Source organism: Anaerocolumna jejuensis DSM 15929 (assembly GCF_900142215.1).
Lineage (GTDB): Bacteria > Bacillota > Clostridia > Lachnospirales > Lachnospiraceae > Anaerocolumna > Anaerocolumna jejuensis.
The window spans coordinates 699,197-756,867 of sequence record NZ_FRAC01000006.1 but is presented as its reverse complement, the minus strand read 5'-3'; the positions used below and the strand labels follow the sequence as shown (position 1 = coordinate 756,867).

General features: G+C 40.3%; 45 protein-coding genes (2 of these 45 running past the window's edge). 33 read left to right on the top strand and 12 right to left on the bottom strand.

Going from position 1 to position 57,671, the window contains the following annotated elements:
- Positions 1-1,285: the 5' portion of a ferrous iron transport protein B gene (feoB, locus tag BUB77_RS03355; RefSeq protein ID WP_073272857.1), read on the bottom strand. Its footprint begins 1,082 nt before the window's first position; 1,285 of the gene's 2,367 nt are visible here — the first part of the coding sequence; it begins with the start codon at positions 1,283-1,285; the stop codon falls past the left edge of the window.
- Between the two features lie 244 nt (positions 1,286-1,529).
- Here feoB and BUB77_RS03350 point away from each other — a divergent pair, with 244 nt between their 5' ends.
- From BUB77_RS03350 to BUB77_RS03325, 6 genes are all read left to right on the top strand, one after another.
- On the top strand, positions 1,530-2,069 hold the full coding sequence (locus tag BUB77_RS03350) for a PadR family transcriptional regulator (RefSeq protein ID WP_073272855.1): 540 nt from the start codon (positions 1,530-1,532) through the stop codon (positions 2,067-2,069).
- Positions 2,070-2,155: 86 nt separating this feature from the next.
- Complete coding sequence (locus BUB77_RS03345; protein WP_073272853.1) at positions 2,156-2,854, top strand: ABC transporter ATP-binding protein; 699 nt, start codon at positions 2,156-2,158, stop codon at positions 2,852-2,854.
- 139 nt (positions 2,855-2,993) lie between these two features.
- Positions 2,994-3,710 (top strand): ABC transporter permease, encoded by a 717-nt coding sequence (locus BUB77_RS03340; protein WP_073272852.1) that lies wholly within the window; start codon positions 2,994-2,996, stop codon positions 3,708-3,710.
- A 135-nt stretch (positions 3,711-3,845) separates the two neighbouring features.
- Positions 3,846-4,877, top strand: a complete 1,032-nt coding sequence (locus BUB77_RS03335) for a helix-turn-helix domain-containing protein (RefSeq protein ID WP_073272851.1) — start codon at positions 3,846-3,848, stop codon at positions 4,875-4,877.
- 627 nt (positions 4,878-5,504) lie between these two features.
- Positions 5,505-6,197 carry a class I SAM-dependent methyltransferase gene (locus tag BUB77_RS03330; RefSeq protein WP_073272849.1) on the top strand — a complete coding sequence of 231 codons (693 nt, stop codon included), beginning with the start codon at positions 5,505-5,507 and terminating at the stop codon, positions 6,195-6,197.
- Positions 6,198-6,214: 17 nt separating this feature from the next.
- A complete protein-coding gene (locus BUB77_RS03325) occupies positions 6,215-6,691 on the top strand; it encodes a GNAT family N-acetyltransferase (RefSeq protein ID WP_073273007.1) in 477 nt (158 codons plus the stop codon).
- A 98-nt stretch (positions 6,692-6,789) separates the two neighbouring features.
- On the opposite strand, the gene BUB77_RS03320 is transcribed toward BUB77_RS03325, so the two are convergent.
- Positions 6,790-7,557, bottom strand: coding sequence for a MotE family protein (locus BUB77_RS03320; protein ID WP_073272846.1), 768 nt, complete (start codon positions 7,555-7,557; stop codon positions 6,790-6,792).
- Positions 7,558-7,850: 293 nt separating this feature from the next.
- Here BUB77_RS03320 and BUB77_RS03315 point away from each other — a divergent pair, with 293 nt between their 5' ends.
- The 8 genes from BUB77_RS03315 (at position 7,851) to BUB77_RS03280 (ending at position 20,852) form a co-directional block, all read left to right on the top strand.
- Positions 7,851-9,371 (top strand): sensor histidine kinase, encoded by a 1,521-nt coding sequence (locus tag BUB77_RS03315; protein WP_073272844.1) that lies wholly within the window; start codon positions 7,851-7,853, stop codon positions 9,369-9,371.
- Positions 9,372-9,388: 17 nt separating this feature from the next.
- Positions 9,389-10,090 carry a response regulator transcription factor gene (locus BUB77_RS03310; protein ID WP_084123879.1) on the top strand — a complete coding sequence of 234 codons (702 nt, stop codon included), beginning with the start codon at positions 9,389-9,391 and terminating at the stop codon, positions 10,088-10,090.
- Between the two features lie 443 nt (positions 10,091-10,533).
- Positions 10,534-11,103 (top strand): phosphatase PAP2 family protein, encoded by a 570-nt coding sequence (locus tag BUB77_RS03305; RefSeq protein WP_170866568.1) that lies wholly within the window; start codon positions 10,534-10,536, stop codon positions 11,101-11,103.
- 620 nt (positions 11,104-11,723) lie between these two features.
- On the top strand, positions 11,724-12,677 hold the full coding sequence (locus BUB77_RS03300; protein WP_073272840.1) for an ABC transporter permease: 954 nt from the start codon (positions 11,724-11,726) through the stop codon (positions 12,675-12,677).
- Positions 12,678-12,692: 15 nt separating this feature from the next.
- Entirely contained in the window at positions 12,693-13,613 is a 921-nt protein-coding gene (locus tag BUB77_RS03295; RefSeq protein ID WP_073272839.1) for a carbohydrate ABC transporter permease, read from the top strand.
- A 59-nt stretch (positions 13,614-13,672) separates the two neighbouring features.
- The gene (locus BUB77_RS03290) at positions 13,673-15,460 is read left to right on the top strand and encodes a type 2 periplasmic-binding domain-containing protein (RefSeq protein WP_073272837.1); all 1,788 of its coding nucleotides are present in this window, start codon (positions 13,673-13,675) and stop codon (positions 15,458-15,460) included.
- Positions 15,461-15,735: 275 nt separating this feature from the next.
- The gene (locus BUB77_RS03285; RefSeq protein WP_073272835.1) at positions 15,736-17,289 is read left to right on the top strand and encodes a response regulator; all 1,554 of its coding nucleotides are present in this window, start codon (positions 15,736-15,738) and stop codon (positions 17,287-17,289) included.
- Between the two features lie 143 nt (positions 17,290-17,432).
- The gene (locus BUB77_RS03280; protein ID WP_073272834.1) at positions 17,433-20,852 is read left to right on the top strand and encodes a glycoside hydrolase family 2 TIM barrel-domain containing protein; all 3,420 of its coding nucleotides are present in this window, start codon (positions 17,433-17,435) and stop codon (positions 20,850-20,852) included.
- Positions 20,853-21,345: 493 nt separating this feature from the next.
- Here the strand turns inward: BUB77_RS03280 and BUB77_RS03275 are convergent, their stop codons facing one another.
- From BUB77_RS03275 to BUB77_RS03260, 3 genes are all read right to left on the bottom strand, one after another.
- The gene (locus BUB77_RS03275) at positions 21,346-23,133 is read right to left on the bottom strand and encodes a sensor histidine kinase (protein WP_073272832.1); all 1,788 of its coding nucleotides are present in this window, start codon (positions 23,131-23,133) and stop codon (positions 21,346-21,348) included.
- 277 nt (positions 23,134-23,410) lie between these two features.
- Entirely contained in the window at positions 23,411-24,154 is a 744-nt protein-coding gene (locus BUB77_RS03265) for an ABC transporter permease (RefSeq protein ID WP_073272828.1), read from the bottom strand.
- Positions 24,141-24,872, bottom strand: coding sequence for an ABC transporter ATP-binding protein (locus tag BUB77_RS03260; RefSeq protein WP_073272826.1), 732 nt, complete (start codon positions 24,870-24,872; stop codon positions 24,141-24,143). Before BUB77_RS03260 ends, BUB77_RS03265 begins: the two co-directional genes overlap by 14 nt.
- A 1,190-nt stretch (positions 24,873-26,062) precedes the next feature.
- On the opposite strand from BUB77_RS03260, the gene rhaD reads away from it, so the two are divergent.
- The 6 genes from rhaD (at position 26,063) to uvrA (ending at position 35,046) form a co-directional block, all read left to right on the top strand.
- Positions 26,063-26,887, top strand: coding sequence for a rhamnulose-1-phosphate aldolase (gene rhaD / locus BUB77_RS03255; RefSeq protein WP_073272824.1), 825 nt, complete (start codon positions 26,063-26,065; stop codon positions 26,885-26,887).
- A gap of 416 nt (positions 26,888-27,303) precedes the next feature.
- On the top strand, positions 27,304-27,591 hold the full coding sequence (locus BUB77_RS03250) for a hypothetical protein (RefSeq protein ID WP_073272822.1): 288 nt from the start codon (positions 27,304-27,306) through the stop codon (positions 27,589-27,591).
- A 16-nt stretch (positions 27,592-27,607) separates the two neighbouring features.
- Positions 27,608-28,126 carry a CarD family transcriptional regulator gene (locus tag BUB77_RS03245; protein WP_073272820.1) on the top strand — a complete coding sequence of 173 codons (519 nt, stop codon included), beginning with the start codon at positions 27,608-27,610 and terminating at the stop codon, positions 28,124-28,126.
- A 51-nt stretch (positions 28,127-28,177) separates the two neighbouring features.
- Positions 28,178-30,796, top strand: coding sequence for a DNA mismatch repair protein MutS (gene mutS, locus BUB77_RS03240; RefSeq protein ID WP_073273004.1), 2,619 nt, complete (start codon positions 28,178-28,180; stop codon positions 30,794-30,796).
- 251 nt (positions 30,797-31,047) lie between these two features.
- Entirely contained in the window at positions 31,048-32,172 is a 1,125-nt protein-coding gene (locus BUB77_RS03235) for a sigma-70 family RNA polymerase sigma factor (protein WP_207650819.1), read from the top strand.
- A 42-nt stretch (positions 32,173-32,214) separates the two neighbouring features.
- Positions 32,215-35,046: an excinuclease ABC subunit UvrA gene (uvrA, locus tag BUB77_RS03230; protein WP_073272816.1), complete on the top strand. Its 2,832-nt coding sequence runs from the start codon at positions 32,215-32,217 to the stop codon at positions 35,044-35,046.
- A gap of 120 nt (positions 35,047-35,166) precedes the next feature.
- On the opposite strand, the gene BUB77_RS03225 is transcribed toward uvrA, so the two are convergent.
- Positions 35,167-35,586 carry a pyridoxamine 5'-phosphate oxidase family protein gene (locus BUB77_RS03225; RefSeq protein WP_073272814.1) on the bottom strand — a complete coding sequence of 140 codons (420 nt, stop codon included), beginning with the start codon at positions 35,584-35,586 and terminating at the stop codon, positions 35,167-35,169.
- Between the two features lie 184 nt (positions 35,587-35,770).
- Between BUB77_RS03225 and BUB77_RS03220 the strand changes: the two genes are divergently transcribed.
- Positions 35,771-36,703, top strand: coding sequence for a helix-turn-helix transcriptional regulator (locus BUB77_RS03220; protein WP_073272812.1), 933 nt, complete (start codon positions 35,771-35,773; stop codon positions 36,701-36,703).
- Positions 36,704-36,806: 103 nt separating this feature from the next.
- Here the strand turns inward: BUB77_RS03220 and BUB77_RS03215 are convergent, their stop codons facing one another.
- Together BUB77_RS03215 and BUB77_RS03210 are read right to left on the bottom strand one after the other, a co-directional pair.
- Positions 36,807-37,553, bottom strand: coding sequence for a MerR family transcriptional regulator (locus BUB77_RS03215; protein WP_073272810.1), 747 nt, complete (start codon positions 37,551-37,553; stop codon positions 36,807-36,809).
- Between the two features lie 109 nt (positions 37,554-37,662).
- Positions 37,663-38,607 (bottom strand): AraC family transcriptional regulator, encoded by a 945-nt coding sequence (locus BUB77_RS03210; RefSeq protein ID WP_073272808.1) that lies wholly within the window; start codon positions 38,605-38,607, stop codon positions 37,663-37,665.
- Between the two features lie 445 nt (positions 38,608-39,052).
- On the opposite strand from BUB77_RS03210, the gene BUB77_RS03205 reads away from it, so the two are divergent.
- The 3 genes from BUB77_RS03205 to BUB77_RS03195 all read left to right on the top strand — a co-directional run bounded on the left by BUB77_RS03205 (position 39,053) and on the right by BUB77_RS03195 (position 42,716).
- A complete protein-coding gene (locus BUB77_RS03205) occupies positions 39,053-39,886 on the top strand; it encodes a sugar phosphate isomerase/epimerase family protein (protein WP_073272806.1) in 834 nt (277 codons plus the stop codon).
- A 31-nt stretch (positions 39,887-39,917) separates the two neighbouring features.
- On the top strand, positions 39,918-42,029 hold the full coding sequence (locus tag BUB77_RS03200) for a glycoside hydrolase family 36 protein (RefSeq protein ID WP_073272804.1): 2,112 nt from the start codon (positions 39,918-39,920) through the stop codon (positions 42,027-42,029).
- A 210-nt stretch (positions 42,030-42,239) separates the two neighbouring features.
- On the top strand, positions 42,240-42,716 hold the full coding sequence (locus BUB77_RS03195; protein WP_073272802.1) for a DUF6803 family protein: 477 nt from the start codon (positions 42,240-42,242) through the stop codon (positions 42,714-42,716).
- A 75-nt stretch (positions 42,717-42,791) separates the two neighbouring features.
- Here BUB77_RS03195 and BUB77_RS03190 read toward each other — a convergent pair whose 3' ends face one another.
- The gene (locus BUB77_RS03190; RefSeq protein ID WP_073272800.1) at positions 42,792-43,436 is read right to left on the bottom strand and encodes a peroxiredoxin; all 645 of its coding nucleotides are present in this window, start codon (positions 43,434-43,436) and stop codon (positions 42,792-42,794) included.
- 564 nt (positions 43,437-44,000) lie between these two features.
- Between BUB77_RS03190 and BUB77_RS03185 the strand changes: the two genes are divergently transcribed.
- The 3 genes from BUB77_RS03185 to BUB77_RS03180 all read left to right on the top strand — a co-directional run bounded on the left by BUB77_RS03185 (position 44,001) and on the right by BUB77_RS03180 (position 46,273).
- The gene (locus BUB77_RS03185; protein WP_073272798.1) at positions 44,001-44,957 is read left to right on the top strand and encodes an alpha/beta fold hydrolase; all 957 of its coding nucleotides are present in this window, start codon (positions 44,001-44,003) and stop codon (positions 44,955-44,957) included.
- Positions 44,958-45,042: 85 nt separating this feature from the next.
- Positions 45,043-45,213, top strand: a complete 171-nt coding sequence (locus BUB77_RS29740) for a hypothetical protein (RefSeq protein ID WP_170866567.1) — start codon at positions 45,043-45,045, stop codon at positions 45,211-45,213.
- Positions 45,214-45,784: 571 nt separating this feature from the next.
- Positions 45,785-46,273 (top strand): J domain-containing protein, encoded by a 489-nt coding sequence (locus tag BUB77_RS03180; protein ID WP_073272796.1) that lies wholly within the window; start codon positions 45,785-45,787, stop codon positions 46,271-46,273.
- Between the two features lie 91 nt (positions 46,274-46,364).
- Here BUB77_RS03180 and BUB77_RS03175 read toward each other — a convergent pair whose 3' ends face one another.
- Complete coding sequence (locus BUB77_RS03175; protein ID WP_073272794.1) at positions 46,365-47,366, bottom strand: Ig-like domain-containing protein; 1,002 nt, start codon at positions 47,364-47,366, stop codon at positions 46,365-46,367.
- A gap of 210 nt (positions 47,367-47,576) precedes the next feature.
- On the opposite strand from BUB77_RS03175, the gene BUB77_RS03170 reads away from it, so the two are divergent.
- The gene (locus BUB77_RS03170) at positions 47,577-48,698 is read left to right on the top strand and encodes an MGDG synthase family glycosyltransferase (RefSeq protein ID WP_073272792.1); all 1,122 of its coding nucleotides are present in this window, start codon (positions 47,577-47,579) and stop codon (positions 48,696-48,698) included.
- 29 nt (positions 48,699-48,727) lie between these two features.
- Positions 48,728-49,336, top strand: coding sequence for a glycerol-3-phosphate acyltransferase (locus BUB77_RS03165; protein WP_073272790.1), 609 nt, complete (start codon positions 48,728-48,730; stop codon positions 49,334-49,336).
- Positions 49,337-49,483: 147 nt separating this feature from the next.
- Here BUB77_RS03165 and BUB77_RS03160 read toward each other — a convergent pair whose 3' ends face one another.
- Positions 49,484-50,110, bottom strand: coding sequence for a superoxide dismutase (locus tag BUB77_RS03160; RefSeq protein ID WP_073272789.1), 627 nt, complete (start codon positions 50,108-50,110; stop codon positions 49,484-49,486).
- A 370-nt stretch (positions 50,111-50,480) separates the two neighbouring features.
- On the opposite strand from BUB77_RS03160, the gene BUB77_RS03155 reads away from it, so the two are divergent.
- Entirely contained in the window at positions 50,481-52,190 is a 1,710-nt protein-coding gene (locus tag BUB77_RS03155; RefSeq protein WP_170866566.1) for a methyl-accepting chemotaxis protein, read from the top strand.
- An 81-nt stretch (positions 52,191-52,271) separates the two neighbouring features.
- On the opposite strand, the gene rpsT is transcribed toward BUB77_RS03155, so the two are convergent.
- Positions 52,272-52,535: a 30S ribosomal protein S20 gene (rpsT, locus tag BUB77_RS03150; protein ID WP_073272785.1), complete on the bottom strand. Its 264-nt coding sequence runs from the start codon at positions 52,533-52,535 to the stop codon at positions 52,272-52,274.
- A gap of 181 nt (positions 52,536-52,716) precedes the next feature.
- Between rpsT and gpr the strand changes: the two genes are divergently transcribed.
- The 3 genes from gpr to lepA all read left to right on the top strand — a co-directional run.
- A complete protein-coding gene (gene gpr / locus BUB77_RS03145) occupies positions 52,717-53,625 on the top strand; it encodes a GPR endopeptidase (protein ID WP_073272783.1) in 909 nt (302 codons plus the stop codon).
- Positions 53,626-54,391: 766 nt separating this feature from the next.
- Positions 54,392-55,750 carry a stage II sporulation protein P gene (locus tag BUB77_RS30375; RefSeq protein ID WP_242962348.1) on the top strand — a complete coding sequence of 453 codons (1,359 nt, stop codon included), beginning with the start codon at positions 54,392-54,394 and terminating at the stop codon, positions 55,748-55,750.
- A 186-nt stretch (positions 55,751-55,936) separates the two neighbouring features.
- Positions 55,937-57,671, top strand: the 5' portion of a protein-coding gene (gene lepA / locus BUB77_RS03135) for a translation elongation factor 4 (RefSeq protein WP_073272781.1). It continues 74 nt past the right edge of the window; only the first 1,735 of its 1,809 coding nucleotides appear in the window; it begins with the start codon at positions 55,937-55,939; the stop codon falls past the right edge of the window.

Below are 57,671 nucleotides of genomic sequence, written 5' to 3'. Positions count from 1 at the left end.
TTACATTAAATGTCAGCAGGAATACAAGCATCATGATTCCGATAAAGGCTGGAATGGCGGTGAATTTACCGGTGAGAAATTGATCAATTTTTTTGCTTCTTTTATGTTCTTTGCTCTCCTTTGGTTTTACAACCGACTTATCACACAGTGCCTTAATAAAAGAGAATCGCATGTCCGCAATAGCCGCCGCGCGGTCGAGTCCTCTTTCCTCTTCCATCTGAATGATAATATGTTCCAGTGTCTCTTTCTCATTTTTTGACAGTCTCAAAGCATTAAGAACAATACTGTCGCCCTCTATCAGTTTACTTGCGGCAAACCGTATAGGTAATTTGGCAGCCTTGGCATGGTCTTCAATCAGATGCATGATGCTATGTAAGGCTCTGTGAACCGAACCGCCGTTTTTTTCCTTGTCACAAAAATCATTTCTGCCTGGCCGCTCCTGATATTTTGCAATGTGAAGTGCGTGATTAACGAGTTCATCTACACCCTCATTTTTGGCTGCTGAAATGGGAACTACAGGAATTCCGAGCGCTTCCTCCATTTCATTAATATTTATAGTACCGCCGTTGCCCCGCACTTCGTCCATCATATTTAACGCAAGAACAATTGGAACGTTAAGCTCCATTAACTGCAACGTAAGGTACAGATTGCGTTCGATATTGGTCGCATCGACAATATTAATGATGCCTGTTGGATTTTTGTCTAAAATAAATTGTCTCGACACAATTTCTTCACTACTATACGGAGAAAGAGAGTATATCCCAGGCAAGTCGGTCACAAGTGTTTCTGAATGGCTTTTCAGTGGTCCGCTTTTCTGATCGACTGTAACGCCAGGAAAATTGCCGACATGCTGATTTGAACCGGTTAATTGATTGAACAAAGTTGTTTTACCGCAGTTCTGATTACCGGCCAGTGCAAAGGTAAGCTTTGTGCCTTTAGGCAATGGGTTCTCATCCGCTTTTGTATGGTATTTTCCGCTTTCTCCCAAGCCGGGATGCTTCCGTTTGCTTTCATGCAGCGTTGTTTCATTTTTCAATGTCTGATTTTTGCCGGATGAAAAGGAGACAACGGCAACTTCTATTTTTTCGGCATCGGCAAGGCGCAGTGTCAATTCATATCCATGGATTAACAACTGCATTGGATCACCCATCGGTGCATATTTCATCAGCATTACTTCTGCTCCAGGAATCACACCCATATCTAAAAAATGCTGCCTAAGTGCGCCTACGCCGCCAACTGAGGTTATGACCGCCGTTTTTCCGAGTTCCAGATCTTTTAGTGTCATAAATTTTTTAGGTCCTTTCTAAAATACTCTTACTAAAAGGTATCTACAGTTTTGTATTGATATATTATCTTTCAGTAGAAGTTAGTAATCGCTAATTATATTATGCCAACAATAACTATTTGTCAAGTGATTTTTAATGGAATCATCTAGCGGAATATAATGGCAGCTAAAACAAGTTGTGTCTTGACAAAGATATTTACTCAATGATATAATATTCAACGTTGAGTAATGGAGGTGAAAAAGATTGACAAGGCTACTTGTACTTGGAATATTGGAGGTTCAGCCCATGTCCGGCTATGATATTCAGCAGGCATTGCAGCTGACAGACGCAGAGCGTTGGGGGGGTGTATTGATTGGCTCCATCTATCATGCATTGAAAAAAATGGAACAGGAGGGCTATGTTGCAGTTACAAGCATAGAACAGACAGGACACCGTCAAAAAGCGGTTTACGCAATTACGGATGCGGGGAAAATCTATCTCCAGACGCTGATTAAGGATGCATTAAAAACCTCATCCGTGATTTATCCTTCAACCCTGTATTCCGGCCTGTCTTTTTATAATAAGCTATCGGCAGAGGAATGCCGGACAGCTCTTAAGCAGCAGCGCAGCGTTCTAATAGATGAATATAATGCCGTAAAGCAGGGACTGGAAGCCAAAGATGAGGCCATGCAGCATAACATTCCCCCAATGGTAATGCTTATAATGGATAACATGTTTTCCATTATAAAGCAGCAGCAGGATTTTATTGATAAGGCTTTGGCACTTTTAGATACTGAAAATTAGAATTTCTCCCTCCTATAAGAGGGAGAAAAAATAATCCTAATACTCAACGTTGAATAAACAACATTAAACAACAGGAGGTTAAAATAGTGAATTTAATTGAAGCAAAAGGAATACGCAAGCAATTCCATAGCCACGAGGTTGTAAAAGGAATTGATATGGAAATTCAGCAGGGTGAAATTCTTGCTATGATTGGAACTAATGGAGCCGGAAAGTCGACCACATTGGCAATGCTGTTGGGAATCCTGCAGCCGGACTCCGGGAAAATCACACGTTGGAGAGAGGATTACCGGGCACATGTAGGGGTTCAGCTTCAGTCCACACCCTTTTTTGAAGGGTATACGGCCGAAGAAAATTTGCAGCTGTTTGCTGCCCTTTATCACGTAAAGCTTGATAAAAAGCAGATATACAAAAAACTGGAAGACTGCAATTTGCAGGAGGCCAAAAAAACCCCTGCATCGCGTCTGTCCGGCGGACAACAGAAAAGACTTGCTATTGCCGTAACTACCATACACAATCCGGATTTAATCGTACTTGACGAACCGGCGGCAGGGCTTGACCCCCGTGCCCGCCACGATATAAAAAAAATGATTCAGCAGCTGGCGGAAAATAAGACGACCGTGCTTTTTTCATCCCATGATATGGAGGAAGTATCCCATATAGCAGACCGCATCATTTTAATGCACAATGGGCAAATTGTTACGCAAGGCCGGCCGGATAGTCTTTTACAGCAGTATGATGCGGAAAATCTTGACGATCTATATCTAAAATTAACCGATAACATATAATCGAAGACGTAAAGGCTGAAAGAAAATATAATAAAAGAAAGGATGCCACACTTAGATTCTTTCAGCCTGCGAAGCTAGTTTCGCATTTTTATATTGTGGCTGTACCGCAGGCATACCTGCGGTATTAATGGAGTTAAAAATGAAAACAATATTCAGCCTTACCTTCAAATCTGCAAGCCGGGATCCCTTTTTACTGTTATGGTCGCTTTTACTGCCAATCGGAGGCTCGATTGGCTTGGGAGTATTTATAAGATCCCCGGAATATCCACAGCACATATTAACCGGCATGATGGCCGCCAGCATTTTATTCTATGCATTTATGACTACCTCCTTTGCTATATTGACACAACGCCGGAGGGGCGTATATAATCTGCTGCGGGTGACACCGATGTCCCTTTGGAAATATGTGTGTAGTATATCAGGTGCTTGGACTTTGATTTCTTTAATATGTGCGATACTGATATTACTGTCAGGAATAATTGTATTAAAATTGAATATTTCCATACCTGCCTTTTTAGCCTTGATTCCCATCCTTATCCTGGCAGCTCTCAGCTATGTTTTCTTCAGCTTTTTTATTGCCAGTCTGAGCCGGACGGAGAATAATATAAGTATACTGACAAATATCATTACCATGCCCCTGTTATTTAGCAGCAGTGCGTTTTATTCCTTGAAAAGTGCGCCGGAATTTATTCAAATAATCAGCCGGTTTAATCCCTTTCAGTGGTTTGTCAACGGATTGCGCAGTGCTTTTGACTTAACCTGGGCCAGTTACTTGACCAATATGGGACTTTTATTACTTATGGTAATTGCAGCACTGATAGTAGCATTGAAAACCTTTCGATATGCTGATGTTTAAGGAAACGTGTCAATAAAAGGAATGGAATGGCTGTGAGATTAACTGCCTGTTGATTTATATTCACTTGACCGGTTATTGAAAGGCTGCAGGGATTATGGTTATAATAAGCATGACCGGTCAAGGAGGAAATACTTAATGAATATAGGAAGAAAAATAAAAAGCTTACGCTTACAAAAATCAGTAACCCAGGAGGAACTGGCAGGGCATTTGTCTATTTCTGCACAGGCTGTCAGTAAATGGGAGAATGAAATAACAACTCCGGACATTCAGCTTCTGCCGGAACTATCTGCTTTCTTTGGAGTGACAATTGATGAACTGTTTGATGTGGAAGATCAGACACATCTTGAACGGATTGAAAACATGCTTCACATTAAGAGAATTTTATCAAAAGTAGATTATGATTATGCGGAGCATTTTCTGAAGGAAAAGATGGAGGATAATGCTCACAGGGGAAAAGCACTGAGTTTATTGGCGGACCTGCATAATCATGAGGCGGCCATGCACAATGAACAGGCTGAGTACTATGCGAAAGAAGCTTTAAAGGAAAATCCAACCTGGAAGTGTAATCATGTAGCTCTCTTGTGGGCTCAGCATGGAACTATGCCAGATTGGAACTATTCGAATCACCATAAAAGGATTGCCTATTATCAGCAGTTTGTGAAGGAAAATCCCGATTATGCAAGAGGATACTTATACTTATTGGATGAACTGATTGCCGATGGCAGACTGGAAGAGGCGGAAGGTGTACTGGCACAGATGAAGGAAGTTGAGGATGACTGCCGCGTGAAGATGTATGCAGGGGAAATAGCCTGGGCGGCAGGAAAGCATAATGAGGCTTATTCTATATGGGCTGATATGGTGAAGCAGGAGCCTGATAACTGGCTGGTATATGCCTATACCGCAGACCGGTATGCGGCAGGCTGCAGATATAAGGAAGCAATAGAATTCAACAAAATGGCATTTAAATTACAGCCCAGTCCTAAATATATGGATGCAGCAGAATGTATTGCGCATATACATGAGATTACGGGCGAATATGAAAGAGCAGTTGAAGCATGGGAAGAGCTGATTCGTGAATTGGAGACCGAATGGAATATTACCGAAGGAGAAGCAATAGATAGGCCATTAAGGGAAATTGCACAATTAAAAGAATTTGTGAAAGAGTAGTACTTAGTTACAGCCTTATAAGAGGTGAGGCAGAAAACATTTTTATTCCTTTTGTTACCCTTTAATTCAGACTCAATGCTAATTATTTAGGGCGGGATTCTGATATGATATCTACAAAGTAGATTTGGTTATTTGCTTTATCTACTTTGTAGATATCATATCAGAATCCCGCCCTAAGACTGTATGGAAAGTTATTTTTTCCTTGGCTTTATATTACGTATTTTAAAGTTTATGAAATAAACCACCACTTATTGTTAAGCATTCTCTACATGGAACTATGTATGAGATATTTTTATAAGGGAGTTAATTTAAATTTTTATAACAAAAAAGTTGGAATACTGTTACCATATATCCCAACGTGATTATGAAAGCTTTTTTAAACATAGTACAGTATACACTATATCATAATTAGAAATTAAAGTCTAGTAAAATTTTTGATATCCGGTACAATTAATTTACCTGTTAAAAAATTCTAAAAGGAGGTTGTAAGTGAATTCGATAGTATCCGATTGGTATGAAAATAAGGAATATATTGCTGAATTGGCTTTCCCAACTTGAAGGGCTGGTTAAAGGGACCGGAAGATAATGTTATTTTACAATGCTTGTGTAAAGGTGGGAGGGATAAAAATGAAAAGAGATAGTTCAACAGAATGCTGGAATAAGGTGGGAGTAGAAGAATGGATTGAGGCGGCGCAGAATAATGATTTCCGCAGGTATTATATTATGCCTTTTACATTGGATGCAATTGGAGAGGTGGGAGAAAAGCGTATTTTAGATTTAGGCTGCGGGGAAGGAGGGTATTCAAGAGCACTTGCTGATAATGGGGCAGTTGTTACTGCTGTTGACTGTTCGGAAGCTTTATTGGCTTATGTTGCAAATGAACTTTTCGATTTGCAGCAAGATGAATATGATATTGTTTTATGCTCTATGATGTTAATGGATGTGGAGGACCTTGATGGTACATTAAAAGAAATCCACAGGGTATTGAAATCAACGGGAAAGGTATACCTTTCTATTCTTCACCCATGCTATAAACCAAAGGAAAGCAAGTGGATACCGGAAGATGGTAATATTAAGGTAGTTGTCACAGATTATTTTAAGCCCGCTGAATGGGCAGGAGAAATTAAAGGAATAAATGCAGCTGTTATTTATCGCCACAGGACACTTTCGGATTATATTAAAGCATTTAACAGGAACGGATTTATACTGACAGATATGAATGAACCCATTCCTAAGGAGGAACATTTGAAGTATTCTGCCAGAATTGGATGGCTTAGTAAAATACCTATGTACCTCTTTATGGAACTGGAGAATAAATAATGGGAGGAAGGAAAGAGATGATAACATTAAGAAAAATAACCTTGGATAACAGGAGGGAATTATTTCGGTTAGAGGTAACAAAAGAACAGCAGCATTATGTCGCATCGAATCTTTCCAGTGTTGCGTCCTGCTATGTACTGGCAACAAACGGAGGCTGCCCGTTGCCTTTTGCTATTTACGCTGAGGAGCAGATGGTTGGATTTGTCATGATAGTTTATGGGAATACAGGCTACGACCAGCCGGAAATGGCAGAAAACAATTATTGTATCCTGCGTCTGATGATAGGGGAGAATTATCAGAGGCGTGGGTATGGTCGTGAAGCTATGGTCAAAATACTGGAATACATGCGTTTATTTCCGGCAGGAAATGCTCAGTATTGCTGGATACCCTATGAACCGGATAATACAGTGGCTAAAAGCCTCTATGAAAGCTTTGGGTTTCGCGACAGCGGTGAAATATACAACAATGAGCGGATTACCAGGTTACAGCTGTAATTACTACCAAGAAGATAGAAGAGTGCAAAGTGAATAAATCCCCAATGCCGCTAAAAGAAGCAGCATTGGGGCGGTAAGGAGAAAGCTTGTAAGCACAATTACTGTTTTCCCATCAGTACCGTTAGCTTTGAGGCAATATTAACATTTAAATTGGCCATAATATCCGCTCTCTTGGAAGCCCTCATATTCGTTAGAATTTTAGCTACCAAATGCAAATCCCCTGTCATATTGCCTAAAATAGATGCTGCGCTTTTGGCATCCATTTTAGAATAGGTATCAACGAAATCAGAAAGCTTGGCTTTCTCAGCAGCCTGAGCATCAGCAGTTTGAGCAGCAGCACTAGCTTGAGAACCAGCGTTAGTTTGAGGATTAGAGGCAATTTGATTATTTTTGCCAGCTTTCGTTCCGGCAGCAGCTTTTGCTTTTACTGCTGTTTGTGAGGAAGCGGCTGCTTTGGCACCTTTAGTAGCTGACTGTTTCCCTGCAGCTTTTGAAGTATCTGTTGGTGTCGTGGTAACAACTGGGCTATCAGTTGCAGATGATGAATCGGCAATAGTGCTGCTTTTATCGGTTGTTGCCGATGGGTCCTTTGCAACAGAGGAAGAAAGACTTTTGGCAGGCAATATTTTGTTAAGTCCATTGACATTTCCGATTACCGGAGCCAAAATGCCGGAACCAAAGCCTCCGACATCGGCTTTTATCATGCCTGTAAGGATTCCAAGGAACAGGGTGATTAATGCCAAAAGCAACAGGACATTTTTTAATCTGCTGTCTGTTCCATTTCCCTGTAAAACAGCAATTTCTTTATTCATATCTTTCCTTTGCTGTTTTAATTGTTTTATTTTTTCGTTATTTAAGTTTGCCATATTGTTTGACTCCTATCTTTTGTATTTAATTCCGGGATTGAGAGAAGAATATCGATATATTTATGATTTTAGAATAGAGGATGCTTCTTGCTTCCCTCTAAACAGATTATAAATTTTTTCTAAACACCGGATAATATGGCTTGGGGCTGTATTCTTAAGCATGAAAGCAGGCGGCGTTTTAATTGGATGAAGTTTATATAAATTTTATTATTTCGTTAGGACATCTTTAGGGTATGGGGATAAGCTGGTATAATAATAGAAGCAATTGGATAAGTAAAATAGTGGAGATGACTATGACAATAAAAAAGAAATTGGTATTTTCTAATATATTGATGATTGTTATACCGGTTATTGCGGCAGCTGCAATTTTGGGAATCCTGTTGGAAGATACGGGCAGTAAATACGGTGAAACAGTGGAAAATATGCTTTATGATCAAAATGGGCTGTACTCTGCACAAAGCATTGTTTTTGCATTCAGAGAGGAATTTATGAAGCCGGAATTGGTGCATGACTATGTGTCCGGAGAGAGAGCCGGGAATAAAACAGGCAGCTCTGACCTTATAAAATCAAAGAAAATGCAGAAATTAGCTCAGGAATTAGCTGATCTGGGCTATCATTTTTCGATTAAAACCGGCGGCAATTCATTCTTTGACAATATAACGGAAGAAGAGCGCACGCTGATGGATGGGTTTGTTAAGGATACACTGGATAAAAGCGACAGCCTCACAATGACATCAAAGGACACCTCAATCATAATCCAATCGTTTTATGTAAATAAGAATAAATTGGAAATAGCTGCAATACACACGGCAGATATTAAAGCCAAGAAGGGAAACCAGTCCTATTTGCGGAAATATATTTTTAAATCTTCCGTAATATTCATACTGGGAATACTGGTGGTGGTTGTTTTAATGAATATGTTCCTGACCTGGTGGATTTCAAGGAATATCCTTATTCCGCTGGAAAAATTAAGTATTGGCAGTCATAGAATTAAAGATGGAGAGCTGGATTTTCAGCTGGATTATAAAAAGGCGGATGAATTTGGAGCCTTGTGCCAGGATTTTGATGAAATGAGAATTCATTTAAAGGACTCCGTTGAGGAAAGGCTAAGATACGAAAGGTACAGAACGGAATTATTGTCCGGAATATCCCATGATTTAAGGACACCCCTTACTTCGATAAAAGGGTATGCAGAGGGCTTAATGGACGGAATAGCAGATACACCTGAGAAACAAAAGCGTTATTATAATGCAATCCATATAAGAGCAAACGATATGGAGGGGCTGGTAGATAACTTAAGTACCTATACCCATCTGGAAAACGGACAGGAGCATTATGATTTTAAATGTGTGGAATTTCAGGAGTATTTAAATAAAGTGATACAGGAATATCAGATTGATTCCGTAAATAACCAGGTAAAAATACAATGTAATTTTACAGACAACAAACTATACGTGAATATTGACAGCCAGAAAATGCAGCGTGTTATTCTTAATATCTTTTCAAACAGTGTAAAATACAGGATGGGAGATACTTCAGTCATAACAGTAGAAACAGGGCAGGAGGATGATTACGCCGTCCTGCGTATTACCGATGACGGTCCCGGTGTAAATATAGATGATCTGCAGCATATTTTTGAATGCTTTTACCGTGGAGATGTATCCAGGACAAGGGCCGGGGATGGCAGCGGACTGGGCTTAAGTATTGTTAAGCAGATTGTTGAGGGACACAATGGGAAGCTGAAGGCTGAAAACAGAGGCGGATTATCAATTATAATATGGATACCTTTCTGTGAAAATCCTGCTGATAATTAACGGGAGAGGAGATTAACGTGAAAAAAATTTTAATCGTTGAAGATGACGAATTAATTGCTGAATTAGAAAAGGACTATTTAGAGGCCAGTAATTATGAAACAGAAACTGTGGGAAATGGGATACTTGGCATGAAATATGCAAAAGAAAAAGATTATGATCTGATTCTTCTGGATGTTATGCTGCCGGGCTTAAGTGGATTTGAAATATGCCGGGAGCTTCGGAAGGACATGGATATTCCGATTATCATGGTCACAGCCAAGGGGGAAGATATTGATAAAATCAGGGGCTTGGGGCTTGGAGTGGATGACTATATTGTAAAGCCCTTTAGCCCATCGGAACTTGTGGCAAGGGTAAAAGCACATTTAGGAATACATGAACGCTTACTTTTTAAAAACGAAGGGGCTCAGAAAAAGAATGAAGAAATAAATATAAAGCAGTTAAGGATTCTTCCCTTATCCAGACGCGTTTATGTAAATGACCAGGAAGTGATACTGGCCAATAAGGAATTTGAATTATTATTATTTTTAGCAAGAAATCCCAATATAGTATTCTCGAAAGAGGTATTGTTCGACAGGGTGTGGGGAATGGATGCCATGGGGGATGCCTCTACGGTGACCGTGCATATTAACAGGCTCCGGGAAAAGATTGAAGCCGATACCTCAAAGCCGGAATATATTGACACCGTATGGGGAGCCGGTTATCGGTTTCAAGTGAAGTAGAAGGAATTCACAGGCAAGGGCTGTTGCTATAGGAAGCTCTGCGGAGTAGGACTTGCCATAATGTACTGTTAGACAGGCAAATGGTGTGATTTGTATGCTATAAGCGAACATTTTACGTACGATTTTAGCATAGAAATCATGTCTGATGTCAGTCAACCGGTGTGTATGGCAGGTCATACTCCGCAGAGCATTATTTTGCAGCAGCCCCTTGCATTCACAATAAAGTAAACAAAAAAGCCAAATCAGCTGTATACCTTCTATGATTATTATTTGTTTATAAATTGTTTAAGCTTTGTTTTTTTAAAGTTTATTACATAGTGGTAGAGTATATAGCATAGGAAACATAAGAACTCCTTAGCTATCATTTAGCTGATAAGAAGCGGCTATTTTGACAGAACAGTCAAGTTATGGAGGAAAAGAGCAAAAAACGATGGAGGCAAATGATGATTAATTATTTACTGGGCTTGGACAGCAGCATTCTATTGTGGATACAGGAATTTGTGAGAAATGCCTTTCTGACACCTGTTTTTGTGATAATAACAAGGCTGGGGAACAGCGGGGCAATCTGGCTGGTAATTTCCGTTATAATGCTTCTGTTTAAAAAATCAAGAAAAGCAGGTATCATGTCGCTGGCTGCACTTCTTGGTTCCTTTCTTATCGACAACGTGCTTCTGAAAAATCTGGTTGCACGAATAAGACCCTATGAGGTCATAACAGGTTTACAATTATTAATTGAAAAACAATCGGATTTTTCCTTTCCGTCAGGACATACGGGAAGTTCCTTTGCAGCAGCTGTCATACTGCACAGGGAGTTGCCGAAAAAATGGGGGATACCTGCTCTGGTTTTAGCAGCCTTAATAGGCTTTTCAAGATTATATCTGGGGGTCCATTATCCTACGGATGTTATTTGCGGAGCCTTGATAGGCAGCTTAATTGCGGTAACAGTACGGAGAATATATTATTATATGAGGGAGAATGGAGCTTTGAAAGGCATGATACGATATTTGGAATAAGCTAAATATCCCTTCCATTATTGGGTATACTAAGATAACAGCTATTGTATTGGGTATTATTATTATTATTATTATTATGCTGGTACATTCATAATTGTAAAAAAGAAGAGAAGCAAGGAATAATTGTATGCACGTCAATCAGTGAAAAGGAGCAGAGACTATTAATGAACAAGGGAAAAATTTTTTTGGCAGTAATCGTCATTATGATAATGTTATTGACAGGCTGTGCTCCTGTGAGAACAATGATCAGTGCAATTACAGTGCCTACTTCCGTAAAAACTGCTGAAATCTTATCAGCATCACAATTATAGGAAAGTACAAAAGCAGTTAGTAAATTTAAAGGGTTTGAAATTTGTGCAACACGAATTTCAAGCCCTTATTTTATTGATGTTACTTTTGTTTGCATATATCTTTTAAAGATACCATACTAAGATTGGAAATGTTATAGGATTTATTCCACATAAAACCTTAATAAATTATATTATTTATTTTTATGAAGGTTTTTTATAACAAATAATATAAAAAATATAGGATATTTCTTAAAATGAACAGATGCTATAATATCTTCATGTTAAAAATACGTGGTACTACAATATGCTGATTTAACAGGAGGAAATGAAATGTCAGATTCATCAGCAGTTATTCAGAAAAAAGCACCGGTCAAAAGTAAGGCTAGGAGTAAACGGGGATTTAAGATGTTTCTCCTAATATCACCTTTTTTGTTATTAAGTTTTCTATTTTCCTATTTTCCCTTATATGGATGGATCTATGCTCTATATGATTACCGGTCTCCGCTTAAGTTATCCCAATGTGCCTTTGTTGGCTTGAAATGGTTTAAGATGCTGTTTACGAATAAAGTACAGCTGATGGAACTTGGTAAGGTCATGACAAATACATTTGCCATGAGTACCATAGGAATTGCTACTTCCTTACTGCCTGTCCTTTTTGCTGTACTGTTAAATGAAATCAAGTGCAGCTGGTTTAAAAAGCTGGTGCAGACCTTAACTACAATTCCAAACTTCATAAGCTGGGTCCTGGTATATTCCGTGGCATTTAACCTGTTTTCCAGTACTGGCTTGATCAATAATCTGCTGCAGGAATGGCATATAACAACAGAAGCAGTGAAGTTCTTAGACAGCGGAAAGCATGTCTATCTTACCATGTGGTTATGGAGTACGTGGAAAGGCCTTGGCTGGGGAGCAATTATCTATCTTGCCACCATATCCAGTATTGACCAGGAGCAGTACGAGGCTGCAAGAGTAGATGGTGCGAACCGGTTCAAATTAATGAGATACATAACCTTGCCGGAATTGATGCCAACCTTTTTTGTTTTATTGATGTTATCCGTTGCCAATTTTATTAACAATGGATTGGACCAGTATTATGTATTCCAGAATGCTTTTAATAAATCCAGAATACAGGTACTTGACTTATATGTATATAACATCGGTATGACAGGTAATAGTCTGTCACTTGCAACTGCAATCAGTATGATGAAAAGTGTCGTCAGTGTTACCCTTTTGGTATTTGTAAATTTCATATCGAAAAAAGTAAGAGGGCAATCAATTATATAGAAAGAGGTTGGTTATATGACAAAAGCTAGGGCGAAAAAAAATTATTCGAAACAGGACGTATTTTTTAACATCATTAATTACACCGTATTTGCGCTTTTTACACTCATATGCGCTTACCCTTTCTATTATTTAATCATCAACACAATCAGTGCCAATAATTTAAGTGCCAATGGTGTAATACGGTTTTGGCCTCAGAGCATTCATATTGAGAATTATATAAAGGTTCTTCAGCTGAAAGGTCTTTCAGGTGCAGCACTTATATCCCTTGAAAGAACAGTGATTGGTACCTTCTGCACCGTAATGGCTTCTGCCTTCTTGGGGTTTATGTTTACACAGGAGCTGATGTGGAAACGAAAGCTGTGGTACCGCCTGATGGCTATAACGATGTATGTCAATGCAGGCCTGATACCTACCTTTATCACAATGAAAAATTTAAATTTAACAGATAACTTTTGGGTTTATGTTATACCTGCAATCGTTCAGCCCTTTAATATCATTTTGGTTAAGACCTTTGTGGAATCAATACCTGCATCCTTACAGGAAGCAGCAGAAATTGACGGGGCCGGGATACTGACAGTGTTTTTTAGAATTATCTTTCCGACCAGCAAGCCAATTCTTGCTACCATAGCAATATTCTCTGCAGTCGGCCAATGGAACTCTTTCCAGGATACTCTGATATATATTACAAATCAGAAATTATACTCACTGCAATATTTGCTGTATACATATATCAACCAGGCAAATTCCCTGGCGCAAATGATAAAAAGCAGCGGCGGAGGCACTAGTCTTAATATGGAAGCCCTGGTGACCCAACAGACACCAACTTCCATTCGTATGACTGTTTCGGTTATTGTGGTACTGCCAATCCTGTTTATTTATCCGATCTTTCAAAGGTATTTTGTAAAAGGTATGATGTTAGGTTCTGTAAAGGGGTAAGAGCAATGAAATAAAAACTTAGGTTTTTATTATAAATAATAATATTTAAGGAGGATAACATGAAAAAGAAGGTAATCAGTATTTTATTGTGCCTAATATTGGTTATGTCAATGTTCTCTGGCTGCAGCAAAGAGAATAACGGCAAGGATGTTTCAAAAACCAATGAAACATCGGATTCAAACACCGGTTCAAATGCTGATAATGCTCAGGGGGCAGCAAAGTATAAGGATTTTATTACCGTGGATGTTTTTGATTCACAGGCAAACTACCAGGGAATCCAGTCCGGCTGGTTCGCAAAAATTATTAAAGATAAATTCAATATGGAGCTTAACATTATTGCTCCCAATGTAGCCGGCGGTGGTGACACCTTGCTGCAGACACGCAGTGCCGCAGGAAATTTAGGTGACCTGATCTTTACTTCAACAGCCAGCGGCAGACTTCAGGATTTGGTAACAGCGGGATTGGTTCAAGATATGACAAATTTGATGAAGGGCAAGGAAAATCTTGCAAAATATCAGGATGCTGTCGACTTTACCAATAAGAAGATGGTAAAAGATCCGGGCGTCTGGGCAATTCCTTCCGAGGTATCGGAGAGACCTGCAACTACAAGAATGGGCGGTACCACATTAAATTTCGGAACTTATATCAGATGGGATTTATATAAGCAGTTAGGTTATCCTAAGATGAGTACATTGGAGGACTTACTTCCTGTAATGAAAAATATGCAGGACATGGCAGGAAAGAGTGATTCAGGCAAAAAGGTATATGCCTTTTCAATCTTTAAGGACTGGGACGGAGATTTCATGAAAGCTGCCAATGAAATGGCATCCATGTATGGCTATGCTCCCATGGGTTTTGTATATGCCAAGGCAGATGATTCAGCAGAACCCCAGAGTGCCCTTGATGATGATTCACTCTATATCAGAGGCCTTAAATTCTACTTCCAGGCAAACCAGATGGGATTGTTAGATCCGGAATCAACAACCCAGAATTATGATACTTTATCCAATAAATATAAGGATGGAGCAGTGTTGTATTCACCCTGGCCCTGGTTATCATCTGCTTATAATACAACGGAGCATACATCAGCAGGCAAGGCATTTAATACGGCAGCTATCGATGATTTTAAGTTATATGCATGGGGATGTTATTCAAAGGGCAATCCTAATAATGCAGTAATGATAGGCAGTAAAGCAAAAGACCCTCAAAGATTGATGGATTTCATTGATTGGTTATATTCTCCCGAAGGCCTGGAAGTAGCTTATGCAGGCAGCATATCAGGTATAAAAGATCTTATGTGGAATGTAGTTGATGGCAAGCCGGCATTAACTGACTTCGGTTACCAATGTATGACAAATGGCGATAAAACAGCTATGCCCGAGGAATATGGCGGTGGCAATTATGCAGATGGGATAGAAAGATTGAATTATAAAGTTGTAGGCGATGGAGAAATTAACCCCGAAACCGGATTCTCTTATAATTATCAATTTTGGGATAGCTATGTTAATATAAACTTAACGGATGTTGAAAAGGATTGGCAGGCTCACATGAAAGCAAAAAATGCTGCAGAATTCTTTGATGCCAATAAGCAGATCGTTGTATCCCCGGGAAGCGGATATGCTGTTCCTTCCGAAAAGTCGGATATTACAACAATCAGATCCCAGATTAAGTCCACAATTGTAGAATACTCCTGGAAAGCAGTATTTGCAAAGGATGAAGCTGAATTCAACAAATTAATAAAAGATATGAAAGACACAGCCATTGGCTTAGGCTATAATGATGTAATCGCCATTGATAAGGCTAATGTGGAGCAGCAGAAGCAGGAAAGAATTGCAGTTTCAAAATAAGATGCAAATGTAAACAAATGATATTTTAAATATTTGTGATGATAAATGGACTTTATAGTAAAAACTCCTTATGTGGTTAAGCTATAAAGTCCATTTTGAAAACTTTAACTTAAATTAATAAAGTTTTAGCTTGCTTTAATGGCTTTATAAAGGAAATAAATGCAATTTTTTTAGCTAACGTATAAAGCTCAATTGACATAAACAGATATATAATAGTAAAATGATTTTGTTACTTAGTGAAATATGCATAAAGATAGGATAATATGGGGTAATTTATGTATACAGTTTTAATCGCAGACGATGAAACAATCATTAGACGAGGCATAAAGAAAATAGTTAATTGGGAGCAGCTTGGATATAAGATTATCGCGGAAGCATCGGACGGTGAAGAGACCCTTTCATGCTTAGTTAAATTTAACCCGGATATCGTGTTAATGGATATTAAAATGCCTCTTATGGATGGCCTTGATGTAATACAAAGTGCACGTGCGTGCAATTATAAAGGCAAAATTATTATTTTAAGCGGTTTTTCTGATTTTGCCTATGCACAAAAAGCAATCCGGTATGATGTTAAATTTTATTTAAATAAACCAATTAATGAGGAGGAATTGGAAGCTGCCTTGCTATCCCTCTCAAAAGAACTTAATGAGGAAGCAATTCATAAAATTACGGTCAACCATTATCGTGAAAAAGCGAAAATATCCATATTGAGGGATCTGATTAATGGAAGTGCCGATGTATCAAAAATAAATTTAACGGATTTAAATATGACAGCCAATCTTTATCAAGTGGTCATTTATGAGAAATACAGTTTTAATATTGCTGATATTTCCTATAATTTTTCCGAGTTATTAAGGGTTACGAACCAGGACAGCAATTCCTATGAAAGTGTAACGGTCGATGACAATGAAGTAATAATACTAAAAGGGGAATTTGCAATAAACCAGTTCAACCGGTTTTTAGAGAAATTTGAATATGATTTGAAGCCGCAGAAGGGCTCGCCTCTTGACACTTTGTTTATTGCCTATGGTAGAATCATAACAACTATAGCAGAGCTGCGCACTTCCTATCTGGATGCTTTTCAATTATTACAGAGGCGTTTTTTTTGTGCCCAAAACCAGCATACCATAGGTTATCAGACAATGGCGGAGCTAAATCACGATACCCTCGAGCTTAACAATGAAATAATAATGGAATACTTCAATATGCTGGTGAATTTCATCCAGTCGCACAATCGGAATTTATGGGTAGAAACGCTGCATGATTTGGAGAAAAAGCTGAACCTGTGTGAGGATACCATAGCTGATATCAAGCTGTTTTTATCGGATTTGTTCATACAGATCAAGGATAAAATCAGTAACCTGTATGTAGTTAGTAAAATACCGTTTCCCACCAACACACAAATTATCAATTTTATAACAACGAGAAATTATCTCTATGAAATCATTACGTTTTTTACAGAGCAATTTGAGATTATTATGAATTCCATTGGCGGTTCTTCAAGTGACAGCATTATAGACAGTGTGATTTTTTACATTCAGCACAATTATATGGAAAACCTGAAGCTTGAAAGCATTGCCTGCTTGTTTGGCTATAACAGCTGTTATTTAGGAAAAATATTTCATGAAAAAACAGGGGAGAGTTTCAACTACTATGTAGATTACATAAGGATACAGAATTCCATTAAGCTGTTAAAGCAGGATAATATGAAGGTATATGAAATAGCTGAAAAGGTAGGATATCGCAGTGTTGAATATTTCTATACCAAATTTAAAAGATATACAAATCTGACTCCTACCGAATTTCGAAAGCAGCAATTGCCGGTATAATGTCATATTGCGAAATCAGAAATTACTGAGATAATATATTTAGAAACAGCAATTGACGATATAATTCCATATTTTGAAACGGTAATTGCGAAGATGATTTTATAAACACCGCTTAAAATTCTTTACGGAACTGGAGAGTTAAAATGAACTATTTATTCAACGATGGATGGAGCTTTACCCAACAGGAAATTTTTACACCTCTTGAGGCTATAAATCAAAGGGACATTAAATGGTCTGCCGTAGACATCCCTCATGACTGGCTGATTTACAATATGCAGGATTTATATGAAACCGGCGAAGGCTGGTATAGAAAACACTTTACTGTGGAAGACATGGAAAATAAGGTCATCTGTTTATATTTTGAAGGTGTTTATATGGATTCAGCCGTTTACATAAATGATGCCGCAGTGGGTGAGTGGAAATATGGTTATACTTCCTTTGAATTTGACATAACAAAATATTTGCATCCCGGCGAAAATGAAATCAAGGTTAGAGTGACCTATCAGAGCTTAAACACCAGGTGGTATTCAGGAGCAGGAATATATCGGAATGTCTGGCTGAAAATATTAAATCAGGCACATTTTATAACCGATGGTATCTATATTGCCACCCAAAAAGAGAAGGACGGCTGGCTTGTGGAAATTGATTCGGAGCTGATAGAAGAGAATCATAAGAACAGCCGCGCAATGTTAAGAACTTCGATTATGGACAGACAGGGAAGGGTAGCTGCAAGCAGGGAAGACAAACTTACTCTTACAGCTGATAAGACAAGGGAGAAGCAGTCGATATTTTTAGAGGATATACGGGAGTGGAGTTTGGAAGAACCGTATTTATATCAGCTGAAATCAGAATTAATTTTGGAGGATGAAACTGTTGATTCCGTTGTTCAAAGCTTTGGCTTCAGGACCCTGCTTTTTGACAGGGAGGAAGGCTTTTTTCTTAACGGGAAATATACTAAAATACATGGAGCATGCCAGCATCATGACTTAGGTGCATTAGGAGCGGCAGTAAACAAAGAGGCTATCAGAAGGCAGATAGAATTATTGAAGAAAATGGGGGTTAATGCCATAAGGACCTCCCACAATATTCCGGCGGTTGAACTGATGGATTTAGCGGACGAAGCAGGTATTTTAATTGTGTCAGAAGCCTTTGATATGTGGGAAAGGCCGAAGACGGAGTTTGATTACGCCAGATACTTTAATGAGTGGTGCGAAAGAGATGTTGCCAGCTGGATACGAAGGGATAGAAACCATCCGAGTATTATAATGTGGAGTATCGGCAATGAAATATATGATACCCATGCAGATGAAAGAGGATTGGAAATCACCAGGAGGCTTCGGGATTTAGTACTTCTTCACGACCCGAAAAATAACGGAGTTATTACCATTGGCTCGAACTTTATGGCAGGGGAAAACGCACAAAAATGTGCAGACGAGCTGCGGATAGCAGGTTATAACTATGGCGAAGCATTGTATGAGGAGCATCATAAAAAGTATCCCGATTGGGTAATATACGGAAGCGAAACGGCCTCTACTCTTCAAAGCAGGGGAATCTATCATTTTCCGGCGGATAAAACAGTAGTGACCCATGAAGATGAGCAATGCTCTTCCTTGGGGAACTGTTCGACCAGCTGGGGTGCAAAAAATACCCAGAAGAACATTACCGATGACAGGGATGCAAAATATTGCCTTGGGCAGTTTATCTGGTCCGGATTTGATTATATTGGCGAGCCTACGCCTTATTTTACAAAGAATTCTTATTTTGGGCAGCTTGATACAGCAGGCTTTAAGAAAGATTCCTACTATATCTATCAGGCAGAATGGACGGATTATAAGACAAATCCTATGGTTCATATATTGCCCTACTGGGATTTTAATGAAGGGCAGCTTATTGATATAAGAATCTATTCCAATGCACCCAAAACAGAGCTGTTTGTCAATGAGATATCCATGGGAATATTTGAAGCGGACCATAAAAAAGGGATACAATTATCCGGTGAATGGCAGGTGCCTTATCAAAAGGGCTGTATCAGGGCAGTGGCATACGATGAAATGAATACTATAGTAGCAGTTGATGAACAACGCTCCTTTGGCGATGCTGCCCAAATAGTAATAAATCCGGATAAGACCGTAATGAAAACAAACGGCATGGATATGATCTTTATAGAGATTTCCATGACTGATGAGAAGGGCGTACCGGTAGCAAATGCGAATAACCGTGTTGAGGTTGAAGTTACAGGAGCAGGCCGCCTGGTTGGATTGGACAACGGAGACAGCACGGATTATGAGGCTTATAAAGGTACCAGCCGCAGGCTGTTTTCGGGAAAACTCCTTGCCATGGTTGCAGCAAAAGAGGAACCTGGAATTATTCAATTTAAGGTTTCATCGGAGGGCATGAAGCCGGAAGAAATAATTTTTCATTCCCTTGAGGATGAAAGAATAAGAGGAGTTTCGGCTCTGACAGAAAACAGGAAGTCGGATAGCATCAAAGAAATACCCATCCGTAAAATTGAGCTGAAAAATCATGGAAAAGGTGCTTTGACACAAGAAAACAGGTCCGTAAAGGTTACTGCCAGAATATTGCCGGATAATGCAACATACAAGGACATTGAGTGGAAGGCCATTACAGCAAACGGTATTATAACAAACATTGCGGAAATTGAAGCACAGGGTACAGAGGCGGTAATTACAGCGCTGGGTGATGGTGAATTCCGTCTCCGGTGTACGGCAAATAACGGCTGTAAAGTTCCGGGGATAGTGTCTGAACTGGAATTTGAAATTACAGGCTTGGGTGAAGCCGCTTTGAATCCATACGAATTTGTATCTGCCGGCCTGTACAATAGTAGTAATACAGAAATCCACAGTGGCTTATCGGGCGGTGTTTCTACTGAAAATACGCAGAATTACATTGGATTTAAAGGAGTTGATTTCGGAGATTACGGTTCGGATGAACTGAGGATACCGATATATTATTTGGGCAATGACCCCTTTGAAATTGAAATATGGGAAGGAATGCCGGAAGAAGAAAATGCTTCTCTTTTATTGAAAACAATTTATCACAAGGACTTTATCTGGAACACATACCAGCCGGAAATCTTTAAGCTTCCAAGAAGGCTGAAGGGAATTTCAACACTATGCATAGGTGTAAAAATAAAACTGGATATTCAGGGATTTCAGTTTAAGAAATATGAAAAAGCCTATGAAATCATAGAGGTAAAAGACAATAGCCAAATCTACGGTGACTCGTATAATATTACAAAGGATGCCATAGAAAATATAGGAAACAATGTAGTGCTGGAATTTGAGAATATGGACTTTGGCCAGGAGGGCCTGGACAGCATTGTTCTATTCGGCCGTTCACCGATTGATATTAATACAGTACATATTCAATTTGATAAGGATAGCCATTGTGAAAAACAGCTGGTGGAAATTCCTTTTTCTGAAGAATATGAAAAACATGAGTTTAAATTAAAAAACATCACCGGATGCAATAAAGTTAGCTTTATTTTCTTACCTGGCAGTAAGTTTGACTTTAAATGGTTTCAGTTTCAAAGAAAAAACTGAATTTGTATTTGTTAAGTTAACTTAGGCTGCGTGCAAAAAAGATTGTGTGAAGCGGCATAATGCCTGCTACTGGCTTAAGTTATTTAGGGTATGTACAAAAAAGATTGGTGAGAATTGGCTCAATGCCTGCTACTGGCTTAAGTTCATTTAGGGTATATACAAAAAAGATTGGTGAGAATCGGCAATGCCTGCTACTGGCTTAAGTTCACTTAGGGTATATACAAAAGATTGATGAGAATTGGTACAATGCCTGTCATGGCTTAGTTTAACATAGGCTATATGCAAAAAGATGGGGCCGCTGTAAAAGAAAGTTCATACCGATATCCTGCATAAATTCATTTATGTATGCAATATCCGGTATTAGTTGTTCTTTTGCGGCGGTCTCATCTTTTTGTTAGTTTTAAAAATCATTAACCTGGCTGGTTACCGGGATTTGGGTTTTAATACTTTCATTTATTTTAATGATTCTATTTATTTTATTGCTTCCATTTATTTATTGATTCGGAATAAGAGGAAGTACCAATTGTACATGAGTTCCCTTTTCGGTGGAGCTGATAATTTTCATATAATAAGACTCTCCGTAGAATAAACGTATACGTCTGGTTATATTACTCAGCCCTATGCTGCTTCTGTCGGCATCATAGTCAATATTATCAGTTAACAGACGGTTTAAATGGTTTAGTTTATCACTGGTCATTCCTGTTCCGTTGTCCAGAATATCGATAAATAATTTTGTATTAAAGTCGGTATTTATAATGACGGAAACATACCCATTTTTCGATACATTCTCAAGCCCATGCAAAACTGCATTTTCTACGATGGGCTGAAGTAAAAGAGGCAGTATCTGATAGTCTTTGGCAGAAAAATCATCCGGTAATTCTATTTTGTAATCCAGCCGTTCTTCGAAACGTAACTTTTGTATTTGCAAATATACGTCAATATAGTCCAGCTCATTTTTAAGGGTGGTTGAAAAGGTCTCTGCATTCTCAAGCACATAATGCATGGATTTTCCAAGTAACTTTATGGCAGAAGCTATATTCATGGTTCCGGCATCGATTGCCAGCATACGAATAGTTTCAAGTGTGTTATACAAAAAGTGAGGATTGATCTGACTGGATAAAATCTTAAATTCCATCCGCTGCTGCTGATTCAGCAATTCTTTTTCCTTCAGTTTTGATTCGAACATTGCTGCTTCTTTTTGCTTTAATGTAGTAATCATATATTGCAGGTCTGCAAAGGTTTCCGTCAACTCATCATCCCCCCGAAGGGTTTCAATCACGTCAAAATTACCCATAGCGGCACTTCTCATAGCAGTCCTTAAGGAATTAACTCTCGTACTAAAAAATTTCGTATATAATAAAATGCCGGCCAGAGGAATGAAGATTGCCAGCGATATGATTGCTATACACATTATCATAATTTTTGTGATATTGCGGTAAGCTTCAAAATCAATAGTAGTTATATAGAGCTTATCCTTTGATTGAAATACCGGTAAGGAAGAGACATGTCCCAGTACATTGGCATCCTGGAAATTAAAAAGCCCCTTATACTGATAATAGTCCGTATTGTAGTCAATGGGAACATCCTGGGGCTTCCCCTGCATTGAACGGGTAGTGCTGAAAAAAACAGGATTGTTGTTTAAAGAAATAGCGGTATATAAATCATTGTTCTGAATTCGGTTTTTAATAAAATTATTGCTGATTTTAATAACAACAATAGCCTTGTATTTTGATTGAACGGTCTGAAAAGAACGTATCAGCATCAGTTCCCTGGCAGGATTGACGGCAGTATCCGGTGAGGAATAAGCCCATTTACAGCTGGAGGGAATCAGGACCTTCGATACTAACTGCTTATAGATGGAGGGATTAATATGCTTAATATATTTGGTTTCAGGCAGCGTGGTATTATCCGTATATACGGTTATGGAAGAGATAAAAGAATAATTTTGTACATAGTCTTCGTAGGGATTATAGTTATTAAGAGAATTATTTGCTTCTTTCGCATCTAGGTAGGTTGTTGTCAGAATCGATTTCAGCATATTATCCGATATTAAATCGGTTGATATATTGTAAACATTTATCAGGCAATCCAGCATTATGGATTTTACACGTATGTTATCAGATTCCAGCTGTGTACTGGTCTGCTTGTACAATGCTTTCATAAAAAAGGTTGTCAGATAAGTACCTATAAATAAAACAGGTATTATAATTAACGGTATAAATATAAGATACATCTGCTTTTTAATTTTCATTCTGGATACTGGTTTTGTAATATGAAACATATGTATAATCCCTCTCTGTAATTATTATTGAACGCTTCCCTCTTTTTGAAGCCTTCATTTTTACAGAAAGACTGTCGGAAATGGCCTCACCGCATGTAAGAGGGGTGTTTGTTTGAATGGATAAATTAGTTCTGTTAGTTAATAGCATTATAACAAAAATCTGGTAATAATTCAAACGAATCCCCTTGGATTCAGCATGCAGACAGGCTGAGCTGAAGCTTTACACATCGCTCCAGCAGCAGATTTTCATCTCAGTCCAGCAGCAGGAAAGCAAGAACTACTCCCACTTAAAAAAGAAGAGGGAGATACATATACAAATCACAGCAAGTGCAGCCATTACAGCAATGGGGATAAAAACACTATCCATGGGCAGACCCAGTGAAGCCGCTTTCAGTAGCTTAATACCCTGGGTCAGAGGCATAACATCCGCCACTTTTTGAAGTGGTGCGGGCATAACTTCATAAGGCAAAGTAGCACCTGAAAAAATCAGCATTGGAAAGTACAGCAGGCTTGCTGCGGCACTTGCTATTTTCATGTTCGGGGCAAGTCCCCCTACCATTAATCCAATGCTGAACATAGAAAGCATAACCAGCAAATAGGCGCCCAGGAATTTAAGCCAGGAACCATGTAATTGATAGCTGAAAAAAACTGCCCCTGCTATATAAACCAGAATGAGTGAAAGGATGGAATAAAGTGCATAGATTGCAGTCTGAACCGCTAAAATAAGGGCGGGACTGGTTGGTGTGACCTTGAACCGTTTTAAAATCTTCCTGTTTCGGTAATCGGATACGACTAACGGAAGTCCCATAACTCCGCCGGCACAAATTGCAATTGTTGCCACTGCTCCAAAGGATTGCTCCAAAAAGGTATAGTCCGCTCCATCAAAAGCAGGCTTATTTCCAAAAACAGCCCCTAAAATAACCACCATAACAACAGGCATGCATATTGCAAAAATGAACATGTCCATTCCGCGAAGGGACAGCCTGCTTTCTGTAATAAATAGTGTTCTAAATGCCCGCATTTTCTTCCTCCTCATTCGTATACCATAGATACGCATCTTCAAATTTATCATAGGGACTGGCTGCAACTGCATCCTGTACTGTCCCGTAAAATATGCTGACTCCATTTTTTAGAATCATGATCTTATCACACAGGGCTTCCACCTCGTCCATAAAATGAGAGGTCAGCAGAATGGTCAAGCCTTTTGCTTTTAAGTCAGTGAGGCTTTTCCAAACATCCCGCCGGGCCTTTGTATCCAATCCGGTTGTCAGTTCATCTAAAAATACGACCTCAGGGTCCGGAATAAGTGCAAGAACTATAAACAGCCGCTGTTTCTGGCCTCCCGAAAGCTCACTTACATCGCTTTTCAGCTTGTCGGAAAGCCCAAACTGTTTTAATAGAGGCATATAATCCAGAGAGGTTTTGTAAAGGGAGGAGGTGACCTTACAAAGCTCAGACACCTTTATTTTGTCCTGATAATTAGCCTCCTGAAATTGAACACCCACCCTCTCAAAGAGCTTTTTCCGCTCCTTGTGAGGATTCATTCCCAAAATGGACACCCTTCCCCTGTCCTGCTTTTTGGTACCTAAAATACACTCAATTGTAGTGCTTTTTCCAGCACCGTTTGCACCCAGCAAGCCAAATACTTCTCCGGAGCAAATAGAGAAATTGACGTTTTCTACGGCTTTTACATGGGCATAGGACTTGCATAATTCTTCTACTTTAATGGTTGTTTCCATGCGAATCATCCTTCCTGTTTTATTAATTTCATAAAATAGAATAATACTGGAAGGAAGGCTGGTGTTAAAGTGTAGGGTTTTATAATTTTAATAAAGTATAAAATCTGCTGTTATGATGGACGCAGTTTTAAGATATGAAAGGGAAAAACGGGTTTAGGATGTGGAAACGGACGATGAATTGGACTTTCTGTTTAGGAGTTTTGTTTTCAAGGTTCCTTATTCCACTAGAAACGCCGGCAGCTATTCCTGGCAGGCAAAGCTGCTCCAAACTCGCTGGGAGGATGTGAAGTACGTGAAATGTATTGCGCTCAGACAGTGGAGCTGCTTTACCTAGTCATAGCTGCCGGCGTTTAAGTGTCATTAAGGAACCTCTCAAGACAAAACTCCTAAACAGAAAGCCCAATTCATCTGGGTATTTCAATTATAAATTTTTTATGTTTTATTTTTAATGTTTTATTTTTTCTTTGTTATTTATGAAGTGATTAGAGAGGGGAATAATTGATTTAGTAATTCGTTTAATGTTTTGAGAATGAGAGAAATTAATGAATGAAACTGAAGTATTGGATATTAAATTTTATTTAGAATAAGATATTCTCTAGTTTTTTAAATAGTTTAAAATGAAGTTAGCTAGCATAAATACAAGAGTTTTTATTTTAACTATGTAATATTGTTCAGTAGTTTAAGCTATAAACAATCGTTCTGCATATTTTTATTCTGCAATATCATATATCCCCCTGCCTTATAAACCTTTAACCTTCATTAATTAACAATGCACATAGTGCATATAAAACTCAATTGCAACAATCAGATAATTAGGGCTGTATTCCTTCGGATTTCTATTGAAGGGCTCCCTAATGACACTTAAATGGCAGTAACTATGACTAGAGAAAAGGATACCACTGTTCGAAGCTCTCAACAACACATTGCCCAAACATCTACAGCGAGTTTGGTATCATTTTCTCTTCCCAGGAATAGTTACTGCCATTTTAGTGGAATTTGGAGCCCTGAACGAGAAACCCGAAGGAATACAGCCCTAATTATCGTCCGTTTCCCAATCCCCCCCATAACACTTCCCCCTCATTAAATAAAAGACATATTTACAAAACAACAAAACCAAAGTATAATAAAGCTATAAAACAACCAAATAACAGGAAAGGAAAAGGAAAACAACACATTCCCGGTATAAATATATGAAAATCCTAGATACAAAGTTTGTAAAAGGCTTTATTAAAATGGCAGATGATGGCTTTCAGCAGGGCTGGCATGAAAGAAACGGAGGAAATCTTTCTTACCGTTTAAAGGAAGAAGAAGTAATGGAGGTAATGCCAAGACTTTCAAACAACGATGAATGGCATGATATCGGTACCAGTGTTCCCACACTTGCCGGTGAGTTTTTCCTGGTAACAGGAAGCGGAAAATATTTCAGAAATATCAGTGTTGACCCGGAAGTATGCATTACGATTATAGAAATTGATTCCACGGGAGATAAATACCGTATCAGATGGGGGCTGGCCGAGGGAGGAACTCCTACCAGCGAATTGGCGACCCATTTAATGAATCATGAGGTGAAGAAGGCGGTTACCGGCGGTAAGCACAGGGTTATTTACCACGCACATACGACAAATATTATAGCACTGACTTTTGTACTTCCCTTAAGCGATAAAGTATTTACAAGGGAGCTATGGGAGGCTGCAACAGAATGCCCGGTGGTATTTCCAAAGGGTGTTGGAGTAGTTCCCTGGATGGTTCCCGGAGGCCGTGATATCGCAATAGCAACCAGTGAACTGATGAAGAAATATGACGTAGCCATATGGGCACACCATGGAATGTTCTGCTCCGGAGAGGATTTTGATTTGACATTCGGCTTGATGCATACAGTTGAAAAGTCAGCCGAAATCCTGGTTAAGATTTTTTCCATGTCCGGTAAACACCAGACCATAACACCGGATAACTTCAGGGACCTGGCAAAGGCCTTCCATGTAGAACTTCCGGAAGAATTTCTTTACGAGAAATAATATTTAGAGCGAAGCATAGCTGGATATCATAAAAGACCTTTAATAAACAGTGCACTGCACCTGACCGTTGGTTAGTTGCAAGGCGCTGTTTTTATGTTAAGAACCATGATTAATTGCAAGCGACTGTTTATATATAAAAACCAAAATTTATTGCAAGGGGCTATTTATATAAAACCCTTGACTAATTGTAAAACCCTAATTTTATGTAAAAACCAGTATAATTTTGCACAAAGTATGACCAACCGAACTAGGGGTAAAATGCTGAAAATGCAAAATATAGTTAAATTTAGCTGACATTAAAAAAAATTTAATGTTAAAATTAATATATAAATTATTTTGGAACAATTAACGATTGCTGAAAACTACGGTTCTTCAGCATATAGGAAAGGGTTATTGTACCGGAACAGGAGGACGTAATGTTTGTAGTAGGAGAAATGAAATCGGAAGTTTATAATGGGAAAGTTACACTGCCAAAAGAATATCAATTAAAAAAGAAAAAAATAGTTGGGAAATGGAAAGATAGGAACACATTATATCTTTCTGATTCACAGAGTGCTTTGAATTATACCGCAGGAAAAGAGGGAACTGTGTTTGATGCAGTCATAGATACGAATGAACGGTTACGGGTACCGCCTGAGTATGAAAAAGGCAGGGTTAAAATAAAAGGGTGTATTTCAACAGTCAGACTTTTATTTGAAGTGTAAAAGGAGGAATGAATACATGTTTCTGGTAAATCATTATATTATGTACGGCGTGGTAGGAATTTGCAGAATCAGGAGTATCGGTAACCTGGATGGAGAAGGTCTGGACCCTGCAAAATTGTACTATACCCTGGAGCCCTTACAATCCAATGGCAGTACCATATACACTCCTGTGGAAAACAATAAAGTCAGGATGCGAAGTATTATTTCAAGGGAGGAGGCTGTGAAACTGATTCAGGAGGTGCCTCAGCTAAAACCCATCCGGATATTGGACGATAAAAGATGCGAACAGATTTATAAGGAAGCATTGAAGGAAAATGACTGCTGTGAATTACTGCAGCTTTTTAAATACTTGTCTGATAAGGAATATAAAAGAAGCGGCAATAATCAGAAATTATCCGCCATGGATAAGAAATATATGGATTTAATAAAAAGCAGGCTTTTTGGAGAGCTTGCTATCGTTCTTGGGATACCGTGTGAGAAAGCCGAAAGTGAAATCGTGGAGAGAATAGAGGCAACTAAAGTGAAAGGGAAGTAGATCATATTCATGTATGACAGAGCAAATCAGATAGTTACGAAAGAGGTTGGAATGGCAGAATTAACACCGATGATGCGGCAGTACAGGGAGATAAAAGAACAGCATAAGGACTGCATCCTCTTCTATCAAATAGGGGATTTCTATGAGATGTTTTATGAGGATGCAGTCATTTGTGCCAGAGAACTGGAAATAGCCCTGACCGGCAAATATGTAGGGCAGGAGGAGAGAGCTCCTATGAGCGGGCTTCCGTGCCAGAATGTCGATAGCTATTTATGCAAGTTAATTGAGAAGGGTTACCGGGTGGCCATTTGTGATCAGATGGAAGATCCGAAAGCCACAAAGGGGATTGTTAAAAGGGAAGTTATCCGTATTGTGTCACCGGGAACCAATCTGAATGCCCCGGCTTTGGAGGAGGGGAGAAATAATTTCCTCATGTGCCTTGTACAGGCAGCCGGGGTCTTTGGAATAGCCGCAGTGGATATCACTACCGGTGATTTTTTTGTTACAGAGGTTAAAAGTGAAGGAAGCGTAATAAATGAAATCAGTAAATATACGCCCTCAGAAATAATATGCAATCAGAGTTTCCTGAACAAAAGGGAATTTATGATGGCAAGGGAACAGCTTTCCATAACTGTTTCGAACCTTGACGCTGTTTATTTTGAACCGGATGCCTGCAGGAATATTCTGTTGAGGCATCTTTTTATTCCTGCCCTGGATAGTCTTGGCTTAAAAGAAGGGTCAGCCGGTGTCATTGCCGCTGGAGCCGTTTTATTATACCTGTATGAAACTCAAAAAAATTCCCTGGCCCACCTGACAGAAATTACTCCATATACGGTTGACAATTATATGGTTCTGGACAGTACGGCAAGAAGAAATCTGGAATTGTCGGAAACTCTCCGGGAGAGGCATAAAAAAGGCTCCCTGCTGTGGGTGCTGGATAAGACTAAGACTGCAATGGGGGCAAGGCTGCTGAGAAGTTACATGGAACAGCCGCTGACAGAGACAGAGGAGATCAATAAACGCCTGGAAGTAATTGAAGAACTGAATTCCTCTGTTATAAGGAGGGATGAACTCAGAGGTTATCTGGAATCCGTGTATGATTTTGAAAGGCTGATCAGCCGTATCAGCTATAAAAGTGTCGGGCCGAGGGACTTTATCGCCTTTGGGACTTCCTTGGCCGTATTGCCGTCCATTAAGCAGCTTATATCTGGAACCGGCACAGTTTTGCTGAAAGAAATATACATAGAGCTGGATACCCTGGAGGATATCTGCAGCCTGATCCAAAGGGCATTTACGGAGGATTCCCCCCTATCCCCGAAGGAGGGAGGAATTATAAAAGACGGGTATCATGAGGAAGTAGATAAATTAAGGAGAGCTAAGACAGAGGGAAAAACCTGGATTGCTGAACTGGAAGGGAAGGAAAGAAAAAGAAGCGGAATCAAGAATCTGAAAATAAAATATAACCGTGTATTCGGATACTACCTGGAAGTGACCAAATCCAATCAAAATCTGGTACCGGATGAATGGATCAGAAAACAAACCTTATCCAATGCGGAACGGTATACTACCACAGAGCTGAAAGAGCTGGAGGAAATTGTGGTAGGAGCAGATGATAAGCTCTTGACTCTGGAATACAATTTGTTCTGCCAAATAAGAGAAGGGATTGCAAGGGAAGTGCCCAGAATAAGGCAGACGGCAAGAGCTGCTGCCCAAATGGATGTATTTGCTTCCCTTGCTTATGTGGCGGATAAAAACCGGTATGTGCGTCCTGATATCAATAGGGCGGGAATCATAGAGATAAAGGATGGACGGCATCCGGTTATTGAACAGATGTCCCCTGAAATTGATTTTATTCCCAATGACATCTGCCTTGACAAGAAAGAGAAAAGGATATCCATACTCACAGGTCCCAATATGGCGGGAAAATCCACTTATATGCGGCAGTGTGCCTTAATTGTACTGATGGCGCAAATGGGCAGTTTTATACCTGCTTCATCCGGAAATATCAGTATAGTGGATAGAATCTTTACAAGAATCGGTGCCTCGGATGATTTAGCTGCCGGACAAAGTACGTTTATGGTTGAAATGACAGAGGTGGCGGAAATTTTAAGATATGCGACCCCAAACAGCCTTATCATACTGGATGAAATCGGAAGAGGAACGTCTACCTTTGATGGATTGGGAATAGCCTGGGCAGTGGTGGAATATATTGCGGTACAAAAACGGATGGGAGCAAAAACCTTATTCGCTACCCATTACCAGGAATTAACCCGCCTGGAAGAGAAAGTGGAAGGAGTCAGCAACTATTGTGTTGCCGTAGAGGAAAAGGGAGAGGATATTATTTTTCTTCGTAAAATCATTCCCGGAGGTACGGATAAAAGCTATGGAATCCACGTGGCAAGGTTAGCCGGCGTACCGGATAGTGTTTTGGAACGGGCTGGAATAATCATTGAGAAATTAAGCCAAAAGGATGGGGCTGTAAGGAGCTTTTCCATTCAGAAAGACAGAAAAATAACCAGGGAAGCAATTCCAGGTCAGACAGAAAAAATAATTGAGGATTTAAAGAATTTAGACCTGAATTCCGTTACACCGGCTGAAGCCTTTCTTTACTTGACAGAATTATATCAAAAAGTAAATGAGGTAAAAGGGGGCAGCCTGGCAGCTGATTAATAACAAAAATTGTCATAATGATATTGTAATATTGCACAAAAATATACCGAACAATGTACGAACAATTAACCAAACTTCAGCCGGCAGGAGAGATTTTGCTTTCAGAACGCTAAAATTCTTGATAAAATATGAGGTAGCATGGCATATGGTTGGTTCATAACCGGGCATTTCACTTTCTATTTGGGCGGTTTCGCGTAAACTTACTAATAAGCAGTATCGCAAGTAAACTTGCGATGCACATGGGGATTAAAATGAATAACAGGATGGACAAGTTAGAGAATTTATTTACAGATACCTTTGATAATGATATGCCAGCTCAACAGGATGAGATTATAGAAGAAAACAATTTAACGGGACCATGGAAAACGAAGGCATTTAGGAAAACAAATAAGCCGGGCAAAGAGGTTCCGGAAATGGATGCAGCAGAGGAACCCCCTGATATGGAAGTTGCGGAAGAGATAGATGGCAGCTATGATTTAACGGAAGTACAGGGAGTAGATATACAGGAAATAGATACACCGGAAGTGGATATACCGGAAGTGGATATACCGGAAGATTCTGTTAAAATATATTTAAAAAGCATAGGTAAAATACAATTGCTGGATCAAAGAAAGGAACTGGAGCTTGCGAAAAGGATAAAAGCTGGAGATGAAGAGGCAAAGGAAGAGATGACAAATGCAAATCTGAGGCTTGTAGTCAGTGTGGCAAAACGCTATGCGCGGGGAAGCGGCATGACTTTGTCCGATTTGATACAGGAAGGAAATCTTGGGCTCATCAAGGCGGTTGAAAAGTTTGATTACCGCAAAGGCTTTAAGTTCAGCACTTATGCAACCTGGTGGATAAGGCAGGCAATAACCAGGGCAATTGCGGACCAGTCCCGGATTATCAGGCTGCCGGTGCATTTAAAAGAGCAGATGAACAACATATCAAAGTGCAGCAAGCAATTCCTTTCGGATACCGGAAGGGACCCGACGGTAGCCGAATTGGCGGAGCGAATGGGGATGCTGCCGGGAAGAATGGAAGAAATCATAAAACTGTATGACGATGCGATTTCCCTGGAAACGCCCATTGGGGAAGAGGATAGCCAGTTGATAGATTTTGTGGCGGATGAGAGTATGGAGAACCCCTTTACATCTGTAGAGCAAATCATGCTGAGAAAACAGATTAATGAAGTACTTTCTTCCCTTTCCTTAAGAGAGCAGCAAATCATCAGACTGCGTTTTGGCCTGGAGGACGGAAAAATATGGACCCTCCAGGAGGTGGGAATGGCGTTCCAGCTTACAAGGGAGCGTATCAGGCAGATTGAAGCAAGAGCAATTCTAAAGCTGAAGGGAAAAAAGGAAGTTCAGGAACTGAAGGCTTATTTGGATAATTAAAAAACATTCGCTGGTTCATGCAGAAAGTGCAGAAAGGATTCCATGAAAAACAAATCATTTATAAAAATAAAAGGTGCAAGGGTTCATAATTTGAAAAATGTGGACATCAGTATACCCAGAAATAAGCTGGTAGTAATAACGGGAATCAGCGGCTCCGGCAAATCCTCCCTGGCTTTTGATACAATTTACGCAGACGGCCAGCGAAGATATATGGAATCCCTGTCTTCCTATGCCAGAATGTTTTTGGGGCAGATGGAAAAGCCGGAAGTGGATAGAATCGAGGGCTTATCGCCAGCTATTTCCATAGCGCAGAAATCCACCAACCGCAACCCACGTTCCACCGTAGGCACAATTACGGAAATATATGATTATTTACGTCTGCTGTATGCCAGGATTGGTATTCCCCACTGTCCAAAATGCGGCAGGGTTATCAATAAACAATCGGTTGACCAGATGATAGATACGATAATGGCTTTACCGGAAGGAACAAAGTTCCAGCTCCTTGCTCCCGTAGTAAGGGGAAAGAAGGGACGCCACGAAAAGATATTGGAGCAGGCAAAGAAAAGCGGTTATGTTCGTGTGGTTATAGATGGCATATTGCATGAACTGAATGAAAGCATTGAGCTGGATAAAAATATCAAGCATACAATAAGTATTATTATTGACAGGCTGGCGGTAAGGAACGGTATTGAACCAAGGCTGGCGGATTCCATTGAACATGCGCTGAAGCTGGCGGAGGATATTGTGCAGGTGGATGTTATAGGGGGAGAGCCAATTATCATCAGTGCTAATTATGCCTGCCCGGAATGCGGAATCAGTCTGGAAGAAATCGAACCAAGGCTTTTTTCCTTTAATAACCCTTTTGGTGCCTGTCCGGAATGCAGCGGCTTAGGCTATAAAATGGAATTTGATGAGGATTTGATTATACCTGATAAATCCATCAGCATAGATGAAGGCGCGATTATTGTTCCCGGCTGGCAGTCCTCCAAGGAGGAAGGAAGCTTTACAAGGGCTGTCTTAAAGGTGCTTTCCGAACGGTTTTATGTCAGGCTTGATATGCCTTTTGAATCCTATTCCAAGGAAGTACATGACATACTGCTATATGGCACCGATGAAAAAGTGGATGTCCATTACAAAGGGCAGAGGGGTGAAGGTACCTATTCCATTGCATTTGAAGGGATAATAAAGAATGCCGAAAGAAGGTACCGGGAAGGTGCGGAGGTTGTAAAAGCAGAATATGAAACCTACATGAATACTATACCCTGTAAAGCCTGCGGCGGTCAGAGGCTGAATAGGGAAGCCCTGGCTGTGACGGTGGCAGAGAAAAATATTTATGAGGTTACGGAATTGTCCATAAAGGAACTTTATGATTTTATAAAAAGCATAAAGCTTTCGGCATTTCAGCAGACCATTGCGGAGCAGATACAAAAGGAGATTACGGCCAGAGCTGAATTCCTGCTTGACGTAGGCTTAAAATACCTGACGCTTGCCAGAGCAGCTGCCACCTTATCCGGAGGCGAGGCGCAGAGAATAAGGCTTGCAACCCAGATAGGGTCCGGCCTGGTAGGAATCACCTACATTCTGGATGAACCCAGTATCGGACTTCATCAAAGAGATAATGACAAGCTGTTAAATACACTGTATCATTTAAGAGATTTGGATAACACCGTTTTGGTCGTGGAGCACGATGAAGACACCATAAGAGCGGCGGACTATGTTATCGACATAGGTCCCGGTGCCGGGGAGCATGGCGGTGAAATCATTGCAGCCGGAACTGCCGAAGAGCTGATGATCAATGAGGCCTCCGTAACAGGTGCCTATCTTAGCGGTAGAATATCCATTCCCGTACCTGAAACCAGAAGAGAGCCCAAAGGGTATTTAAAGGTTATGGGAGCTGCCCAAAATAATCTGAAAAACATTGATGTAAGTTTTCCTTTGGGAGTGGTTACCTGTGTGACCGGTGTGTCCGGCTCCGGAAAAAGTACTCTCATTAATGAGATATTATATAAAGTCCTTGCCAGAAGCCTGAACAGGGCAAGATGCATTCCGGGAAAATACGAGAAAATAGACGGCATGGAGCAACTGAATAAAGTGATTAACGTGGATCAAAGTCCCATCGGCAGAACGCCGAGGTCAAATCCGGCTACCTATATCGGGGTATTTGATATGATAAGGGATTTATTTGCGCAGACGGCGGCAGCAAAGGCAAAAGGCTATGGAAAAGGGAGATTCAGCTTTAATGTGAAGGGCGGCAGGTGTGAGGCCTGCAGCGGAGACGGAATCATAAAAGTGGAGATGAACTTCCTGCCGGATGTTTATGTTCCCTGTGATGTCTGCCAGGGAAAGAGGTTCAACAGAGAGACCCTGGAAATCCAATATAGAAACAAAAATATCCATGATGTTCTGGAAATGACAGTGGAAGAAGCTTTGACCTATTTTGAGAACCTCCCCAGGATTCGGAATAAAATCCAGACCCTTTATGATGTAGGTTTATCCTATATAAAATTGGGACAGGCCTCCTCCACCTTATCCGGAGGAGAAGCCCAGAGAATCAAGCTGGCAGCCGAACTCAGCAAGCCCGGAACCGGTAAGACCGTTTATATTCTGGATGAACCCACCACCGGTCTTCATTTTGCAGATGTTCATAAACTGACGGAGATTTTAAAGAAATTAGTTCAAAACGGCAATACGGTAATCGTAATAGAGCATAATCTGGATTTAATCAAGACAGCCGATTATATTATTGATTTGGGCCCGGAAGGAGGAGACGGCGGAGGAACGGTCGTATGCCAGGGAAAACCGGAAGAGATTATTGATAACAGTGAATCCTTTACCGGACAGTATTTGAGAAAGTATTTGCAAAGAGCGGAATAGCAGGATAAAAGTAAAATAGCAGGCAGGTAAAGCAGTTTTGAACTGCCCCCACAAAGTTAGATTTTAGGTCTAACTTTGTGGGGGCACATCATTTTGCTTTACTCTTACCTGCTTTTATTATTACAGGGAAATCTTGTCCGTGTTGTTGAAGCCTACAATTACAAAGGCCTCATTAAAATGAATTTCGTAAATATCCATCATTGGACCCGCATAATCATAAGTAGCCTGGAAGCCAGGGAATTTACGGATAAAATTATCTTTCAGATCATGTACGGTAAGCTCACTTTTCTGAATGCTGGCATTTGTTACCCTGACTGCGTCGGGACCAACAGGAATTGTAGTAAATGCAACCTTATTATTTTTAGCAAATTCCGCTGTCTTAGGAGACTGGTTATAAGTTGCTATGTAAGCAACTCCCTCCTTCTGTTCATCATAGCAGAAGGTCAGAATTCTTACATTTGGGACATTGTCAACTGAGGTTGCAAGAGAAAGCTCAACGGCGTTCTCCATAATTCTTTTAAATTCATTCTTAAAATCCATTTTGCTCCATATAATCCGATTATCCTATATAAGTTGAACTTTGGTTAGTGGATTATTTATCCTTTCTTTTTTATTCTTCTTAATTACTGGTGTAATATCTGGTTACAGGAGAAGTGTAACACAGGCACCTTGACATCTATATGTCAAGGTTGTATGATTCAAAAAAATAAATAAGGTGATGGAAATGAAAATTGAACGAATTATATCGATAATAATGCTTTTGCTTGAACGCAGGGTGGTCAGTGCTACGGCACTGGCAGAGACATTTGAAGTCTCCCGGCGGACCATTTACAGAGATATGGAAACAATTAATGGGGCCGGAATTCCAATTGTGGCTTATGCAGGCTCCGATGGGGGCTTCAGTATCCTGGAGCAGTATAAAATCGATAAGAAGCTCTTTACGTTATCGGATATAACCTTGCTGCTAACAGCTCTTGGCAGTGTACATGCTTCGTTATCCAATACGGAGCTGCTTCATACGATGGCAAAGGTAAAAGGACTGGTGCCGGAAGAGCATATCAAAGATATTGAACAGAAATCAAGCCAAATCACGATTGATTATACGCCCTGGTTTGGAAATAGAAATCTAAATGAAAATCTGGCAGTTATTAAAAATGCCATTTATGATAAAAAATATCTGAATTTTCAGTACTTTGATCAAAACAGCAAAAAAAGTAACAGAATGGTTGAGCCGTATCAGCTGATCTTAAAGGACTCCAATTGGTATTTGGTCGGCTATTGTACGTCAAAGCAGGATTTTCGTATTTTTAAAGTCCTGCGTATTTCATTACTTAACGTTGGGGAAGAAACATTTGAACCAAGAGAATTTTCCCATAAGCTGCTGCACTCCCTGGAAGCGGGAAGAAAAGAAATGATTATGGTAAAGCTTCTTATTGACAAGTCCCTGTACAGCCGGATGCTGGATGTAGTGGACGAGTCCGGTATGGAAGCAGTTGGTGAAGATAAGCTTCTGGTTCAGTATCCTTTTATTGAAGATGATTACGGTTATGGACTCCTGCTCCAGTTGGGAAGCAAATGTGAGTGTCTGGAACCCCGGCGCGTGCGGGAGGAGTTGTACAAACGAATGGAAAGTATGATAAAGCTATACAGGGAATAGCCCTAAGCTGAAGGTGATAATGATGGGGCCGGCATGCAATTTTCACACAAATGCCTGCGAAATCCTCTGCCAAATCTTGCGGCGAGCTGGGAAGGCATGGCTGTTAGGTAAATTGCCCTTTCATCTTCTCAAGCTGTATAAGCATTGTCTGTGCATTCTGTTTGGCGTACTGCAATGAAGACAGCAGCTTATCGCATACCGATATAATATCGTCGTTTTCCCTGGGAGTATCAATTATTTCCCGTATATCTGCCTCAGGGTCATTGGATAAAGCATTTAGCATTCGTAAAATCGCTGAAAGGGAGTAATTGGCACAACGCAGGGAACGTATGATTTTTAACCGCCGGATATCTTCTTCGGTATAAATGCGGTAACCATTCTGCTTTCGTTTCACCGTGAGCAAGCCATTCATTTCCCAATTTCTTAAAGTATCCATGGAAATATGCAGATGAGCAGCCGTTTCTTTTCTTGTTAAAGTAAGACTGCCCGTTTGGGGTTTATTATCCGATAGCAGCCTTCTGGTAATTGCAATAGCCTCTTCAGCATTTTTTTGCTCTGATTTTATCTGCTGCAAATAATGCTCAGTCAGGCTGATGGCTTTGTTAAAATTTCCGGAGGAAGAGGTCTTGATAATATCAATTGCCTGCTTTCTCAGACCATTTTGCAACACCTCTGCCTTTAAGGCAATCCTTGCAAGCTTAATCTGCTCCAGGTGGAAATCTGTAAAAACACGGTAGCCGTTTGCCTTCCGTTCCGGTCTGGGAATCAGTCCAAGTTCTTCGTATAGCCGGACTGTGTTAGGATGGATTCCGATGCTGTGTGCTATTTCTGCTGTTTTATAAGTCCTCATACGCTCCTGTCACCTCCCGCTTTGTACCTCCATTCTATCAGCTGATAAAAGTCTGGTGTTATAGTGGAGGGTTATTTTTACTTGATTTGGTTTCGGCAGGCTGCCATGGCTAATGTCCTTTAAAGTTAAACTTGCCGAAGCCCTCATACATTTCAGAATAACCCTTCATTTTTCTATAATCCTTCGGAGAACATCCAAATTCCTTTGTAAAGACATAGCTGAAATGCTGCCGGCTGTTAATACCCACAGAAACCGCAATATCAATAACAGGAAGTTTGCTGTTGGTCAGCAGAACGCTTGCTTTTTCCATCCTTATTCTTTGCAGTGTGCGGATGATGCTTTCTCCTTCTGTCTGCTTATACAGGCGCTGCAGATAAGCTTCGGAAACATTCAGCTTTTCAGCTATCATGCTGATACGGATATCACTGTCATAATTCTGCTCCAGGAACTCTTTGACCTTTTTTACATAACGGTTTCCTTTTGAGCCCTTTTCTTTGGCATCCGAATGCCTTGCCAGTATAAGTACAAATTGGGCAAGATAATAATTCAGTGCCAGACTGCTTTCCGCTTTATTGAGTTTTGAACTATTGTAATGCTGTATATACTCAATGAGGAACAGCATCTCGTTATTTTTATCCGATAGAAAGGAATAATCTTCGCCTTTATTCAGAAAAGCCTTCAGGCCGCCAGACCTTTGAAGCAGGTCACCGATTTTGAAATCCCCTGCTGCCTGCTCCAATAAAATTTCCATGTTAAGTATCCTGCAAAAGCCGTCACGTCTTACGGAAAGGGTATGGAATACGCCGGCATCAATTATAACATAATCCTCTTTTTTCAATTTTTGTGTGCGGAAATTTCCCTCTCTGTCAATACAGGTGATTTCACACTCTCCATAAGTCACATACATAATTTCCATTTCGTTGTGGGCATGAGGAGCCATTTCATAAATCGTTACATTTAAGGAATAGTAGCGCTTCAGCCGAAGCCACCTGGTTTCAATGCTGTCGTTATTCCATAAGCAAAAGCTTCTGTCCTTTTTCATCTTAATAACCATGCCTTTCTCACAGCCTGCAAACTTTGGGCCGAGGATTTCGCAGGCGCAATCTTGTGTGAATTATGCTTCTCAATAATTCACACTAACTGCCATGCATATCTGATACTGCCCATATAGTAAGTTTAAAAATGCATTCTTCTTTGGTATTCGCCAATACCGAAGGCAGTAATATATAGTAATTATAAAATGTCAGAATATCTTACATATGAAAGCCTGTATATATAATGACTTCCCTCCTGTGATTTTAAATATTATACACTATATTCATAAGAAAAAGAATATCAGAAGAAAGTACTTTAAGCTTTTGTATTAAATCTGTTTATTAAGGAAAGATAGTTATAGTTTAGTGTAAAAATGCGTTGTATTTTTCAGATTTCTATTTAAGCAGTATCGCAAGCAGACTTGTGATATGCATGGAATTAGCATTGATTAAAGGAGGTTCTGTATGTATATATCCGTTTTTTATGAACATATCCTGGAAGCGGCAGCCCAGGAGAACCTTTCGGTAGAAGAGGTTCTAAAAATAGTAAAGTCCAGCCAGATTGATGGAGTCGAGCTTGATTATGGGCGGTTATTGGACAAGGAAGGCGAAGGTGAAAGAATATACAGGCAGCTGGCTTCGGAAGGGCTTGCTGTAAATGGAGTATATGGATTTTTTGATTTTGGAAAAAAGGCAGATTATCTTCCGGGTGCTGCTTTCATTGATCAGGCTGTGGGAATCGGTGCCAAAAGTGTACTTATCATACCCGGATTTATAGAGGAAGGCCTGGAGAAGGAGAGGGCGGAAAAAGAAATCCAAAATATGATGGCTGTTGTGAGGGAATTGGCAGCCATCGGACGGGAAAAGGGCATCACGGTAGCAATGGAGGATTTTGATGACATAAAAGCACCCTTTGCCACGGCAGGCCAGTTATTAGCTTTTCTGAAGCAGGTACCGGGATTGACCTGCGCCTTTGATACCGGGAATTTTTTGTATTCCGAGGAAGACGTAATACAAGCCTTTGAGCTTCTGGCACCGTATATTGGTATTGTGCACTGCAAGGACCGTTCCCTTACACCCAAACGCGGTGAAGAGCCAAAGCTTACAGTAAAGGGCCGTGCCATGTATTCATCACCGGTAGGTTTTGGCGATATTCCAATGAAACAGCTGATTTCCTTAGTAAAAGAAAATGCAGGAAAGCAAAACAGGGGGGACATGACGTTTATTATAGAACACTTCGGTTCCCGTCATCAGTTAGAAGATATGCAAAAGTCGGCAGCCTGGCTGCTGGCCCAATAATATCATCCAAAAAAGAAAGGAAAGGAATCTTATGAGTTTTATTACAATTTATGAAAATAATATCCATATGGTACTTGAAATAACGGAAGACCAGCAATTAAAGCTGCTGCATTTTTCAGCACTTCCCTTTAACCAGGCTGCCATTAAGTCCAAAAGCATGGAAGGAAGATTTAATTTAGTAGAAGTGGATATTGCCGGTCTTGACCGACCCTTTGAACGGCACGGGACAAAATATATAGTAACAGCACCGGGCTGCCGGATGAAGTATGACAGCCATAAGGATTACCGTAATCATCTGGGCAGAAAGCTTGAATTCATAACCTTTGACGAAGAAACCGGGATTTATGTAACAAGCCATATTCAGTTCTATGACGAAGTTTCCGTAATCCGTTCCTGGAGTGAGGTACTGAATAAAGGCAGGGAAACACAGACCTTAACCTATATATCCTCCTTTCATTATACCGGGATTGAAAAGGAAGGGATACTTCCAAGAGATAAGAAAATGTCCTTAAAGATTCCGCATAATTCCTGGCAAAGAGAGCTGGACTGGCAGACCTATACACTGGAGCAGTTAGGCATCAGCCAATCCCAGCCGGATGTGGAGCAGCGTTCCTCGAAGGCAGTAGGAATTACCAATACCGGTAACTGGTCTGCAAAGGAATATCTTCCTATGGCATATTTAGAGAATACGGAAACCGGTACAAATCTTTTCTGGCAGATTGAGCATAATGGCTCCTGGCATTGGGAGATTTCAGACCAGGCAGCCCATTTATACCTGGCTCTCAGCGGTCCTACGGAGACGGAATCCCACTGGTATAAGGACTTAAAACCGGGGGACAGCTTTGCCAGTGTTCCTGTTTCAGTTGGTGTCAGCTGCGGGAATTTTGATAGTGCTATGGGAGAGCTGACAAAATACCGCAGAATCATCCGAAGACCCAATAAAGATAATGAAAGTCTTGCAATTATTTTTAACGATTATATGAACTGCTTATGGGGAAATCCCACAGCGGAAAAAGAATTTCCTTTGGTTGATGCGGCGAAGGATGCCGGCTGTGAGTATTTCTGTATTGATGCCGGTTGGTATTCAGCCGGACCCTGGTGGGATAATGTCGGTGAATGGCAGGAATCAAGGGAGCGGTTTCCAAATGGGTTAAAAGAGGTAACAGATTATATAAGAGGCAAAGGGATGGTTCCGGGAGTATGGCTGGAATTAGAGGTAATGGGTATTAATTGTCCTAAAGCGGAACAGGTTCCGGAGGATTGGTTTTTTGTGCGCCATGGCAAAAAGGTGTATGACCGTTCCAGATATCAGTTGGATTTTAGGAATCCCCAGGTCATAGACTATGCAAACAGTGTTATCGACAGGCTGATTTCTGAATATGGCATCGGCTATATTAAGATGGATTATAATATAGAGCCGGGAATCGGTACGGAATTGTACGCCGATAGTATCGGTGACGGCTTATTAGGCCATGAAAGGGCTTATCTTGCCTGGCTGGATTCGATATTTGCAAAATACCCTGAGCTTATCATTGAGAACTGTTCCAGCGGCGGACTTCGGATTGACTATGCAATGCTGTCCAGGTATTCCATACAGTCCACCAGCGATCAGGAAGATTACCGCCGTTATGCTACAATAGCTGCCAATTCCCCCTCAGGACTGACCCCTGAACAGTCGGCCATCTGGTCCTATCCGTTAACCCATGGGGATAAGGAGGAAGTGGTATTTAACATGATAAATGCCATGCTGCTTCGTATACATCAAAGCGGTCACTTAGGTCATATCGAGAAAGAGCGAAGGGAGCTTGTAAAAGAAGCCCTGGATTATTATAAATCCATTCGCCAGGATATCAGAAAATCCCTGCCCTTCTGGCCTTTGGGCTTATCAAAATTCTCAGATACCTGGGTGAGCCTGGGACTCCGGACAGAAGATAAGCTCTATGTGGCAGTATGGAGAAGAAACAGTGAAGAGGAGACTTGTACTCTTCCGATAGAATATACAAATGGCAGGAATTGTTCCGTTAAATGTGTGTATCCAGGCTACGAAGAATGCAGCTATAGCTGGAACGGTATCAATCAGACCCTTACTGTAATATTGCCCAAGCAGTTTACCGCCAGATTATTTGAAATAACCCTTCTTTAGAATAAAGCTGGCTTGGAATAGGATACTGTTTTTAAAGCGGGTCCATCTGAAAATATATTTTAATCTCCATCATATCTCCATATCTTTTTTATAGAATCTAATTACTGATTTGGATGTCATAAGTTGACCTCAATAAAACATGGCTTTGATTTATGTCATCCGAATTATAGTTGGATTACAAATAAAAAACAGAGGGAGAATATCAATTTTATGAATGCTATGACTCATTACATGGAATTGCTGGCAACCAATCAGCCCTGGCAGCTGCTTATCTTTATGGCAGTTCCCGTCATTTGTGCAGAGACTCTTGCCATAACGGAAATGATTATCCTGTTTACAAGGAATATGACAGGAGCGGCAAAGAAGGTAAGTAAAGCTACAGGTATCTTTGCAGGTATTTATTTTCTTGGAATTTTTATTTATTTGTTTATAAATGCCGTTATACCTCTTACAACATCAGGTGGGTGGAGAGGACCGGCGGACGTTATTGCAGTTGGGTTCTATCTTTCAGGTGTAATTCCTTTTATGGGAATGTTTTTACTTGAAACAGGCTTGATTGGAAAGAAGCGGGATGAAACCGGCAAGTTAAAGCTCCATGCTGTATTTGTTGGTATTTTCCTTGTTGTAGCTCATATTGCCATGATATTTGGTATGCTGAACCCGGATTTATTAATAATGAAAATGTAGCATTATCTTCATAAAGAAATAAAGCTTAAGCCGTGCTGTGATAGAACAATTGCCGCACGGCTTAAGTTAACTGTTTTATTTGCAATTGGAGTCTTTATAGCACCAGAACCAATCCATGCAGCTTAGTCCCATATCCTGTGGGTTATTGGTACGTTGGATTAACTGGTCATAGGTACCCGGCGGCGGAACCATAGAAGGCATGTCAGGCTCCCAGTTTGCCGGAGTGACAACCTTACATCTGTCCGTCGTTTGAAGGGCAGTTAAAAGGCGCAGGATTTCATAGATATTTCTCCCGTTAGTTAAAGGATAAACTAATATGGCACGAACCATTTGCTCAGGGTCAAGGAAGAATACATTTCTGACGGTTTCCTGTTTATTGACCCCGGGAGCTATCATTCCGTAGAGGTTTGCAATGTCACCCATGCGGTCGGCAATAATCGGGAAAGGTATCTGAATACCGGTCAGAGTATAAATCTGATTTACCCATGCCAGATGGGAAGGGTTACTGTCAATACTAAGCCCGATCAGTTTTGCATTCAAATCTTCAAACTGATCATTTGCCTGTGCAAAAGCAATAAATTCAGTTGTACATACCGGTGTAAAATCACCAGGATGTGAGAATAGAATAACCCAGAGCCCTTTGTAATCGGACAGATTCATTTGTCCGAAGGTTGTCATAGCAGTAAAATCAGGAGCCTTCATACCAATGGTAATATTCATAAATATGCTTTATTTACCTGATAATTGTTTATAATACTATATGACAACAGAAGGGATATGTTAATGATTTCCCAATAAAACGAGGAGGAGGAACCTGCATGTGCAGATTCCTCAATTATGAAAAAGTATATGTTAGCAAGGTAGTGAACCTTGTTGTTATCTTATGTACTTAGTATATCGTTCAAATGTGTCCATTCTTTGAAGTACTTTTGAAAAGATTGTGAAAATAAGCTTTGAAAGTTTTCGTATTTTCATTTAAAATTAGATAAGAGATACTATTTAAATCTTAATTGCTAGGTATTAATGTCTATGAGCCGATAATTAGGAGCTGATAATGTTCAGGAAAGAGTTAAGAGCTAATACTTAATGGCTGATTGTTGAAAGCTGAATCAAAAAAATAAAAGTAAATTATTTGAAATTAATTAAAGCCGAAAGCTAATGAGAGCAGAAAGCCGATTAGTACAAAATCTGAAAGCCTATGAAAGCTAAAAGCTGATGAAAGTAAAAAGCTTAAATAAAAGCTAAGAATAAAATAATACTAATTGAGAAAGAGAGGATCATGCCATGCCTGTTATAGACATGCCTTTAGAAGAATTACGAAATTATCAGGGAGTAAATCCGCGTCCAAAAGATTTTGCACAATACTGGGAGAGGGCCATAGGAGAAATGAAGTCGGTAAATCCCAATGTAGAACTGACTCCGTCAGCCTTTCAGGTGCCTTATGCCGAATGCTTTGATATGTACTTTACAGGGGTCAGAGGTGCAAGGATTCATGTGAAATACCTGCGCCCTAAGAATGCTTCCGGCAAGCATCCGGCGGTATTGATTTTCCATGGCTACAGCTCCAATGCAGGTGATTGGAGTGATAAGCTTAATTACGCGGCTCTTGGATACTCTGTCTTTGCAATGGATTGCCGGGGCCAGGGCGGTCATTCAGAGGATGTGGGCGGTGTGAAGGGAAATACCTTGGATGGGCATATCATCAGAGGACTTGATGACGAGGCGGATAATTTGCTTTTCAGGCACATCTTTCTGGATACGGCAGAGCTGGCAGATATTGCCATCAACATGCCGGATGTAGACCCCGGCAGGGTATATGCCATGGGCGGCTCCCAGGGCGGGGCACTTACCCTTGCCTGTGCATCTTTAGAGCCAAGAATCAGTAAGCTTGCCCCCACATATCCATTTTTAAGCGATTATAAGAGGGTTTGGGATATGGATCTGGCAAAGGATGCCTATGCCGAAATAAGGCAGTATTTCAGGATGTTTGATCCTGCTCACCAGCGGGAAGAAGAAATCTTTACAAAGCTTGGCTACATTGACATACAGAACCTGGCAGGCAGAATTAAGGGGGAGGTATTATTTATCACCGGCTTAATGGATACTATCTGTCCTCCTTCCACACAGTACGCAGCCTATAATAAGATAACCGCTAAGAAGGAGCATATTATTTATCCGGATTACGGGCACGAGTTTTTACCGGAAATAAGTGATAAGGTCATGCAGTTCTTTATGAAATAGCTATATCGGAAGAAATTAGAATACTGAAGGCTAAAAGCCCGGACTTTTCAGGGGTTCATCCACGATAAACGCTTGAAGGAAGTTTATGGAAACGGACGATGACCAAGGGGGTTGTTTGGGAGTTTTGTTACGCGAGAACCCTTATTCCACTAAAGCGGCAGAAAACGTGACTGGCAGGCAAAGCAACGCCAAACTCGCTGTAACAATTATGGCTGTGTTAGCTATCAAGCTCAAACAGTGGCATTGCTTTACCTAGTCACGTTTCCTGCCGCTTAAGTGTCATAAGGAACCTCTTGAGACAAATCTCCCAAACACCCCCCTTGGTCATCTGTGTATATCCATTATTTGGTCTCATGCATTTGCCGTGTCCAAAACCCTATAAGACCAATCAAAACAACAACTGTCCAAGGGTCTATTGCCAACCCCCAGATGATTTTGGCTTACCTTTTGTAATTTTCTATTGAGGAGTTCCCTAATGACACTTAAATGGCGGCAGCTGTTCCTAGGTAAAATTATACCACTGTCTGAGCTCACAGCTCTGCACAAATACAACCTTCCAGCGAGTTTGGTATAATTTCACCTGCCAGGAACAGCTGCCGGCATTTTAGTGGAATTTGGAACCCCGAACGAGAAAATAACAAAAGGTAAGCCAAAATCATCGTCCGTTCCCACAATCCCCCCTTTTCCTCCCTTATTACAATCCGCAAGCTTCATCTGAAACGTCTTTATAAATGTGATTTTTTATGCTATAATAACCCTTAATACAAACTGAAGCCTATTCAGGCACACCTATGTGCCGTTGTGATCTTTGGAAAGAAGGATAAAAAGTGTCTGATTGTTATTGTAGCGAAGGGGATATAAAACGTAAGATACGAAATCTTAAAAAGATGGAACTAAAATTAAGATTCCATCAATATGATAGCAGCACTGATCATAAAGGCCGTGCAGTACAAAAGAGCCTTCCAAAAGCACTGGTATGGGATGAATTTTTCTGCCTCCAGGATAATTGCCGTAAGGCAAGGTTTAATATGAAGGATTTACTGGCAATGGACAGAGAGGATATTAAGAAAGTAATAAGCCAGTATTATTATGCTGTTTATTATAAGATATTCCAGGAAACAGGAATACTGGACAACAGCCTTTATAATCCGGATATTCTTATGAAAATGGGACTCTCCTTTGATGCCGATGCCAGGACGATTAAGAAGCGCTTTCGGGAGCTTGCCAAGGAATATCATCCCGATGCAGGCGGAAACAGTGAGAAATTCATGGAACTACTGGAGCAGATGGACTCCTTGCATCTAAAAGATAATTAAAATAGGGCAGGCAGCAGTTATTCGTAATTGCATGCCTGTTTTTTGTTTGCTGTAATTCTTCCTCTTCCTGAACTTTGTTTAAATTACCATATTATTCTGTTATATTGACGGTGCAGCGTATTTTAATTCCGTCCTCTGCGGCATAGACGTAGGCTTTCCCCTTTTGCATACCTGTTATATTACCGGAAGCGTCAACAGATGCCACATTAAGGTTACTGGAAGACCAGACGGGAGTATTGCCGGAGGATACTGCTGCATTGAGCTTTTTCTGTTCTCCCTTTTTTATGGTGATATTATAGGTGTCAAAGGTGATTTCCGGCTGTCTTACGTTAATGGTGCAGGTTTTTGTTACTCCGCTTACAACAGCGGTGATAATAGCAGTACCATGTTTTTGTGCGGTAACCAGGCCGTTTTCTGCTACTGTGGCGACACTCTTTTTGTTGGTCCTCCAGCTGGGGGTCAACTTGGAGGAAACCACGGCGGACAGCAGAAAGGTCTGCCCCCGGTAAAGGGAAAGGCTTGTCCGGTTAAGTGAGATAAGGGGAGCTTTCACGGTGATGGTTATACTGGCAGTGCTTTTATTTGCTGTGGCTGTAATAGTGGCTTTGCCAGGTTTTTTACCGGTGACCACACCATTTTCATCTATCACAGCGATGCTTTTTGGACTGCTTTTCCAGATAACCGGAGAGCTGTTGGAAGTTTGGGCAGAAAGGGTGAGGGTTTCACCTGCTTCGATGGAAGTCTTTGAGGCTTGTATGTCAACGGTTGTTTTCCGGACAGTAATCCTGCAGGCTGCCTCAGCTTTATTGATTTTAGCTGTTATCGTTACTGTTCCGGCACTTTTAGCGGTTATGCTTCCGTAAGTGCTGACAGAAGCAACCTTAGAATTACTGCTTTTAAAGGTCGGAAGGCTTCCGTTGGAGGTGACGGCATATATTTGAAATTCATCACCGATATTAAGGGTAGTGTTGTATTCCGATATTATTACGAAGGGTATTGTGTCAAAGGTATCAGCCTGAAGCTGCGTGGCTGGCAGAAATATAAGAGCGGTGCATAAAAGAATGGATATTAGGATTTTCTTACTAGATGACATTTGATTCCTCCTATGGACAGAGGAAAAAAATTACAGCAAACTAACGTAATTGTAACATCCGGCAGTATATTTGTAAATAGGGGAATCCCTATTATTTTACTTTATTTTTTATGTAAACTTTGATACAATATCTACATGGCTTCTTTCCACCTGCATACAGATGCCAGGAGTCGTTTATTTTGAAAAAAATAAAGAGCGTGAGGTGTTTCCATGAAGGTATTAATCTTAACCTGTAATACAGGAGAAGGACACAACACAGCAGCCAAGGCAATTAGTGAATATCTGACAGAGCATGGACATAATGCTGTGGTACTTGGATTTATGAAACTGGCAGGTGTAAAGCATGACAGGAAAATAAGCAGAGCTTATATATTATCAACGAAATATGCACCGCATATATTCCATCTTTTCTATAAGGCAGGAGCCGTAATATCTTCACCAAACAGAAAATCTCCCGTTTATTACTCAAATGCCGGCATGGCAAAATACCTGAATAACTATTTAGAAGAACACCCGGATTTTGATATCCTTGTGGCTACCCACCTTTATGCAGGTGAAACCCTGACCTATATGAAGAGAAAGGGGATGTTAAAACAGAAGGTGGTATCGGTACAGACGGACTACACCTGGAGTCCTTTTTGGGAAGAGACATTATGTGATGCCTATGTCATACCCCATGAAGAGCTCACAGAGAATTTTACATCAAAGGGTATCCCCGGAGAAAAGTTATATCCCCTGGGAATTCCGGTAAGAATGGAATTTTATAAAAAGTTAGACAAAAAGAAGGCAAGAAGGATGTTAAAATTGCCGGAGGATAAACCCATATATCTGATAATGGGCGGAAGTATGGGCTTTGGAAAGATCAGAAGATTTACGAGACAGCTGATCAAATGCTGTACCGGCGGAGAACATGTCATTGTTATCTGCGGCACCAACGAGTTTTTAAAAAGCACTCTGAAACGGGATTTTCAGCAAAGCAAAAATGTACATATCATAGGGTTTACCAGCAAAGTATCTCTGTATATGGATGCCTGCGATGTAATATATACAAAACCGGGGGGACTTTCCTCCACGGAGGTCCTTATAAAGAATAAACCTTTGATTCATACGGCACCCATACCCGGCTGTGAAATAGATAACCTGAAGTTTTTTGTTCCAAGAGGAATTTCAGTGGCACCAAGGGGGATTTCAGAGCAGATTAATTTGGGAAAGAGGCTGGTAAATGACAGGGATTATCGGGAGCAGATGCTTGCTGCCCAAAGGCATTATGCCAAGATGGAGGCCCCTTCGGATATCAGCCGTTTACTGGAGGAGATGGTAGTTAATTCTTAATATCGGAATATTTAAGGGGAGGAGCTTATATGAGATATCTGTTATTCATAGCAGCAGGCTACTGCTGCGGAAGTATCCTGTTTGCTTATTTTTTGCCTAAAATATTATATGATGTGGACATTACAGAGATCAGCGATGATAAAAATCCCGGAACCCATAATGCTTTTAAATACGGAAGCAAAGTGGTTGGTACGGAAGTACTTATCTTAGAACTGTTAAAGGGCTTTCTTCCGGTATTCCTGGGTACACAGTTTTTAGATGTCAGTAATAATGTTTTTGCAGTGGTCATGGCAGCCCCGGTTTTAGGCCACGCATATCCGCTGTACCGCCATGGAAGAGGGGGAAAGGCAATAGCAGTGACCTTTGGAGTGCTGATGGGATTATTTCCTATTATTACGCCCTTATCCCTATTGGTATTTTTTTACCTGCTCTTTTCCTGTGTTATCCGAATAAGCCCGGATTCCTGCAAGAGCATCGTCACCTTTTTGTGCTTTGGTGTATCGGCTTTGCTGCTTATTGATATCAGAGCGGTTGCAGCGGGCTGTGTAGTCATAACGGCCATTGTTTTGTACCGGCATTATCAGAAGCATATGACAGAGAGCCTTGAAATTTCATTATTCAGAAAAAGAGTTGTTTAATTACATAGGAGAAGCAAATGGACAGGGAAGAGTGAAGAAAAGTGTAGTTGCAGTACATTATGGATAAATAAAAACAGTGAAGCATCCCTGTATTAATATGGAAGGAGATGCTCCACTGGATTTATTTCCTGTTAACCTCTTTGGGTATTATCTGTTACTGGTTTTTTTATAATTGGAAGCAACTTCTTTCCAATCAACAATCTCAAAAAATGATTTGATATAATCAACACGCAGATTCTTATATTTCAGATAATAGGCATGTTCCCATACGTCAATTCCAAGAATAGGAATCCATTCACCCTTTGTTTCCATAATAGGGTTATCCTGATTGGGGCTTGAGCTCACCTGTAAGGCTCCGTTCTTATCAGCTGACAGCCATGCCCATCCGGAGCCGAATCTTGCAGCTGCGGCCTGGGAAAGCTTTTCCTTTAGTGCATCAAAGCTGCCAAAGTCCTTCCGGATTTGCTCTGCCAGTTCACCATCCGGTTCTCCGCCTCCCTTAGGAGAAAGGCTTGAAAAATAAAGATTATGGTTATAGAAGCCACCGCCATTATTCCTCAGGGCATTCTTTTGTGCCTCATCTGCAATGTCTGAGAGAGAAAGGAAGATTTCTTCAATGGACTTGCCTGCAAGCTCCGGAGACTTTTCCAGGGCAGCATTCAGATTATTTGTGTATGTGGCATGGTGCTTTGTATAGTGAGTCACCATCGTAAGCTCATCAATGTGAGGCTCCAGTGCGTTAAAGTCATATTTTAAATCTACTTGTTTAAACATAATCAGTCACTCCTTTTTATAATAGTATATTTAATGATAATGAGAATTAATATTATTTAATGTGATTACATTATGCCACATTAATTAATTTAATGCAATACAATTTTCTAAAATTTAATAATTTTTTATTTCACTTATTTTCAAAGCAAAGATATATGCCTTTCTTACTATATTTTATAAAGTTTTATCAAAGTAAAAAAAATTATTCTTAATATGGCAGTTTTGTTATTGACAGGCAAATTCAAATTAATTAAACTTGAAATTATTTATTTAATAAAGTAATATTGACAGAAGATAATAAATTACGTAGGAGGAGAAATATATAGGAAGCAGTTAAGCTGTCTATATATTAAATTTATTTATGAAGCTATTGAAAAATCTATCAGTCAGGGTAAAGCTGATACTCAGCTTTCTCATTATTTTAGTATTCGTTATTTCTACTGGAATTATAGCATCCACCAGTGTGAACAGGGTTTCAAAGAATGGCGAAGACATGTACGGCTATAACCTGAAAAGCATTGACATTCTGCATCAGATTAAGGAGAATAACCTGCAGATTAAAGCTTATTTATTGGAGGTGGTATATGCTCAGGATATGGCGACGACAAATACAATAATTCCTCTGATTGATAATCTGAAAACAAAGAATACATTGTTAATGAACGGCTATGAAAAGAATCTTCTGAAAGCGGATAATAAAAATGCATGGGATACCTATAAGGATGAGCTTACCAAATATAGAGATTCCAGGGAAGAAATTCTTAAATATGTGTCTCAAGGCAACAATACCATGGCAAAAGGCATGCTGGCAGAAAATGAAAAAAGCAGGCTTACAATGCAGGAACAGCTGGACAAAATGGTTGGAACGAACCAGAAAATAGCGGAAAGCAAAAATAAAGAGAATAAAGACAGCGTTTACAAGGTAAGCTTTGTCACAATTTTATTCTCTGTCCTTGGCGGATTTGCAGCCTTGGGATTTGGTTTCGCTATTTCCTTCCTCATAACAAAGAATTTAAAAACGGGATTACTCTTTGCCCAGGCTTTGGAAAACGGAGACCTGACCTATAAGGTACACTCCAGAAGCAATGACGAATTTGGAAAGATGCTTCTGTCTATGGGAAAGGCTCAGGAAAGAATGAGAAATACGGTGTCGGATATTATGGATAAGACCATGGAAGTAGCAGCCTCCAGCCAGCAGCTTTCTGCCGCTATCGAGGAGGTTTCAACTACCTTTACGGCCATTAACTCCAACACAGAAAACATTGTAAGCGGAATCCTGGATGTGAAAACCGCCACAGAAGAACTCACGGCAACCATAGATCAGGTCAATTCCGGCGTAACCCAGCTTGCAACCAATTCTTCCGATGGCAGCATGCACTCTTTGGAGATTAAAGACCGTGCCGTAAGCATCAAAGATAACGGAGTGAAATCCAGAAAGCTGGCAGATGAACTATATAGTGAAAAGGAAGAGAAGATACAGCAGTCCATTGAAAAATCCAAAGTAGTGGAGGAAATATCCATAATTGCAAGCTCCATTGCTTCCATCGCGGAACAAACAAACCTCTTATCCCTCAATGCGGCAATTGAGGCAGCAAGGGCAGGGGAACACGGCAGAGGCTTTGCTGTGGTTGCCGATGAAATAAGAAGTCTGGCAGAGCAGTCCACCAATTATGTAAAGGATATTGCAGAGCTTGTGGGAAAGGTCATCAGCTCAGTAAATGATCTGGCTGAGAATTCAAGGGAAGTATTGCAGTTTGTAGATAACAGGGTACGCGAGGACTATGATTTATTTATTGAAACCGGTGAAAGCTATGAGAAAGATGCTATCTATGTAAATGGACTTTCCCAGGATACGGCCTCCATGTCGGAGGAGCTTAATGCATCAACGGAAGAAATCAGCAGTGTAGTCCAAAGTATAGCAGGTAATATGGAAGGAACAGCGCAAAGCTCGGAAGAAATATTAAAACGAATGGACATAACCTCGAAGTCAATCGAAGACATGTCTAAAATGGCACAGAATCAGGCAATGATTGCGGAAAGCCTTCATAAAGCAGTTTCCGTTTTCAAAGTAAAAGAATAGAAAAGAGCCGGCTGCTTAGCAGCCGGCTCTCTTTTTCTATTTATTATAAATCTGAATGGGTTGGTTTCAGATTCTTATTTCCTAAGCAAGAGTATTAACAGCTTTGCTTAAACGGGAAACTTTTCTTGAAGCAGTATTCTTGTGATAAACGCCTTTGGATGTTGCTTTATCAATCTCAGAAATAGCAGCAAGTAAGCTTGTCTTAGCAAGTTCTTTGTCACCGGCAGCCACAGCGGCATCTACTTTCTTTATTGTAGTCTTAACTTTAGACTTGATAGCCTTATTTCTTAACGCTTTTGTTTCATTCACTAAAATACGTTTCTTAGCAGATTTAATGTTAGCCAAATCGTACACCTCCACAACTATATTTAAATTTTGATTCTTTGTTTCATTAAATCCGGACACGGACGTTCTAATGTAAACATACCATTATATAGTATTATAAAGCCTAACCTATGTCAATACATAAATTCAAAAAATATGCAAAAAATAAATAACAAGAACATAGAAGGAGGAATTATATCCAATGGGTAAATTAAATATGCCAAGGACTGACCTGGCATTGGAAGCCAGGGAAACTTTTCCCGAGGACGATGTTGAAATACAGGGAGTCCTGTTAAAAGAAGAATACAATAAAAAAAGGGATGTAAAGGTAACGACAGTTACGATCAAGGATGAGAGAGGCTCCAAAGCCATGGGAAAACCGATTGGTACCTATATTACAATAGAGGCTGCAAATCTTGATGTGAAGGATGAGAGCTTTCAGGAACCCATAGCCAAGGAGGTCGCCAAGTATATCAGACAAATGGCCGGTGAAGTAAGCGGAAAAGAAATCCTGGTGGCAGGGCTTGGTAACAGAGAGGTCACTCCCGATGCACTTGGCCCCCAGGTAGTGGATAATCTTCTGGTGACACGGCATTTGAAGGAAGAATATGGAGACGAGTTTCTTACTAAGAATAAGATGGGAAATATCAGTGCCATAGCACCGGGGGTCATGGCCCAGACAGGTATGGAAACCAGTGAGATTTTAAAGGGAATTATTCAGGAGACCAAACCGAAATTGGTCGTGGTGATAGATGCACTGGCTGCAAGAAGTGTAAGCAGGGTCAATAAGACAATCCAGATAACGGACACCGGCATCAGCCCGGGGTCAGGAGTTGGCAATAACCGAAAGGCACTTAACAAAGAAAGCCTTGGAGTCGATACGATAGCCTTAGGTATTCCTACGGTTGTGGATGCGGCCACCATTGTAATGGATTCCATGGAGCAGTTTATGCAGGGGCAGGGGTTTAAAGAACAGGAGATTAATCAGTTTACCAGTGAACTTGGTGAGCAGAGCATGCGTAATTTGTTTGTAACGCCTAAAAACATTGATGAAGCGGTTAAACAAATCAGCTATACAGTTTCTGAGGCTTTAAACCAAAGCTTTGTATAATAATTTTTATGAAGATGGTTTTTATAAATAGGATGTTTATATAATTTATAGATAAGAATGGTTTGATTGGCAAAAGGTTAGTTTTTCAAAAGGGGACGGCAGTTTGCACAAAATAGAAAGCTTCCTGCTTCATTCCAATGTATAAGAAGTCCTAATTCTCTGAAGCTTTTGTGCTGGACATATCATCAAACAGATAACTCGCTACGCTCAAACAATCTGTTTGAGGATATAGCACAAAAGCTTCAGAGAAAAGGACTTCTAATACATTTCCATAGGCGCAGGAAACTTTCTATTTTGTGCAAACTGCCTGTTGTTATATTGAAGCAGGACATTTGCTGATAATCATTTAAGAATTATTCGGGTGTCAGAATAGCATGTTTATAGAATGTGTACCTGGAGAATACATAGAGGTAAGCTAAGGCTAATTTATACCACCTGAATCAAGGATTTGATATTTAAGTTAATTATAATTTGTTTCTGTTTAAATTGAATTTCAAAGATAATTGTATTAGGAAGAAACTACAGCTTACCGGATGGCAATCTTATAGGATAGCCATAGTTTTTTTAGTTTATCCTAAAATCTTATCTCATAACCTTATCCTGATGCTGTGAAATTTGGGGGAAAATAGGTTGTTTTATTCTGGAATACGGAGCATGTCTTAAAATTTTCTTAAAATAACCTGGAAATGTTATCAGATAAAAATGTGAAGCATATGATAAATAAGGTGTTACTTTTTAATACTTAATACTTTATGAGGAGTTTGCTATGAGAAGATATCGCTATAAGGCTGAAAGATTTTTCTTTATGACATTATGGACAATTATACTAATACTAAGTTTTACAGTACTGATTAAGGGAATCAATGTACTCGGCAATAACAGTCTGGCGAAATCGAGTGAGTCTTTAAAGAAAAAATTTGTAACGGTTCTTTCTAATTATGTTTTGGAAACACACAGCCCTCTGCTGCACTACGTGGAATATACAAACGGAGACAGCAGCGGATATGCTTTTAACGGAATCATACATAGTTTTCCTATAAACGAATACGTAGCCAGGGCGGATACCACCAGTGAAAGGCAGTACATAGAAAACAATCCTCTTCTTTATACGACAAATAATCATACCCTTATGGGACCGACCGAATATTTGAACTTAATTATGCAGGGAGCAAGAGCGGCAGGCGAAGAAACTGCTGCAAACAGTGGGACAGATGATGGGGCAGTCGAAACGGAATCACAGGGCATTAGCAGCACCATGCTTCCCGTTGACATTATAAACGGTGAATTCTACATGGAAAATGAAGATACCAGCTCGATGGATGACTATGCGAAGCAGGCGGTCAGTTCGGGCAGCGGTGAGCACTATACGCTGAACCAGCTTGAAAACAAAGCTTTTTTATATAATAATTTTTATATCCTGGATAAGAGCACATCCATTAAGGAATCCCTGTTTGATGCAAAAAAGCTTTTGGATAAAGATATGACATTAAAAGCAAAAGCAGACAAGCCGCAGATACTGATTTACCACACCCACTCCCAGGAGGCTTTTGCCGACAGCAGGGAAGGAGCAGAGGAGGATACCGTTGTCGGGGTAGGAAATGTACTGACCGATCTTCTGGAGAAGACCTATGGGTATAATGTTATTCATGATAAAACGAAATATGATATGATGGGGGGATATTTGGACCGTAATCTGGCTTATAATTATGCAAAGGATGGTGTGACCAAGATTATTGACAAGAATCCTACCATAGAGGTATTAATTGATTTGCATAGGGATGGCGGCAATAAGAGGGCTGTCACCATAAATGGCGAGAAGGTCGCCAATGTGATGCTGTTTAATGGGCTGAGCAGAAATTCCAAGAATGAGGATATTGCCAACCTGTATAATCCCTATCTCCAGGCAAATTTAGCTTTTAGTCTGCAGCTTCAGCTTAAGGGAAGGGAATTGTTTCCGGGATATATGTATAAGAATTATCTAAAGGGCTTCCGCTTTAACCTGCATCTGCGTGAAAAATCGCTGCTAGCGGAAGTAGGGACCAGCAATAATACCGTGGCAGAAGAGAAAAATTCTATGAAATACCTGGCTGAAGTATTAAATCAGGTATTATCCGGAAAAAATTAACGGAGGATTACCGGACTTAAGTATTCAAAATTCTTGTCACTGCCAGTCTGATATGCTATAATACCCATATTGACCGAATTTAAAAGGTTTGAAAAAAGATTAATATTGTTTTGGCAGAATCGCAGGAGAGCTTGCGGTATGCATGGGTATTAAAGGGATTATTTTATATTGGCAGGAGGAACATAAATGATTGAACAAAGCAATATTCGCAATTTTTGCATCATTGCTCATATAGATCACGGCAAATCAACCCTTGCGGATCGTATTATAGAAAAGACAGGGTTACTTACCAGCAGGGAAATGCAGGCTCAGGTTCTGGACAATATGGAACTGGAGCGGGAAAGAGGCATTACCATAAAGGCCCAGGCGGTAAGGACCGTCTACAAGGCGAAGAACGGAGAAGAATATATCTTTAATCTCATTGATACGCCGGGACATGTGGATTTTAATTATGAGGTATCCAGAAGCCTGGCAGCCTGTGAGGGAGCAATACTGGTCGTAGATGCCGCACAGGGAATCGAGGCCCAGACCCTTGCCAATGTATATCTGGCACTTGACCATAATTTGGATATCATGCCTGTTATTAATAAGATAGACCTTCCCAGTGCCGAGCCAGAGAGGGTAAAGGCAGAAATCGAAGACGTAATCGGCCTGGAGGCACAGGATGCCCCTTTAATATCCGCCAAGATGGGAACCAATGTTGAAGAAGTATTGGAGCAGATCGTATCAAAGATATCTCCGCCCAAAGGTGATGTGAATGCTCCCTTAAAGGCACTGATATTTGATTCCAAATATGATTCCTACAAAGGCGTTATCATATTCTGCCGTGTAGTGGAAGGAAAGATTACAAGGGGAACTGACATCAAAATGATGGCAACAGGAGCCAGTGCCGAAGTAGTGGAAATCGGAACCTTTGGAGCAGGTCAGTTTATTCCCTGTGAAGAACTGACAGCCGGTATGGTAGGATATATTACAGCCAGCCTTAAGAATGTGCGGGATACCAGAGTCGGAGATACGGTAACAGATGCGGATAACCCCTGTAAAGAAGCACTTCCCGGTTATAAAAAGGTAAATTCCATGGTCTACTGCGGTATGTACCCGGCAGACGGTGCCAAATATCCTGATTTGAGGGATGCGCTGGAGAAGCTCCAGTTAAATGATGCGGCACTCCAATTCGAGCCGGAAACCTCTGCGGCTTTGGGCTTTGGATTCCGCTGCGGTTTTCTGGGACTTTTGCATCTTGAAATCATACAGGAAAGACTGGAAAGAGAATATAACCTGGACATTGTAACAACAGCTCCGGGTGTAGTATATAAGGTTCATAAAACCGACGGACAGGTACTTGAGATAACCAATCCGTCCAATTTACCCGACCCTTCCGAAATTGAGTATATGGAAGAACCCATGGTAAGTGCGGAAATTATGGTGACGACGGAATTTGTCGGCGCCATTATGAATTTATGCCAGGAAAGAAGAGGTATTTATCTTGGCATGGAATATATGGAAACTACCAGGGCGCTGTTAAAATATGAACTTCCTTTGAATGAAATTATCTATGACTTTTTTGATGCCTTAAAATCCAGATCCAAAGGCTATGCATCCTTTGATTATGAAGTGAAAGGATATGTCCGGTCAGAGCTTGTGAAGCTGGATATCCTCATTAATAAGGAAGAAGTGGATGCGCTTTCCTTTATCGTACATGGGGAATCTGCTTATGAGCGCGGCAGGAAAATGTGTGAGAAGCTGAAGGAAGAGATACCCAGACAGCTCTTTGAAATTCCAATTCAGGCAGCAGTCGGAAGTAAGATCATTGCCAGGGAAACGGTAAAAGCTATGAGAAAGGACGTACTTGCCAAGTGTTACGGCGGCGATATATCCCGTAAGAGAAAGCTCCTTGAGAAGCAGAAGGAAGGCAAGAAGC

Bases quoted from the DNA above. Each gene is read 5' to 3' on its own strand.
- BUB77_RS03340 (WP_073272852.1), top strand. From the start codon at position 2,994: ATGAAAACAATATTCAGCCTTACCTTCAAATCTGCAAGCCGGGATCCC.
- BUB77_RS03335 (WP_073272851.1), top strand. From the start codon at position 3,846: ATGAATATAGGAAGAAAAATAAAAAGCTTACGCTTACAAAAATCAGTA.
- BUB77_RS03330 (WP_073272849.1), top strand. From the start codon at position 5,505: ATGAAAAGAGATAGTTCAACAGAATGCTGGAATAAGGTGGGAGTAGAA.
- BUB77_RS03325 (WP_073273007.1), top strand. From the start codon at position 6,215: ATGATAACATTAAGAAAAATAACCTTGGATAACAGGAGGGAATTATTT.
- BUB77_RS03320 (WP_073272846.1), bottom strand. From the start codon at position 7,557: ATGGCAAACTTAAATAACGAAAAAATAAAACAATTAAAACAGCAAAGG.
- BUB77_RS03315 (WP_073272844.1), top strand. From the start codon at position 7,851: ATGACAATAAAAAAGAAATTGGTATTTTCTAATATATTGATGATTGTT.
- BUB77_RS03305 (WP_170866568.1), top strand. From the start codon at position 10,534: ATGATTAATTATTTACTGGGCTTGGACAGCAGCATTCTATTGTGGATA.
- BUB77_RS03300 (WP_073272840.1), top strand. From the start codon at position 11,724: ATGTCAGATTCATCAGCAGTTATTCAGAAAAAAGCACCGGTCAAAAGT.
- BUB77_RS03295 (WP_073272839.1), top strand. From the start codon at position 12,693: ATGACAAAAGCTAGGGCGAAAAAAAATTATTCGAAACAGGACGTATTT.
- BUB77_RS03290 (WP_073272837.1), top strand. From the start codon at position 13,673: ATGAAAAAGAAGGTAATCAGTATTTTATTGTGCCTAATATTGGTTATG.
- BUB77_RS03285 (WP_073272835.1), top strand. From the start codon at position 15,736: ATGTATACAGTTTTAATCGCAGACGATGAAACAATCATTAGACGAGGC.
- BUB77_RS03280 (WP_073272834.1), top strand. From the start codon at position 17,433: ATGAACTATTTATTCAACGATGGATGGAGCTTTACCCAACAGGAAATT.
- BUB77_RS03275 (WP_073272832.1), bottom strand. From the start codon at position 23,133: ATGTTTCATATTACAAAACCAGTATCCAGAATGAAAATTAAAAAGCAG.
- BUB77_RS03265 (WP_073272828.1), bottom strand. From the start codon at position 24,154: ATGCGGGCATTTAGAACACTATTTATTACAGAAAGCAGGCTGTCCCTT.
- BUB77_RS03260 (WP_073272826.1), bottom strand. From the start codon at position 24,872: ATGGAAACAACCATTAAAGTAGAAGAATTATGCAAGTCCTATGCCCAT.
- rhaD (WP_073272824.1), top strand. From the start codon at position 26,063: ATGAAAATCCTAGATACAAAGTTTGTAAAAGGCTTTATTAAAATGGCA.
- BUB77_RS03250 (WP_073272822.1), top strand. From the start codon at position 27,304: ATGTTTGTAGTAGGAGAAATGAAATCGGAAGTTTATAATGGGAAAGTT.
- BUB77_RS03245 (WP_073272820.1), top strand. From the start codon at position 27,608: ATGTTTCTGGTAAATCATTATATTATGTACGGCGTGGTAGGAATTTGC.
- mutS (WP_073273004.1), top strand. From the start codon at position 28,178: ATGGCAGAATTAACACCGATGATGCGGCAGTACAGGGAGATAAAAGAA.
- BUB77_RS03235 (WP_207650819.1), top strand. From the start codon at position 31,048: ATGAATAACAGGATGGACAAGTTAGAGAATTTATTTACAGATACCTTT.
- uvrA (WP_073272816.1), top strand. From the start codon at position 32,215: ATGAAAAACAAATCATTTATAAAAATAAAAGGTGCAAGGGTTCATAAT.
- BUB77_RS03225 (WP_073272814.1), bottom strand. From the start codon at position 35,586: ATGGATTTTAAGAATGAATTTAAAAGAATTATGGAGAACGCCGTTGAG.
- BUB77_RS03220 (WP_073272812.1), top strand. From the start codon at position 35,771: ATGAAAATTGAACGAATTATATCGATAATAATGCTTTTGCTTGAACGC.
- BUB77_RS03215 (WP_073272810.1), bottom strand. From the start codon at position 37,553: ATGAGGACTTATAAAACAGCAGAAATAGCACACAGCATCGGAATCCAT.
- BUB77_RS03210 (WP_073272808.1), bottom strand. From the start codon at position 38,607: ATGGTTATTAAGATGAAAAAGGACAGAAGCTTTTGCTTATGGAATAAC.
- BUB77_RS03205 (WP_073272806.1), top strand. From the start codon at position 39,053: ATGTATATATCCGTTTTTTATGAACATATCCTGGAAGCGGCAGCCCAG.
- BUB77_RS03200 (WP_073272804.1), top strand. From the start codon at position 39,918: ATGAGTTTTATTACAATTTATGAAAATAATATCCATATGGTACTTGAA.
- BUB77_RS03195 (WP_073272802.1), top strand. From the start codon at position 42,240: ATGAATGCTATGACTCATTACATGGAATTGCTGGCAACCAATCAGCCC.
- BUB77_RS03190 (WP_073272800.1), bottom strand. From the start codon at position 43,436: ATGAATATTACCATTGGTATGAAGGCTCCTGATTTTACTGCTATGACA.
- BUB77_RS03185 (WP_073272798.1), top strand. From the start codon at position 44,001: ATGCCTGTTATAGACATGCCTTTAGAAGAATTACGAAATTATCAGGGA.
- BUB77_RS29740 (WP_170866567.1), top strand. From the start codon at position 45,043: ATGGAAACGGACGATGACCAAGGGGGTTGTTTGGGAGTTTTGTTACGC.
- BUB77_RS03175 (WP_073272794.1), bottom strand. From the start codon at position 47,366: ATGTCATCTAGTAAGAAAATCCTAATATCCATTCTTTTATGCACCGCT.
- BUB77_RS03170 (WP_073272792.1), top strand. From the start codon at position 47,577: ATGAAGGTATTAATCTTAACCTGTAATACAGGAGAAGGACACAACACA.
- BUB77_RS03165 (WP_073272790.1), top strand. From the start codon at position 48,728: ATGAGATATCTGTTATTCATAGCAGCAGGCTACTGCTGCGGAAGTATC.
- BUB77_RS03160 (WP_073272789.1), bottom strand. From the start codon at position 50,110: ATGTTTAAACAAGTAGATTTAAAATATGACTTTAACGCACTGGAGCCT.
- gpr (WP_073272783.1), top strand. From the start codon at position 52,717: ATGGGTAAATTAAATATGCCAAGGACTGACCTGGCATTGGAAGCCAGG.
- BUB77_RS30375 (WP_242962348.1), top strand. From the start codon at position 54,392: ATGAGAAGATATCGCTATAAGGCTGAAAGATTTTTCTTTATGACATTA.